The sequence below is a fragment of the Amycolatopsis anabasis genome (assembly GCF_009765355.1).
In the GTDB taxonomy this organism is placed as follows: Bacteria; Actinomycetota; Actinomycetes; order Mycobacteriales; family Pseudonocardiaceae; genus Amycolatopsis; species Amycolatopsis anabasis.
The window spans coordinates 56834-113491 of the sequence record NZ_VTHK01000007.1 but is presented as its reverse complement, the minus strand read 5'-3'; the positions used below and the strand labels follow the sequence as shown (position 1 = coordinate 113491).

At 70.9% G+C, this 56658-nt stretch carries 54 protein-coding genes (2 of these 54 only partly in view); 32 read left to right on the top strand and 22 right to left on the bottom strand.

Annotated elements, in window-relative coordinates:
* The 3 genes from FXO23_RS11485 to FXO23_RS11475 form a co-directional block, all read right to left on the bottom strand.
* Positions 1 to 389: the beginning of a DUF1702 family protein gene (locus tag FXO23_RS11485; RefSeq protein WP_343034471.1), read on the bottom strand. The gene continues 559 nt to the left of window position 1, outside the view; the window shows 389 of its 948 coding nt (coding positions 1–389); the start codon lies at positions 387 to 389; the stop codon falls past the left edge of the window.
* A 138-nt stretch (positions 390 to 527) separates the two neighbouring features.
* Positions 528 to 1505 carry a DUF1702 family protein gene (locus FXO23_RS11480; RefSeq protein WP_158883799.1) on the bottom strand — a complete coding sequence of 326 codons (978 nt, stop codon included), beginning with the start codon at positions 1503 to 1505 and terminating at the stop codon, positions 528 to 530.
* Positions 1506 to 1614: 109 nt separating this feature from the next.
* Positions 1615 to 2985 carry an aminotransferase family protein gene (locus FXO23_RS11475; RefSeq protein ID WP_158883797.1) on the bottom strand — a complete coding sequence of 457 codons (1371 nt, stop codon included), beginning with the start codon at positions 2983 to 2985 and terminating at the stop codon, positions 1615 to 1617.
* Between the two features lie 238 nt (positions 2986 to 3223).
* On the opposite strand from FXO23_RS11475, the gene FXO23_RS11470 reads away from it, so the two are divergent.
* A complete protein-coding gene (locus FXO23_RS11470) occupies positions 3224 to 4381 on the top strand; it encodes an epoxide hydrolase family protein (RefSeq protein WP_158883795.1) in 1158 nt (385 codons plus the stop codon).
* 41 nt (positions 4382 to 4422) lie between these two features.
* Here the strand turns inward: FXO23_RS11470 and FXO23_RS11465 are convergent, their stop codons facing one another.
* From FXO23_RS11465 to FXO23_RS11445, 5 genes are all read right to left on the bottom strand, one after another.
* Positions 4423 to 5991 carry a GMC family oxidoreductase gene (locus FXO23_RS11465; RefSeq protein ID WP_158883793.1) on the bottom strand — a complete coding sequence of 523 codons (1569 nt, stop codon included), beginning with the start codon at positions 5989 to 5991 and terminating at the stop codon, positions 4423 to 4425.
* A 29-nt stretch (positions 5992 to 6020) separates the two neighbouring features.
* Complete coding sequence (locus FXO23_RS11460; protein WP_158883791.1) at positions 6021 to 8936, bottom strand: arabinosyltransferase domain-containing protein; 2916 nt, start codon at positions 8934 to 8936, stop codon at positions 6021 to 6023.
* 10 nt (positions 8937 to 8946) lie between these two features.
* The gene (locus tag FXO23_RS11455) at positions 8947 to 9318 is read right to left on the bottom strand and encodes a VOC family protein (RefSeq protein ID WP_158883789.1); all 372 of its coding nucleotides are present in this window, start codon (positions 9316 to 9318) and stop codon (positions 8947 to 8949) included.
* Positions 9319 to 9346: 28 nt separating this feature from the next.
* Positions 9347 to 10369 carry an alcohol dehydrogenase catalytic domain-containing protein gene (locus tag FXO23_RS11450; protein ID WP_158883788.1) on the bottom strand — a complete coding sequence of 341 codons (1023 nt, stop codon included), beginning with the start codon at positions 10367 to 10369 and terminating at the stop codon, positions 9347 to 9349.
* 94 nt (positions 10370 to 10463) lie between these two features.
* Positions 10464 to 11645, bottom strand: coding sequence for an acyl-CoA dehydrogenase family protein (locus tag FXO23_RS11445; protein ID WP_246257136.1), 1182 nt, complete (start codon positions 11643 to 11645; stop codon positions 10464 to 10466).
* A gap of 254 nt (positions 11646 to 11899) precedes the next feature.
* On the opposite strand from FXO23_RS11445, the gene FXO23_RS11440 reads away from it, so the two are divergent.
* Together FXO23_RS11440 and FXO23_RS11435 are read left to right on the top strand one after the other, a co-directional pair.
* Positions 11900 to 12364, top strand: a complete 465-nt coding sequence (locus FXO23_RS11440) for an SgcJ/EcaC family oxidoreductase (protein WP_158883786.1) — start codon at positions 11900 to 11902, stop codon at positions 12362 to 12364.
* 29 nt (positions 12365 to 12393) lie between these two features.
* Positions 12394 to 13791, top strand: a complete 1398-nt coding sequence (locus FXO23_RS11435) for an FAD-dependent oxidoreductase (protein ID WP_158883784.1) — start codon at positions 12394 to 12396, stop codon at positions 13789 to 13791.
* Here the strand turns inward: FXO23_RS11435 and FXO23_RS11430 are convergent.
* The 3 genes from FXO23_RS11430 to FXO23_RS11420 form a co-directional block, all read right to left on the bottom strand.
* Positions 13788 to 14462 (bottom strand): winged helix-turn-helix transcriptional regulator, encoded by a 675-nt coding sequence (locus FXO23_RS11430; RefSeq protein WP_158883782.1) that lies wholly within the window; start codon positions 14460 to 14462, stop codon positions 13788 to 13790. The two genes, FXO23_RS11435 and FXO23_RS11430, sit on opposite strands and share 4 nt — an antisense overlap.
* 84 nt (positions 14463 to 14546) lie before the next feature.
* Complete coding sequence (locus FXO23_RS11425; RefSeq protein WP_218951969.1) at positions 14547 to 15266, bottom strand: helix-turn-helix transcriptional regulator; 720 nt, start codon at positions 15264 to 15266, stop codon at positions 14547 to 14549.
* A 637-nt stretch (positions 15267 to 15903) separates the two neighbouring features.
* The gene (locus tag FXO23_RS11420; protein ID WP_158883778.1) at positions 15904 to 16839 is read right to left on the bottom strand and encodes a hypothetical protein; all 936 of its coding nucleotides are present in this window, start codon (positions 16837 to 16839) and stop codon (positions 15904 to 15906) included.
* Positions 16840 to 17083: 244 nt separating this feature from the next.
* Here FXO23_RS11420 and FXO23_RS11415 point away from each other — a divergent pair, with 244 nt between their 5' ends.
* The 6 genes from FXO23_RS11415 (at position 17084) to FXO23_RS11390 (ending at position 22670) form a co-directional block, all read left to right on the top strand.
* Positions 17084 to 17731: a response regulator transcription factor gene (locus FXO23_RS11415; RefSeq protein ID WP_158883776.1), complete on the top strand. Its 648-nt coding sequence runs from the start codon at positions 17084 to 17086 to the stop codon at positions 17729 to 17731.
* A 176-nt stretch (positions 17732 to 17907) separates the two neighbouring features.
* Entirely contained in the window at positions 17908 to 18339 is a 432-nt protein-coding gene (locus tag FXO23_RS11410; RefSeq protein WP_158883774.1) for an enediyne antibiotic chromoprotein, read from the top strand.
* A 203-nt stretch (positions 18340 to 18542) separates the two neighbouring features.
* Positions 18543 to 19370, top strand: coding sequence for a sugar phosphate nucleotidyltransferase (locus FXO23_RS11405; RefSeq protein WP_218951961.1), 828 nt, complete (start codon positions 18543 to 18545; stop codon positions 19368 to 19370).
* Positions 19367 to 20449, top strand: a complete 1083-nt coding sequence (locus FXO23_RS11400) for a glycosyltransferase family 4 protein (RefSeq protein WP_158883772.1) — start codon at positions 19367 to 19369, stop codon at positions 20447 to 20449. Before FXO23_RS11405 ends, FXO23_RS11400 begins: the two co-directional genes overlap by 4 nt.
* Positions 20446 to 21606, top strand: coding sequence for a DegT/DnrJ/EryC1/StrS family aminotransferase (locus FXO23_RS11395; protein ID WP_158883770.1), 1161 nt, complete (start codon positions 20446 to 20448; stop codon positions 21604 to 21606). Before FXO23_RS11400 ends, FXO23_RS11395 begins: the two co-directional genes overlap by 4 nt.
* A gap of 47 nt (positions 21607 to 21653) precedes the next feature.
* Positions 21654 to 22670: a methyltransferase gene (locus FXO23_RS11390; protein ID WP_158883768.1), complete on the top strand. Its 1017-nt coding sequence runs from the start codon at positions 21654 to 21656 to the stop codon at positions 22668 to 22670.
* 60 nt (positions 22671 to 22730) lie between these two features.
* On the opposite strand, the gene FXO23_RS11385 is transcribed toward FXO23_RS11390, so the two are convergent.
* A complete protein-coding gene (locus FXO23_RS11385) occupies positions 22731 to 24110 on the bottom strand; it encodes an aldehyde dehydrogenase family protein (protein WP_158883766.1) in 1380 nt (459 codons plus the stop codon).
* Between the two features lie 205 nt (positions 24111 to 24315).
* Between FXO23_RS11385 and FXO23_RS11380 the strand changes: the two genes are divergently transcribed.
* The 16 genes from FXO23_RS11380 (at position 24316) to FXO23_RS11305 (ending at position 41016) form a co-directional block, all read left to right on the top strand.
* A complete protein-coding gene (locus tag FXO23_RS11380; protein ID WP_158883764.1) occupies positions 24316 to 25236 on the top strand; it encodes an alpha/beta hydrolase in 921 nt (306 codons plus the stop codon).
* Positions 25237 to 25285: 49 nt separating this feature from the next.
* Positions 25286 to 25555 carry an acyl carrier protein gene (locus FXO23_RS11375; RefSeq protein WP_158883762.1) on the top strand — a complete coding sequence of 90 codons (270 nt, stop codon included), beginning with the start codon at positions 25286 to 25288 and terminating at the stop codon, positions 25553 to 25555.
* Entirely contained in the window at positions 25545 to 27059 is a 1515-nt protein-coding gene (locus tag FXO23_RS11370) for a class I adenylate-forming enzyme family protein (RefSeq protein WP_158883760.1), read from the top strand. The genes FXO23_RS11375 and FXO23_RS11370 overlap by 11 nt, the downstream gene beginning before the upstream one ends.
* The gene (locus FXO23_RS11365; protein WP_158883758.1) at positions 27056 to 28381 is read left to right on the top strand and encodes a nucleotide sugar dehydrogenase; all 1326 of its coding nucleotides are present in this window, start codon (positions 27056 to 27058) and stop codon (positions 28379 to 28381) included. Before FXO23_RS11370 ends, FXO23_RS11365 begins: the two co-directional genes overlap by 4 nt.
* Complete coding sequence (locus tag FXO23_RS11360; protein ID WP_218951960.1) at positions 28371 to 29387, top strand: NAD-dependent epimerase/dehydratase family protein; 1017 nt, start codon at positions 28371 to 28373, stop codon at positions 29385 to 29387. The genes FXO23_RS11365 and FXO23_RS11360 overlap by 11 nt, the downstream gene beginning before the upstream one ends.
* Entirely contained in the window at positions 29384 to 31204 is a 1821-nt protein-coding gene (locus FXO23_RS11355) for a cellulase family glycosylhydrolase (protein ID WP_158883757.1), read from the top strand. Before FXO23_RS11360 ends, FXO23_RS11355 begins: the two co-directional genes overlap by 4 nt.
* Positions 31201 to 32250 (top strand): alcohol dehydrogenase catalytic domain-containing protein, encoded by a 1050-nt coding sequence (locus FXO23_RS11350; protein WP_158883755.1) that lies wholly within the window; start codon positions 31201 to 31203, stop codon positions 32248 to 32250. The genes FXO23_RS11355 and FXO23_RS11350 overlap by 4 nt, the downstream gene beginning before the upstream one ends.
* A 122-nt stretch (positions 32251 to 32372) precedes the next feature.
* Entirely contained in the window at positions 32373 to 33305 is a 933-nt protein-coding gene (locus FXO23_RS11345; RefSeq protein ID WP_158883753.1) for a 3-oxoacyl-[acyl-carrier-protein] synthase III C-terminal domain-containing protein, read from the top strand.
* Positions 33306 to 33377: 72 nt separating this feature from the next.
* Complete coding sequence (locus FXO23_RS11340; RefSeq protein ID WP_158883751.1) at positions 33378 to 33641, top strand: acyl carrier protein; 264 nt, start codon at positions 33378 to 33380, stop codon at positions 33639 to 33641.
* Positions 33642 to 33644: 3 nt separating this feature from the next.
* Positions 33645 to 34517 carry a beta-ketoacyl-[acyl-carrier-protein] synthase family protein gene (locus FXO23_RS11335; protein WP_158883749.1) on the top strand — a complete coding sequence of 291 codons (873 nt, stop codon included), beginning with the start codon at positions 33645 to 33647 and terminating at the stop codon, positions 34515 to 34517.
* Complete coding sequence (locus FXO23_RS11330) at positions 34514 to 35137, top strand: acyl-CoA dehydrogenase family protein (protein ID WP_218951959.1); 624 nt, start codon at positions 34514 to 34516, stop codon at positions 35135 to 35137. The genes FXO23_RS11335 and FXO23_RS11330 overlap by 4 nt, the downstream gene beginning before the upstream one ends.
* Positions 35134 to 36288: an acyl-CoA dehydrogenase family protein gene (locus tag FXO23_RS11325; protein WP_158883747.1), complete on the top strand. Its 1155-nt coding sequence runs from the start codon at positions 35134 to 35136 to the stop codon at positions 36286 to 36288. The genes FXO23_RS11330 and FXO23_RS11325 overlap by 4 nt, the downstream gene beginning before the upstream one ends.
* Positions 36281 to 37789: an MATE family efflux transporter gene (locus FXO23_RS11320; protein ID WP_218951958.1), complete on the top strand. Its 1509-nt coding sequence runs from the start codon at positions 36281 to 36283 to the stop codon at positions 37787 to 37789. Before FXO23_RS11325 ends, FXO23_RS11320 begins: the two co-directional genes overlap by 8 nt.
* A gap of 31 nt (positions 37790 to 37820) precedes the next feature.
* Positions 37821 to 39254, top strand: coding sequence for a condensation domain-containing protein (locus FXO23_RS11315; RefSeq protein WP_158883745.1), 1434 nt, complete (start codon positions 37821 to 37823; stop codon positions 39252 to 39254).
* Positions 39255 to 39426: 172 nt separating this feature from the next.
* The gene (locus FXO23_RS11310; protein ID WP_158883743.1) at positions 39427 to 40095 is read left to right on the top strand and encodes a response regulator transcription factor; all 669 of its coding nucleotides are present in this window, start codon (positions 39427 to 39429) and stop codon (positions 40093 to 40095) included.
* A 60-nt stretch (positions 40096 to 40155) separates the two neighbouring features.
* On the top strand, positions 40156 to 41016 hold the full coding sequence (locus FXO23_RS11305) for a class I SAM-dependent methyltransferase (protein WP_158883741.1): 861 nt from the start codon (positions 40156 to 40158) through the stop codon (positions 41014 to 41016).
* Positions 41017 to 41214: 198 nt separating this feature from the next.
* Here the strand turns inward: FXO23_RS11305 and FXO23_RS11300 are convergent, their stop codons facing one another.
* The 9 genes from FXO23_RS11300 to FXO23_RS11260 form a co-directional block, all read right to left on the bottom strand.
* Positions 41215 to 42288, bottom strand: coding sequence for a C45 family autoproteolytic acyltransferase/hydrolase (locus FXO23_RS11300; RefSeq protein ID WP_158883739.1), 1074 nt, complete (start codon positions 42286 to 42288; stop codon positions 41215 to 41217).
* The gene (locus FXO23_RS11295; RefSeq protein WP_158883737.1) at positions 42285 to 42899 is read right to left on the bottom strand and encodes a GNAT family N-acetyltransferase; all 615 of its coding nucleotides are present in this window, start codon (positions 42897 to 42899) and stop codon (positions 42285 to 42287) included. The genes FXO23_RS11300 and FXO23_RS11295 overlap by 4 nt, the downstream gene beginning before the upstream one ends.
* Before the next feature lie 50 nt (positions 42900 to 42949).
* Positions 42950 to 44467: an AMP-binding protein gene (locus tag FXO23_RS11290; protein ID WP_158883735.1), complete on the bottom strand. Its 1518-nt coding sequence runs from the start codon at positions 44465 to 44467 to the stop codon at positions 42950 to 42952.
* Positions 44464 to 46458 carry a class I tRNA ligase family protein gene (locus FXO23_RS11285; protein ID WP_179956744.1) on the bottom strand — a complete coding sequence of 665 codons (1995 nt, stop codon included), beginning with the start codon at positions 46456 to 46458 and terminating at the stop codon, positions 44464 to 44466. Before FXO23_RS11285 ends, FXO23_RS11290 begins: the two co-directional genes overlap by 4 nt.
* A complete protein-coding gene (locus FXO23_RS11280; RefSeq protein ID WP_158883733.1) occupies positions 46455 to 47519 on the bottom strand; it encodes an NAD(P)/FAD-dependent oxidoreductase in 1065 nt (354 codons plus the stop codon). Before FXO23_RS11280 ends, FXO23_RS11285 begins: the two co-directional genes overlap by 4 nt.
* Positions 47519 to 48829 (bottom strand): lysine N(6)-hydroxylase/L-ornithine N(5)-oxygenase family protein, encoded by a 1311-nt coding sequence (locus tag FXO23_RS11275; protein ID WP_246257132.1) that lies wholly within the window; start codon positions 48827 to 48829, stop codon positions 47519 to 47521. The genes FXO23_RS11280 and FXO23_RS11275 overlap by 1 nt, the downstream gene beginning before the upstream one ends.
* Before the next feature lie 174 nt (positions 48830 to 49003).
* On the bottom strand, positions 49004 to 50050 hold the full coding sequence (locus FXO23_RS11270; RefSeq protein ID WP_246257131.1) for a phosphotransferase: 1047 nt from the start codon (positions 50048 to 50050) through the stop codon (positions 49004 to 49006).
* Positions 50051 to 50111: 61 nt separating this feature from the next.
* Positions 50112 to 50921: a MerR family transcriptional regulator gene (locus tag FXO23_RS11265; RefSeq protein WP_158883729.1), complete on the bottom strand. Its 810-nt coding sequence runs from the start codon at positions 50919 to 50921 to the stop codon at positions 50112 to 50114.
* Between the two features lie 41 nt (positions 50922 to 50962).
* Positions 50963 to 51436, bottom strand: coding sequence for a GyrI-like domain-containing protein (locus tag FXO23_RS11260; RefSeq protein ID WP_158883727.1), 474 nt, complete (start codon positions 51434 to 51436; stop codon positions 50963 to 50965).
* 274 nt (positions 51437 to 51710) lie between these two features.
* Between FXO23_RS11260 and FXO23_RS11255 the strand changes: the two genes are divergently transcribed.
* Complete coding sequence (locus FXO23_RS11255) at positions 51711 to 52199, top strand: flavin reductase family protein (RefSeq protein ID WP_158884183.1); 489 nt, start codon at positions 51711 to 51713, stop codon at positions 52197 to 52199.
* On the opposite strand, the gene FXO23_RS11250 is transcribed toward FXO23_RS11255, so the two are convergent.
* On the bottom strand, positions 52186 to 52659 hold the full coding sequence (locus tag FXO23_RS11250) for a DUF1801 domain-containing protein (RefSeq protein WP_158883725.1): 474 nt from the start codon (positions 52657 to 52659) through the stop codon (positions 52186 to 52188). The genes FXO23_RS11255 and FXO23_RS11250 overlap by 14 nt on opposite strands.
* 106 nt (positions 52660 to 52765) lie before the next feature.
* On the opposite strand from FXO23_RS11250, the gene FXO23_RS11245 reads away from it, so the two are divergent.
* The 6 genes from FXO23_RS11245 to FXO23_RS11220 all read left to right on the top strand — a co-directional run.
* Entirely contained in the window at positions 52766 to 53161 is a 396-nt protein-coding gene (locus FXO23_RS11245; RefSeq protein ID WP_158883723.1) for a RidA family protein, read from the top strand.
* 99 nt (positions 53162 to 53260) lie between these two features.
* Positions 53261 to 54403 (top strand): M24 family metallopeptidase, encoded by a 1143-nt coding sequence (locus FXO23_RS11240; protein ID WP_158883721.1) that lies wholly within the window; start codon positions 53261 to 53263, stop codon positions 54401 to 54403.
* A complete protein-coding gene (locus FXO23_RS11235; protein ID WP_158883719.1) occupies positions 54400 to 54855 on the top strand; it encodes an Lrp/AsnC family transcriptional regulator in 456 nt (151 codons plus the stop codon). The genes FXO23_RS11240 and FXO23_RS11235 overlap by 4 nt, the downstream gene beginning before the upstream one ends.
* Before the next feature lie 17 nt (positions 54856 to 54872).
* Positions 54873 to 55109 carry a hypothetical protein gene (locus FXO23_RS11230; protein ID WP_158883717.1) on the top strand — a complete coding sequence of 79 codons (237 nt, stop codon included), beginning with the start codon at positions 54873 to 54875 and terminating at the stop codon, positions 55107 to 55109.
* Entirely contained in the window at positions 55096 to 55395 is a 300-nt protein-coding gene (locus FXO23_RS11225; RefSeq protein WP_158883715.1) for a hypothetical protein, read from the top strand. The genes FXO23_RS11230 and FXO23_RS11225 overlap by 14 nt, the downstream gene beginning before the upstream one ends.
* 83 nt (positions 55396 to 55478) lie before the next feature.
* A protein-coding gene (locus FXO23_RS11220) for a glycosyltransferase (protein ID WP_158883713.1) crosses the window boundary here: on the top strand, positions 55479 to 56658 show its 5' portion. It continues 11 nt past the right edge of the window; the window shows 1180 of its 1191 coding nt (coding positions 1–1180); it begins with the start codon at positions 55479 to 55481; its stop codon lies off the right edge, out of view.

The following is a 56658-nucleotide window of genomic DNA, read 5'->3' as shown; positions in this document are numbered from 1 at the left end:
GGGTCCAGGGACTCGATGCGGGGCCAGCGGAACCGCGGCAGCCGGGCCATGGCCCAGCCGACGCCGATGTAGGCCATGTAGATGTGGTCCTCGCCCCGGCCCCGGAGGAACTCGGTCACCCGGCGGCCGCTGGTGAACGGCAGCGCGTCGACCACCGTGAACCCCATCGCGGCGCCCTCGTAGGCGAATCCGCGGAACCGGGTGGGCAGGTCTTCGAGGCGCTCTTCCGCGGTGCTGGTGGACTTGGCTTCCGCCGCGTAACCGTAACCGGTGAGAAACGATACGCCCACCGTTTCGAGTAGCTCTTTACTGGATTCGTTCTTGATGTGAAAACCACGTTTCGCCATCGTGGTCTGCGTGAAACTCGGTGTCAGGGCACGGCGAACCAACGCCCTCCAAGTGCTGGACAATTATCCCCCGCTCCTCGGTTCATTCCCTGTCGGAGTGCTGGACTGATCGTCGCAGCCCGGCCTGTGGGTTTTCTACTTCGGAAATGCTCGGCGGACCGGTGAATTGCCGTGTGCGGCTCAGGAATCCGTTTCGTCGAGTTGACCGCGAATCCGTTCGCGCCAGACCTCGTAGTTCGGCACCGCTGCCCGGTGGTCCGGGTCGACGGCCGTGCGGTCGGCCAGCTCGACGGCGTCGTCCACGGAGAGGCCGGTCAGCGCGGCCGCGATTTCCGCCGTGTGCGGCGGCACGAACTCGGCCAGCGCGCGGGCGCGGGCGGCGAAGACCGCGCCCAGGCCCAGCCAGGAGCGGCAGCGGCCGGCCGCGTCCCGCAGCTTGCCGAGATCCTCGGCCGCGCAACCGCCCGCGAAGGTGGCCGCCAGGCCCACCCCGCTCCACAGATCGGCCTGCCGCGCCGGGTCGAACCGGGCCACCGCCGCGGTGACGTCGTCGGGCCGCGCGCCGTGGATGAACCACAGGGCGCGCCCGATGCCCTGGTCGACCGCACGCGGGAAGTACTCCGGCGCCCCTTCCCAGGGATAGGGTTTCGGCACCTCCTGCCGATCCACCCAGCGCCGCGTGTCGAAGTACGCCCGGTCGAACCCGTACCCGTCGACGGCGAGCCAGCTCATCGTCGGGTAGTACGGGGAACCGGTGAGATCCGGGACCACTTTCGTCCACAGTGGACGAGGTAGGCGGGCCATGGCGAAGCCGATCCCGATGTAGGCCAGCAGGATGTGCCGCCGCCCCGGACCGCGGAGCAGGTCGCGCGTGTGGTGACCGCCGCCCATGGCGTCGAGCACGGTGAACGCCATGGTCACCCCCTCGTAGGCGAAACCCAGCAACTCGGGTTCGACCATCGCCAGCCGGCGCTCGACCTCCCACTGGTCGCGCGCGTCGATACCCCATTCGAACCCGCAGATCACGGCGTGCGGGATCGCTTCCAGGCGGCGGGTGACCTCGGGGTCGGTGGTGCGGAACCCCCGCGCGGCGAAACTCACCTTGGCCAGCGAGGGCGTGAGCACGAGCCGCCGGAGGGAACCGAGGGTGGTGGGCATGGGCTTCCTCCTGCTCGCGTAACCACCGCACGATGGGACGGGCTCAAGACCGGGCCCGGGTTGTGCGCGCCCTGCCGGACGGCGCGCACAACCCGGGTGTTCGGGTGGCTCAGCGGGGCAGCAGGCTCCCGTCCGGACGCAGCCTGGTCAGCACCTCGGTCACCGCGGCCGCCGCGCGCCGGGCCTGCTGCTGTTCGAACACCAGCGGCGGGGCGAGCACGATCGTGTTCCCGTAGTCGCGCACGACGACCCGGTGGGCTCGCCGCACCTCGGTGGCCGCCGCGCCGGCGAGGAGGGGCTCGCGGGTCTCCCGGTCGGTGACCAGTTCGACGCCGACGGTCGCGCCTTCGACCCGGATGTCGCCGACGACGGGCAGTTCGGCGGCGCCGGCGAGTTCCGCCCGGAACCAGTCGCCGATCGTGGCCGCCCGATCGATCAGGCCTTCCCCTTCCAGCACCGCCAGGTTGGCCAGGCCGACCGCGCAGGCGACCGGATGGCCGAAGTAGGTGTACCCGTGGAAGAAGCCGTCGCCGCTGGTGACCGCATCGGCGATCGCGTCGTTCAGCAGTACCGCGCCGAGCGGCAGGTAACCGCTGGTGACGCCCTTGGCGGTGACGATCAGATCGGGCGCCATCCCGCGCCGGGGCGAATCGAACCAGAAACCGGTCCGGCCGTAGGCGGTGACCACCTCGTCGGCGATGAGCAGGATGCCGTGCTCGCTGAGCAGCTGCCGCACCCGGGGCCAGTAGTCCGCCGGAGGCGTGATCACCCCGCCGCCGGCCATCACCGGTTCGCCGATCATCGCGGCGATCCGGCCCGGGCCGATCCGGTCGATGGTCCGCGCCAGCTCGTCGATGAGGAAGTCGGTTGGCGGGCGGCCGTCGTACCACTCGGCGTGGTAGGGGTGCGGGGGCGTCAGCTTCGCCACGTGCGGGAGGTTCGGCCCGACCGCGTGCTGCATCCCGTCGAACCCGGTGGCGGTGCCGCTGCCGTACGTCGCGCCGTGGTAGCCGAACCGCCGGGCGAGGATCCAGGTGCGGTCGGGCTCGCCCCCGCGGTGGTGGTAGAGGCGGGCCGCCTTGATCGCGGTGTCCACCCCTTCCGAACCACCGCAGGTGAAGAACACCCGGTTGATGCCCTCGGGGGCGAGATCGGCCAGCCGGGTGGCCAGCTCGATGGACTTGTCGTTGGAGAACACGTCGAAACTGGTGAAGTACTCCAGCCGGGTCATCTGCTCGGCGGCCGCTTCGGCCAGCTCCCGGCGGCCGTGCCCGACCTGGCACAGCCAGTTGGCGCCGCCGGTGGCATCGAGCAGTTCGGTGCCGTGGGCGTCCCAGACCACACATCCCGCACCGCGGACGATCACCGACCGCTCGTCGCGCGCGTCGCGCTGATGGGGGTGGATGAGATGGCGGCGGTCCCGGGCTTCCAGCTCGGGCGCCGCGACCGAGTCCGGCGGTGCCGTGGGAGAGATTGTCACGAACCCACTCCAATCTTCAGCGCGGATGCCGACGATTCCTTCGCCGCCTCAGCACGAACGTAGCAACCCCGCACCGCCCCGCCCATCTCCCAGATTGCCGCAATTGATCGCGCCCGGACAATTGCTTCAATTCACCCTTAATTCTGGCTAGTGTGAATGTTCGCCGACGTCGACGATCGGCGCAATTCTTCGACTTCTGTCCGTTGTGGACCGTCGTATGCGATCAAACAGGTGAGTAATGCATCCCTTCCTTATCGATATTCCACAGGAAAGACTCGACGACCTCCGGGAACGGATCGCGGCCACGCGGTGGCCCGGGGAACTGCCGGGCGTCGGCTGGTCCCGGGGCGTGCCGGAGGCCTACCTCCGGGAACTCGCGGAGTACTGGCGCACCACCTACGACTGGCGGAGCGCGGAGCGGGAGCTCAACCGGTTCCCGCAGTTCACCACCGTGATCGACGGGGCGAAGATCCATTTCCTGCACGTGCGGTCCCCGGAGCCGGACGCGTTGCCGCTGGTGCTCACCCACGGTTGGCCCGGCTCGATCGCGGAATTCCTCGACGTGATCGGCCCGCTGACCGATCCCCGGGCCTTCGGCGGCGATCCGGCCCGCGCGTTCCACCTCGTTCTCCCCTCGATCCCCGGTTTCGGCTTCTCCGGGCCGACCGTGGAAACCGGGTGGAACGCGCGCCGGGTGGCCGGTGCGTGGGCCGAGCTGATGCGCCGCCTCGGATACCACCGCTACGGCGCCCAGGGCGGCGACGCCGGTGCGGTCATCGCGCTGGAACTGGGCCGGATCGACCCCGAGCACGTCCTGGGCATCCACGTGAACATGCTGCTCACCTTCCCGTCCGGGGATCCCGCGGAACTGGCGGAGCTGGACGAGACCGACCGGGAGCGGCTGGCGAAGCTCGAACGGTTCGAGAACGAACTGTCCGGCTACATGAAACTGCAGTCGACCCGGCCGCAGACCCTGGCCTACGCGCTGACCGATTCGCCGGTCGGGCAACTCGCCTGGATCGTGGAGAAGTTCCGGGAGTGGACCGACTGCTCGGCGGTGCCGGAAGAAGCGGTCGACCGCGACCGGTTGCTCACCAACGTGACGATCTACTGGCTGACCGGAACCGGGGGATCCTCGGCGCACCACTACTACGAGGGCGCGGCCGATCTGCGCCGCGTGGGCGGTGCGGACAGCGTGCCCCGGCCGATCACGACGCCGGTCGGCGTGGCCGTGTTCGGCCGGGACATCCTGCCGCCGATCCGCCGCATCGCGGATCGGGACCTGCCGAAGATCGTGCACTGGACCGAATTCGACCGGGGCGGCCATTTCGCCGCGCTGGAACGGCCCGAGGAGTTCGTCGGCGACGTGCGCGCGTTCTTCCGGACCGTGGGCTGACTCCCGGCGTGGGGAGGGAAGCCCGGGCGTCCCTCCCCGAACTACGCCAACGACGCCGCTGGCAGCGGCTCCGCTCCCCGGATCAGATCGGCGGCCTTCTCGGCGATGGCGATCGTCGGCGCGTTGGTGTTGCCGCGGACCAGGCTGGGCATCACCGAGGCGTCGACGACCCGGAGCCCGGCCATCCCGCGCACCCGGAGTTCGGCGTCCACCACCGTTCCCATCGCACAGGTTCCGGCCGGGTGGAACAGCGTCTGCGTGTAACGGCGGACGTGCGTGCGCAGATCCGAGTCCGATTCGGACTCCGGTGGCAGGTGGAGTTTCTCGGTGTACCGTGCCAATCCCTCCTGCCGGGCGATCTCCAGCCCGATCCGCAGCCCGCGCACCGCGACGTCGAGATCGGCCGGTTCGGCGTAGTAGTTGTGCGAAATGCGGGGTTTCGCCGTGGGATCGGGGGAGACGATGTGCACGGTGCCCCGGCTGAGCGGTTTGAGGACACAGGCGCCGTAGGAAATCGCGTGACTGGTCGGGCTGCCCAGGCCGCCCTCGGCGAACATCATCGGTGCGACGTGGAACTGCGCGTCCGGCTCGGTGAGCCCGTCCCGGGTGCGGACGAAACCGCCCACCTCCGGCCCGTTGGAGGTCAGCGGACCGCTGCGCTCCAGGACGAACTGGCGGATGTACCGCTCCTCGGCGGTGACCATCAGGCTGACCGGTTCGGAGTGCAGGAAGTTGAGGTTGGTCTGCGGGTGGTCCTGCAGGTTCGCGCCGACCTGCGGCTGGTCCAGCACCACCGGGATGCCGAACGCCCGCAGCAGATCGGCCGGGCCGATCCCGGAGAGCATGAGCAACTGCGGGGAGTTGTAGGCGCCCGCCGCGAGGATGACCTCCCGTTCGGCGCGGATCGTCAGCGCCTGCCCGAACCGCTGCCCGGTGATCCCGGCCGCCCGCCCGTTCTCGACGAGGACGCGGTGCACCTGGAGATCGGTTTCCACGGTGAGGTTGGGCCGGGGCAGCGCCGGGCGGAGGAAGCCGGCCGCGGTGCTGCACCGCTTCCCCGCGCGCTGGGTGACCTGGTAGCGCCCGAAACCGTCCTGCGCGGGGCCGTTGAAGTCGTCGTTCGCGGGGTATCCCGCCTGGAGCGCCGCCTCGACGAACGCGGTGGTCATCGGGTTCCGCGACCGGCCCTCGGCGACGCCGAGCGGCCCACCGGCGCCGTGGTAGAAGTCGGCGCCGCGTTCGTTGTCCTCGGATCGCCGGAAGTAGGGCAGGAGCTCGGCATAGCTCCACCCCGGCTGGTTCCAGTCGTCGTAGTCGGCCCGGTTCCCGCGGATGTACACCATCGCGTTCATCGAACTCGTGCCGCCCAGAACGCGCCCGCGGGGAAGGTAGATGCGGCGGTTCTCGCAGAACGGTTCGTCGTGCGTGTCGTAGTCCCAGTCGAGTCCGGTGCGGAACAGCTTCGCGAAGGCGTAGGGAATGTGCACCTCCTCCGCGGTGTCCGGCGGTCCGGCCTCGACCAGGCAGACCGTGACCCCGGGATCCTCGCTCAGCCGTGCGGCGAGCACACAGCCCGCCGAACCCGCGCCGACGATGACGTAGTCGTACATTCGTTTCTCCTCAAGGGTTTCGCGGGGCGTCAACCGCCGGTGCAGAGGAACCCGGTGACGTCGTCACCACTGGTGCCGCCCGGGGGAAGGGAGACGGTCCGGCTCGGCGGCCCCGGGGACCAGGTGCCGGGGTGTTCTTCGATCGACCGGACCAGCGCGGCCGCCGCGGGCAGCGCCTGCGGCGCGTAGGGCTCCAGCACCCGCAGTTCGCCCCAGTCGCGGCCGGGCTGGCCGGACAGGTAGGTGGGCAGGACGCGAGCGGTGGCGAGCACGTTCAGCCAGCCGGACGGGCCGCCCTTCTCCGGGCACGACCAGCCGGAGAACCGGAAGTCGGCGGAACCGTCGATGCGGTACCGGGGCACGTCCGCGATGCCGTCCCGGATCCCGGCCACGGTGACGCACGGATACGGGAACGCGGCGGGCCAGTCGATGAGGACGGGCGCGTCGCCGACGACCTCGGTCAGCGTCCGGACCCGCGGCACGCGCGGCGGGCCGATCGCCTCCCGGAGATCGTGCGTGGCGGCCAGGAAACGGACCGCGGTGGCCTCGCCGTCCACCGGGATCCGGGCCTCGGGCGCACCGGAGCGGGGGACCGGGTGGCGGGTCGCCGGACGCCCCGGCTGTCCGAACTCGACGGTCAGCTCGCCCGCCGAGGCGGGCAGCGGGAGCACCACGGGCAGCCCGGCCCGAGCCCGCGGGGGCGGCAGTTCGTACCACGGCGTGCGCGACGAACCGCTTCCGTCGTCGACCCAGGCGGACGGCGGTTGACCGGGCGACACCGGAAGCACCCCGGCCGCGGCATCGGTTTCCACCAGGACGTGGTCCGCGAGCCCGCAACCGCCGCCGGTCAGCGCGGAGACGTTGTCGAGGCCCAAGCTGAAACCGTCGCGCTGCCGCGCCATCCCGATCGCGGTGGAGGCGAACTCGCCGAGGACCGCCAGCGTGCACACCAGCGGCAGCGCGACGAAGCGGGCCCGCGGCCTGCGGTGCGCGCCGCGGCGGGCGGTGCGCAGATGCTCGGCCAGCGCGACGATCCCGGCGACGGCCGCCAGGCCGAGCACGACCGTGCGGAGTTGAATCCCGCCGAGCTCCGGTACGCGGTCCGCCCACGGCACGCCCCAGCCGGACAGGTACCAGTACGCGTTCGGCCCGGACAGCGCGAAGGCGCAGGCCACCAGCAGCGCCATCGCGAACAGCGCGCGGTTGCGCCGCGAGCGCAGCACCGCGGGGCCGGTGAGCACCGCGGTCACCGCGCCGAGCGCACCGCCGAGCGCGGCGAAGGCGCCGAAGTGGTGGGAGAGTTTCGTCGGCGCGAGCATCAGGACCACAAAGGACAGCGCGGTCATCGCCAGCAGGCGGCGGACCGGCCCAGGCGCGAGCCCGCGGATCCGGCGGCGCAGGGTGACCACCGTGCAGGTGGCCAGGCACAGTGCGATGACCAGGACCGGGAAGCGGTAGGCGATCGAGCCCGAAACGGTTTCGCTGAACAGATCGAGGTAGCGGAGGTAGTCGTCGTACCAGCCGTGCGCGGGACCGAGTTCGAACCGCAGCCGGGTCACGTCCACAACGGACTGCCACGTGCGGTCCCAGTAGATCACCACCAGGATCGTGGCGAAGGCGGCCAGCAGGGGCGCGAGCACGGAAAGCCCGCCGTGTTCCGTTGCGCGGGCGCGGACCAGGCGCACCAGGGGCCGCGGAGCGACGGCGAACGGGAGCAGGCCCAGCAGGCCGTTCGGGATCGCCGCCACGGCCAGCCCGGCGGAAACGGCGGCCAGCGCCAGCGGCGTCAGCCGCCGGGTGGCCACCGCGCGTTCGACCCCGGCCAGGGCGAGCGCGGAGAACAGCACCACCACCGGTTCGGCGCGCAGGCCGGCGTCGAACGGCAGCCAGCACGCGAGGAAGGCCGCGGCCGCCGCCCACCGCGCGACCTTCGCCCGCCGGATCCGGGAACCGAGGCGGGGTAACAGCATCCGGCTGAGCACGAACCAGGTGGCCACCCCGAGCAGCAGCGAGGGCAGGCGCAGCCACGGCACCGACGTCGACACCCGAGCCCACAACGCGTAACCGTCGTAGAACCAGCCGAACAGCGACTCCGGCGAGCCGAACCAGCGGAAGTAGTTCGGCACGTAACCGGCGGCCGCCCGGTCGCGGGCCATGGTGAGCACGTACCCGTCGTCCGGCGTCAGCGGACCGATCAGCCACCACGCGGCCAGGGCGCCCCCGACCACGACGTCGGCCGGGCCGGGGCGGCGCGGACGGAAACGACGGGGACGTGCGCGGGGCGGCCGCGTACCGCGGTCCAGACCACGCAGCGCGAACCCGGCCCCGCCGCATGCCAGGATGGCCAGCCCGGCCACGGTGAGCTTGAGCGAGGACGGATCGGAGTCGAACCGGTCGTCCACCCGCGCCCGGACCGCGAGCCCGTGGACGTCGTCGGTCGCCGCGTCGAGATCGGAGAAGATCCCGGTCAGCTGGGGACGTTCGTCGCCGGAACGGACCAGCAGCGGCGTTTCGCCGAGCGACACCGCCGTGTGCTCGGCCGTCGAGATGGCCCTGATCGAACAGGCGCCGGCGGGCAGGGCGGCGACGACCGGTTCCTGCCCGCGGTTCCGGACGACGAGCCGCCCGGCGTCCACCCGCAGGCTGAATCCGGTGGCGGCGCCGGGCGGGGAACCCGGTGGGGTGGTGGACACCAGGACTCCCGGGCCCGGCAGCCGGGCGTCCAGCGCGTGCGCCGTCGCGCAGGGCACGGTGACGTCCAGCCGCACCGGCGAGTAGCTCACCAGCGGCGCGGACAGCGACCGGGTGCCCTGCGCGGTGGGCCATTCCACGGTGGTCACCGTGAACCGCGCCGGCAGGAACGGCAGGGAAACCGCGAGCAGGAAACCCGCCAGCCCGGTCACCACCGCCCAGCGCCGCGCCTTCGCCGGGATCTCGGATTCCATCCGGCCGGGACTATTTCTCTTCCAGAACCGAAAGCACGTTCCCCGCGGGATCCTTGAACCAAGCGATCTTCGGTCCCCGGCCGCGGTAGATTCCCTTCGCGTCGGTCTTGGGCTTCGCGTAGTGCTCGAACACGACACCGCGGCCGGCGAGATCGTCGACCGCCGCTTCGATATCGGTCACCGGAAAGTACAGCGCGGTATAGGTCGCCGGAACGTGGTCCCGTTTGGGGTAGATGAGAAGTTTCCGCCCCTCGTCCAGCGTTATCTGGAGCTGGCCGTACTTTCTGACCACATCGAGCCCGAGCTTCTCGCCGTAGAACTTCTGCGCTTTCTGCAGGTCGTCGACCGAGAACCCGCTGAACGCCTCGCTCGCCTGGAGCATATCCGGCTCCTTCGCCTTGTTTCGAGAATCAATAGGTGACCACCGCGCGGAATCGCACGGTTCCGTTCGCGACCCTTTCGACCGCCTCGCCGACCGCGGCTACCGGGAAGCATTCGACGCGGGGCGTCACCACCCCGGACGCCGCCAGGTCGAGCGCCTCGCGCAGCAGGTCCAGCCCGTTGTGCGTGGCGCCGAGCACCCGCTGGCGCTGGGCGAAGAACGGCTGTGCCAGGTTCGGCGCGATGGTGAACGCGCCGGCCGGATCGATCCCGGCGAGGACCAGCCGGCCGTTGACGCGCAGCCCCTGGAGGGCATCCGAGGCCGCCGGATAGGAGTTCCCGGTCACCAGCACCACGTCGGCGCCCCCGGCCGCCCGCAGTTCCTCGCCGTTACCCACCACCAGATCGGCGCCGAGTTCGCGGGCGAGGTCGTGCTTGTCGGCCGAATGGGTCATCGCGACCGTCTCCAGGCCGCACGCCTTCGCGAACTGCACGGCCAGATGGCCCAGCCCACCGATGCCGAGCACCGCGACGCGTTCACCGGGCCGCGGTTCGGCCGCACGCAGGGCACTCCAACTGGTGTATCCCGCGCAGAGCATCGGCGCCGCCAGCTCGTCCGGCAGGTCCTCGGGGATGAGCACCGTGGCCGCCGCGGCCGCGACCAGGTACTCGGCGTGCCCGCCCGGCGCGGTGAACCCGGTCATCACCGGCGCCGCGCAGTTCAGCGCGGCCTGACCGGAGACGGGCAGGCCGCGGCGGCAGTAGTCGCACCGGCCGCAGGTGGACTGCACCCAGGTCGTGCCGACCCGGTCACCCGGTGCGCGGGTGGTGACCCCGGCGCCGACCTCGACGATCTCACCGACCGGCTCGTGCCCGGTGACCGCCGGCGTGATCGCCGGGAACGGGATCACGCCCCGGGTCGCCAGGACGTCGTTGTGGCAGATGCCGCACGCGTGCACCCGGATCAGCACCTCGCCGGGACCCGGACGCGGGGTGGGCACCTCGCGCACTTCCCACGTTTCGTTCAAGCCCGGAATGACCGCAGCCTTCATGGAACTCCCCTTCGTAAGCCCGGTGAAACCATTTGTTCGGGCCGTGATCGCGGCCCGAACAAATGCGGAGAAACGGCGTGTTACCGCATCCGGATCAGAAGTAGAGCGTGTTCGGTTCCAATCCGCAGAGCACGCGGCCGAACAGTTCGAGGTTCGTGTTCGGGTGCATCAGGGCGTGCAGGTTGATCGTCTGCACGTCACGTTCGATCCGCTGGATCGGCACCGTCCGGTAGATCGACGACCCGCCGCTGGCGGTGTTCAGGATGTCCACCGCCTGCTTGCCGAGCCGGCACACCTGGCCCATGTCGGCCCGGGCGCGGGCACGCTCTTCGGCGGTCCACGGCTCGTCGCCGGCGCCCTTGGTGTCGACCAGGGTGGCCAGCCGGTGGGCGTGGAACTCCGCGGCGTCCAGGCTCAGCGTCGCCTCGGCCACCTGGAGATGGGTCAGCGGCGCCTCGCGCTGGCTCGAGTAGTCGGTGTAGGTGATGCGCCGCTCCGGCAGCCGCTGGAGGAAGAGCTCCCGGGCCGCCCTGGCCAGGCCGATCACGGTGCCGACCGAGGACGTGGACGCGGTCGGGAGCAGTGGCGCCCGGAAGATCGGGGCGGTCGCGTTGAGCCTCGAACCGTACTGCTCGCGCAGCACCGCGGCCAGGGGAAGCACGCGCGGATAGGGGATCAGCACGTCCTCGGCGACCGTGGTGACGCTGCCGGTGCCGCTCAGACCGGCGGTGTGCCAGTCGTCGACGATGCGCAGATCGGACATCGGAACCAGGCCCATGATCGGCTGCTGGGCGCCGTCCGGGGTGGGCGACATCGCGATGACCACCTGCCAGTGGCTGTGCAGCGCGCCGCTGATGAAACCCCATTTGCCGTTCAGCAGCAGCCCGCCGTCCGCGGGTACGGCCGTCGCGCTCGGGCTCAGGGTCCCGCACACCCGGACGTCGGGCGTCGAGAACACCTCGTCCTGCACCTCGTCCGGGAACAACCCGGCCATCCAGGTGGTGATCCACCACACCGAGGCCGTCCACGACGCCGATCCGTCGCCGCGGCCGAGTTCGGCGGCGACCGCGAGCATGGTCCGGGCATCGCTCTCGTATCCCCCGTAACGCGCGGGCACCCGCATCCGGAAGATGCCGGCCTCGGCCAGCGCTTCGATCGTTTCGTCGGGAAGGCGCCGGTTCTCCTCGGCCCAGGCGGCCTTCTCCCGCAGCAGGGGCACCAGTTTCGCGGCCCGGTCGACCAGTTCGGTCGTGGCCGGTTTGTGGACTGTGTCCACCTGTCCTCCTCAGGGCTAGTGGCGGGTGGTCGAACGAGGCGCCGGCTGTCCCCGCCGGTTCATCGTGCGTTCGGCGGACTTGGCGGCACACCTCCTGGATTGCCGTGCCCGGCGGGGTCGCGGGAGCGCAACACGCAAGGTGCCGGGCCCGGGAAACGGGTGTGACGATTCGGTGGCGAGGCCGACCGTGGAGTGCCGGTCGCCTCGTGTTCTGGCTTCAGTTACGCGCCACGCCCGCGGAGAAGGGAAGAAGCATGTCCGAAAGCGACTCGCCGTCCATTGTGGCCGACGTCGAAGCCGAACCGGTCGGCGTGCACGACGGCCGGTCGGAGGCCGCGCTGGCCGCGGCCCGGGCGACGCCGGAGCGCATCGTCGCCGCGTGGGCCAACCACGACGCCGCCACGTTCGCCGATGCGTTCACCCCCGACGGGTACATGATCCTGCCCGGTGTCTACGCGAGCGGGCGCGACGAGATCCGGTTCTTCATGGCGAGCGCGTTCGCCGTGCCCTACTACGGCACCCGGGTCGCCGGGACGCCGCTGGAGGCCCGGCTCCTCGCCCCGGGTGTCGCGGTGGTGGTCACCAAGGGCGGGGTCCTCGCGCCCGGTGACTCCGAGGTCTCCGCCGAGCGGGCGATCCGGGCGACCTGGGTGGTCGTCGAACGCGACGGCCGGTGGCAGATCGCCGCATACCAGAACAGTCCCGCCGGAAACGCCTGATCACGACGGAAGCGGAGGAGGTGGCCACGATGGGCGGACAGGTGGGGCGGCACGCGGTGGTCCTCGGCGGCAGCATGGCGGGCCTGCTCGCCGCGCGGGTTCTCGCCGAGGCCTACGACGAGGTGACCGTGGTGGACCGGGACGAGCTGACCGGTGCGGAGCACGCGCGGCGCGGGGTGCCGCAGGGCGCCCACGCGCACGCGTTGCTCGCGCAGGGGCAGCAGACGCTGGAACGGTTGTTCCCCGGGCTGACCGAGGAACTGTCCTCGGCCGGCATCCCGATGGTCGACATGGGGGAGATGCACTGGTTCCTCGACGGAGCCCCGTGGCGACCGGCGCGGACCGGGCTGATCGTCGCCTCGGTCACCCGGCCGTTCCTGGAGGCCCGGGTCCGGACCCGCGTCGCCGCCCTCGGTGGCGTGCGGTTCCTCGAACGCTGCGACATTCTCGGGCTGGAGACGTCCGCGAACCGGCGCGTGGTCACCGGAGCGCGGGTGCGCCGGCACGCCGCGGACAGCGGCGAGGAGACCCTGCGGGCCGATCTGGTCGTGGACTGCACCGGCCGGGGCTCCCGGACACCGGTGTGGCTGGACGCCCTGGATTTCGCGAAACCGGAGGAGGAGCGGGTCAAGATCGGGCTCTCCTACACCACCTGCGAATACGACCTCCCGGCCCGCCCGCTCAAGAACGATCTCTCGCTGATCCCGCTCGCGACCCCGAACAGCCCGCGGGGCGCCTTCTTCGGCCGGGTCGGCGGCGACCGGCACATCCTTTCCCTGACCGGGATGCTCGGCGATCGGCCGGAAGCCGGTCTCCGCGGTTTTCTCGACTACGCCCGATCGCTGCCGATACCGGGGATCTACGACGCGATCAAGGACACCGAGCCGGTCGCCGAGCCGGTCGCCATCCGCTTCCCGGCGAGCGTCCGGCGCCGTTACGAGCGGCTGACCCGGTTCCCGGAACGCCTGCTCGTGCTGGGCGACGGCGTCTGCAGTTTCAACCCGGTCTACGGCCAGGGGATGACGGTGGCCGCGCTGGAGGCGATGACCTTGCGGCGGCATCTCCTCGCCGGTGGCCCGCCGTCGCCTCTCCGGTTCTTCCGGGACATCTCCGGTGTCATCGACGCGCCCTGGGACATCGCGGCCGGCGGTGACCTGAGCTGGCCCCGGGTGGAGGGCGAACGCTCCGCGAAGATCCGCATGGTCAACGCCTACATGGGCCGGTTGCAGGCCGCCGCGTTGCGGGACAGCCGGATCACCGGCGCCTTCATGCGGGTGGCCGGTCTGATCGACCCGCCCACCGCACTGCTGCGCCCCGGCATGGCGTTGCGGGTGCTGCGCCACTCGTGGCGCCGGCCGGGCGGAACCGGGGCGGGCCGCGGGAGCCTCCCGGCCGAGCCGGCGGCGACCTCGGCCCGCCGGCGCTAGGTACCGGTGAGCAGCGGCGCCTGTTCGGGGAGCGGGAACAGCGTGAGCAGGCGAGAAACCAGCGCACGCGGACCGGCGATCCGCACGGCGTCGCCACGGACCGCCTCGGAGAGCTTGCGACTTCCCCAGAGCAGGGCGTTCAGGGTCTGAACGTCGGTGTCGATCACCGCGTCCGGCCGGTCGGCGCCGCCGCGGCTGACCCGGAACCGGCCCTGCCGCACCACGATCTCGAAGGATTGTTCGCCCAGCACCAACGTGAAGGTGGCGGCGAACGCCCGCGCGGCGACCGGGTCGAACAGCGTCCGCAACGCGAGGATCAGCGAATCGGTGCCCACCTCGGCGTCGTGGGCCAGCCACGGTGAGCGGCAGGCCCAGCGTCCGAGCTGGACGATCACCGGCTCGAGCTGGACGCCCCATTCGGTGAGCTCGTAGACCTTGGCGCCGTACGGCGGACCGAGCTTGCTCCGCCGCACGACGCCGGCCTGTTCGAGTTCGCGCAATCGCTGGGACAGGACATTCGGGCTGATTCCGGGCAGCCCTTCCCGTAGGTCGGTGAAGCGCTTCGGACCGAGCAGGAGTTCGCGGACGACCAGCAGCGCCCACCGTTCGCCGACCAGGTCGAGAGCATGGGCTGTCGCGCACCCGTCGTCGTACGAACGTTTCCCAGCCACGGGCGGCATTCTATCAGCGAAGACCAGGTCAGGAGGGTTGTTGTCGCCGGATTCGCTCAGCGCCCCGCCGTGCCGGCCCCTTCCTCAGCCGACGTCCTGCCGAGAAACCGCCGGCGCCCGGTCGAGCAGGGCGAGCAGGGCCGGTGGATCCACGATGCGCATGGGGTGCAGCCACAGATCCACGGCCCGGGTGCCGGTTTCCGGCCGGATCGTGATCGGCCCGTGCGCCGCGACCGAGGCGCCCGCCGTGGGATCCTCGTCGTCGTACCCGTCCGAAGGCGCGTGGGCGAGGACGTGCCAGGTGCCGGTCGGGACGCGTTCGAGCACGTAGGCACCGGCGCGGGGGAGCGTGCAGCACGCGACCGGCACGCCTTCGGGCAACGGGTCCGGGAAGAGGCCGACGAAGATCGGGCCGGCGACGTCCGCGCGCAGCGATCGCACGTGCCCCCGCACGGTCGTGGTCGCCGAACGGGCCGCGGCCAGGGCGCGCTGCTTGCCGACCTGGACCCGGCAGGGGAAACCACCGTACTGGCGGTAGACGGTCGGCGGGACGCCGACACTGCTGGTGAACCGGGACCCGAAGGTGCCGACGCTGTTGTACCCGACCCGGTAGCTGATCTCGGTGACCGTGCACGAGGTGACGGCGAGCAGCCGTTTGGCCTCCTGGAGGCGGATCGCGGAGAGGAACCGGCCGGGGGAGATCCCGGTGACCCGGTGGAAGACCCGCGAGAAGTGGAACTTGCTGTACATCGCTGCCCGTGCCATGTCGTTGACGGTTATTCGCTCACCAAGATTGTTGCGCATGAAATCGATTGAGCGCGCGATGGCGTCCTCGTTTTCCTTATCCATGAGAAAACTCCGTCCGGCTTATGTCCCCAGATCGACTTGGTTTCGTTTTCGGGCAGGCTGGTATCCCGGTTCCGGGCGTGGGATAACATGACATCGCGCGCCGGTTCGGGTGCGGCGTTTCGCCCGAATGGATTGAGTATCGCGAATGTTCGACGCGACGGATCTCTATGTTTTGCCCAAGGTATCCGCGTTCTCGCGGCGGATGGCGATTGTCCGCGCACGGGAAGTGGATGTTGCCAGTTCCCCAGTTGGTTCGATCACCGCTCCCCCTAAGTCAGGATCTGAAGCCACCGTACCGGCATTTGGGAGGAACAAGTACAGCTTCAGGTGAAGACAGCAATGTGGAAGATTCATTGCTTTTACGGAAGGTAACAACTTGGCTATCGGCCATACTGCAAATGGGTGGAACTACGCCGTTTGGGCGTACCCGTCCGGGTGTGCTAAGCGCGGAGATGTTGGAGTTTCAACCGCGCATTCGGTATTTCCTTGGTCCTGAATTAGTGCTGGGAGATATTGATTTCGGACTACCGCCGGGAGTATGACCGTGCTTTGGTGATCGGCTTGTTGCCGAGTTGTGACGCCGCCGGGTTGTTCAGTCTGGTAGCCCGTAGGTCAGGCCCGCGGTCTGCAGCAGAGCCAGCCGGAGTTGCGCGTAGGTCGGGGCCAGTGCGCGGAAGGTCGCCGCGGCGGTCGCCGTGTCCCCGGTGACGAGCGGCAGCTGCAGCGAACCGATCAGGCGGGCCTGGTATTCCATGATCCTGGCCGCCGCGGTGCAGCCGATCCTGGCGAACAGCGAGGCCGCGTCCGACAGGCGCATGGTCCCGCCGCTGATCTGGTACTCGACGAGGTACTTGTGCTGCATCCGGGTGAGCCCGGACTCCACCATGGCGGCCAGCCGCTCCGCGCTGTTCGCGGAGTCGGGTCCGTCCAGCAACCGGATGGCGGTCGGCACGGACTGGCGCAGCGCGGTCGCCAGATCGATCTCGCGGAGCCTGCGGAAGTTGGTCCGAGTGGTGTACGGCTGAACGGGATAGCCGACGGTGTCCGCTTCCCAGGCGGTGAGGAAGGCTTCGGTCGGCACGGTGGCGAACGGGTAGCCGTGCGGATCGTGCATCAGGATCAGATCGCCGTCGAACCCGAACACGACGAGGTGGTGGTCCGCGCCGATGGGCTGGCCGAGACCGGGGTGGTGGGGGAGCAAGCCCATCTCCACCGGGCCGGCCAGCACGGGCTGCTCCGGGGTCGCCCGGCGCAGAATCGCCATCGCCTCCTCGCGGGACCCGCCATTCTGGTCGAAGGTCCAGCCGAGCAGGCTCAACGAGTTGGCGATACCGTCCGGGGGCAGCCATTCCTTGGCGCAGAAGAACGGCAGGTCCTGGTCCACCATTCCGGTGCTCTGGATGCTCAATCCGAATGGCGAGCCGCTGAGCACTTCCAATGCGGCGGCGCCCGGGCTCGCCGAACCGATCATCATCGTGATGGCGTCCGAGGCGCAATAAGGGCCGTTTCCGTGATAGTTGACAAGCATAATTCGGAGTGTGTCAGCGGCCGCGCGGCCAGGCTACGGAAACAATGCTGCGTTGACGGCAACCACGGAGTGGGTGGCGGTCGCCGTGGCCCGTTATGGGCCCGCGACGCCCGTTCCGGCTCCGGTTGCGCATCGTCCGAGAGGGTAGGGCTGATCGGGCAGGCAATAATGGGCGGAGATCGCCGCGAAGGCGAGTCCGGGGGAGCCGAAACGTTCGCGTGGAAACAGTATTGGGGGAGCGATCATGCCCGCAGGCGTCGCGGTAGTCGTCGACCGCATTCCGGCTTTCCGCGCCGGGCTAGCCGCGATCCTGGAGGACGGCGGTTTCGAAGTGGTCAAACCGGAGCGACCCGAGGCATGGCTGCGCCAGAAACCGGCCGACGCCGTCCTGGTGACCCTGCACTCCGCCGACGAGGCGGAACGGATCCGGGCACTCCTCGACGAGTTCCCCGATCTGGTGGTCGTGGCGGTGCTGCCGTCCGCCGAGCTGTCCGCCTTCCTGCGCGCGCTGCGCGCCGGCGCGCACGCCGCCGTCGGCTGGGGATCGAGCCCGGACGAGATCGTGGACGCGGTGCGCTCGGCGATGGCCGGACACACCAGGCTGCCCACCGCGGTCGCGCAGGCGCTGGCCAAGACATCCGCGGAACGGCCGCGCGGCACCCCGCTGCTTTCCCGCGAGGTCCACTGGCTGCGGGTGCTCGCCAGTGGCGGTTCGGTCGTTCAGCTCGCCCGTGCCGAGGGCTATTCCCAGCGGGAGATCTTCCGGCGGCTTTCCGACATCTACCGGCGCATGGGGGCGCGGAACCGGCACGAGGCCATCGCGCTCGCCGGTCAGTGGGGCCTGCTGGTCGACGAGGCCGCGCTGGGCTCGGCACGCGGCGTCGGCGGGTAATCGCAGATCTTGACCGTCCACCCTCCGAGAAGCTAACCTTGGCTACGTAAAGTCCTGATCTAGGACTAGAAAGTCAGTATTAGCAATCGGTATTACCTGCTTGCGCTTTCGTGAATTCCCCTAACCCCACGATCTGGAGGTCAGGAAAAGCGATGTCGACTGAACACGGTGTTGGAATGGTTCGCCGGCTGGCCGCGGTTTTCGCCGCCGGCGCCGGGGTGGTCCTGCTCGCCGCCGCGCCCGCTTCCGCGGCGACACCGGAAATCACGGTCTCCCCGTCGACCGGGCTGCACGACGGGCAGTCGGTAACGGTCACCGGCCAGGGGTTCGCGGCCGGTGACCAGGTCGGAGCCATGCAGTGCGGGCCGGGTGACTGGCCGGCGGTGAGCTGCGACTTCGCGGACAGATCGGTGGTGACCACCGACTCCGCCGGTGGTTTCTCGACCACGGTCACGGTTCGCGCGGCGTTCGACGGGGTCAGCCCGGTGGACGGTTCGCCGGCCGGAAAGGTCGACTGCACGGCCACGCCGGGATGCTCGCTCCGCTCGGGCAGCATCGCGGACTCGTCGGTGTTCGCGAGTCCGGTGGCACTCGGCTTCGGCGGCTGAGAACCCAGCTTTCTCCTGCCCTGAATGGTCCGGTCCGGAACTCGTTTCCGGTCCGGCCATTCAGGGTTTTCTCATGCGCTGAGCCGATCCGGAGCTGGACATTCGGCTAGGGCACCCGACCGGCCGTTTGTGGACTTCGTGCCTTTCTCCGCCGTCGATAGGCTGAAACGGAATGAGGCAGACAACATTGTCCAGTTATCGGGGTGACGATCGTGCATGCCATCCTCTTGGTGGGAGGAAAGGGAACTCGCCTGCTGCCCCACACCGCGGATCAGCCGAAGGCGCTCATCCGGCTCGGCCGGTACGCGATCCTGGAGATCATCCTGCGCCGGCTTCGGGCCTTCGGATTCGACCGTGTGACGCTGTGCGTCTCCCATCTGGGAGAGATGATCCGCGCGGAGTTCGGCTCGGGTGCCGCCCTGGGACTGTCCATCGAGTACAGCGTCGACGAACGTCCACTCGGCACGGCGGCGCCGTTGCTGCTCACCGAGAACTGGGACACGCCGGCCGTGGTGATGAACGGGGACATCCTGACCACCATCGACTTCGGCGATCTCCTGCGCCGGCACCAGGCAAGGCAGAGCCTGCTGACCGTCGCGTTCGTCCGGCGCAGGCTGTCCGCCGGGGTCGGTCTGGTGCGGGTGATCGACGGGCGGATCCGGGAAGTCCTGGAGAAACCCACCTTCGATCTCAACGTGTCCTCGGGCATCTACGCGGTCAGCCCGGCCGCGCGGAAGTACATTCCGCGCGGCGGCCCGGCCGATATGCCCGATCTGATCAACGCCCTGATCCGGCACGATGAACCGGTCCACGGCTACGGATTCTCCGGGGCCTGGCACGACATCGGGACCCCGCTGCGGTACGACGAGGCGCGCAAGGCCTTCGAGGCGGATCCGGACCGCTACCTGGGACCGGACCCGGCGACCGGGCGCGACCAGCCCGCCGACGGGGCGCCGGGCGCCGGGCTCGACGATCTGGCCGCGGGCCTGGACGTCGGCGTCCTGCTCGACCGGAGCGAGGCCCGCGCGTGACCGGGCGGACGCGCAACATCCTGGTCGTGTTCGGCGGGTACCGGGAAGTGCTCGCCGGCGCCGAACGGATGGCCTGGCGGACCCTGGAACAGCTTTCGGCGCGGGGACACCGGGTCGTCATCCTGACCGACAGCCTCGGCTGGATCCGGGAAACTCCCGCGGGATGCCCGCGATTCTCGTCGGAAGCGGAACTGCGCCGTGGCCTGCCCGGCTGGCGGCCCGACGTCGTGCACGCCTTCGATCTCGCCAAACCGGATCTCGTCGACCTGGCCTGGCGGCTGGCGCGGCACCACGGCGCCGCGTTCGCCCTGACCCCGGCCTCGGCGTCCCGCGTCTGGCCCGAACCGCGCCGCGCGGCCGCGCTCTGCGAGGCCGCCGACGTCCTGTTCACGCTCAACGAGGCGGAGGCCGAGGGCGTTCGCGGGATCGGGATTCCGGCCGACCGCATCCGGCGGATCCCCCACGCCGCGGACCTCGCCGGTCACCCCGACCCCGGCGGATTCCGCCGCCGTTACGGGTTGACCGGCGAGCTGGTGCTCTTCGCCGGACGGCGGGTGGCCTTCAAGGGATACCGGACCTTGTTGCGGGCCACCCGGCTGGTGTGGCGCCGCTTGCCCGGTGTCTCGTTCGTCTTCCTCGGACCGGACGGTGACGCCGACGCCGCGGAAACCTTCCGCGCCCACGCCGATCCGCGGGTGCTCGACCTCGGCATGGTGGACGAGCAAACCAAGCACGACGCGCTCGCCGCGTGCGCGCTGCTCTGCCTGCCGACCAGCGCCGACGTCTTCCCGCTCGTCTTCGCCGAAGCCTGGGCCTGCGCGAAACCGGTGGTGACCGGCGAGTATCCCGGGGCGCGGGAGGTCGTCCGCGACCAGATCGACGGGCTGGTGGTGCCGGCCCGTCCCGAACCGGTCGCGGCGGCGTTGATCGCCCTGCTGACCGACCACGAGACCAGAACGGCCATGGGCCGCGCCGGAAAGGCCCGCGCGGCAGACGAGTTCGGCTGGGACAAGGTCGCCGCCGAGGTCGAAACCGGTTACCAGAGCGCCGAACGAGCCCGGACAGGGGGACGCGCATGACGCCGCAATGGCAGGTGGCCTTCGCGGACAACACGATCGGTGAACCGGAGATCGAGGCGGTGACCGAGGTGCTGCGTTCGCGCTGGCTCTCGGCCGGGCCGCGCACCCGGGACTTCGAACGGGAGTTCGCCGCGGCACTGGACGTACCGGACGCGGTCGCGGTCAACAGCGGCACCGCGGCACTGCATCTGGCGATGATGAACCTCGACCTCCGGCCCGGCGACGAGGTCATCGTCCCCGCGCTCACCTTCGTGGCTTCGGCCGCGGTGACCGCGATGCTCGGGGCCACCCCGGTCTTCGCGGACGTGCGCTCCGAACTCGAGCCGACCATCGATCCGGCCGATGCCGACCGGCTGGTGACCGGGCGGACGAAGGCGATCGTCGCGATGCACTACGGCGGCCACGCCGCCGACGTCGAAGCCCTGCGGACCGTCGCGGCGGACCACGGGATCGCGCTGATCGAGGACGCGGCGCACGCGCCGCGGGTCCGCGCGAACGGCGGCATGCTCGGCACGTTCGGCGCGCTGGGGTGTTTCAGCTTCTTCGCGACCAAGAACGTCACCACCGCCGAAGGCGGGATGGTGGTGGCCCGGGATCCGGAGGTGCTGGAGCGGATCCGGCTCATGCGGTCGCACTGGATGACCACCTCCACCTGGCAGCGCGCGCAGTCGGGCCAGTCCGGCCAGGCCGGGTACGACGTCGCCGGGCTCGGGCTGAACTACCGCCCGAACGAGATCACCGCCGCCCTCGGCCGGGTGCAGTTGCGCAAGCTGAGCGCGGACCGCACGCGTCGCCGCGAGCTCGTCGCGCGTTACCACCAGGCGCTGGCCGGGATTCCCGGGCTCGGCATCCCGTTCGCCGGACGGACCGGCGATTCGGCACACCACCTGATGGCGGTGCTGCTCCCCGCGAGCGCCGACCGGGACGCGGTCCGCGACGCACTCGCCCGCGCAGGGGTGCAGACCTCGATGCACTACCCGCCAACCCATCGATTCTCCTTCTACCGCGACAACTTCGCCTCGGCGCATCGCGAGCTGCCGGTGACCGACCGGATCTCCGGGCGCCTGCTGTCCCTTCCCCTGCACGGCCGGATGTCCGATGACGACGTCCTGCTCGTCGCCCGGGCGCTGCGCGACCGCGTCCGCGCCGCGGCCTGATCCGGTCACCATCCGCTTCCTGGGAAAGCCGACACTACGGAGGAACCATGACCTTGCTGAGCCAGCTCCGGGACCGCCTCGTCCCGCCCCCGATGCGCCCGGTCCCGGCGTTCATGACGGATTTCCTTTCGGCGTGGGGTTTCCGCGCGGTCTGCATCGCCTTCCGCAACGGCATCTTCGATTCGCTGAACGTTTCCCCGAAGACGCCGGCGGTGCTGGCCGAGGAGACCGGTATCCACCCGGGCGGGATGGCCCTGCTGCTGGACGCCCTGAACTGCCTCGGCTACGTGCGCGAGCAGCACGGGCGGTACGAGAACACGGCGATGACCAGCCGGTTGCGCGAGACCGTCAAACTCGGCGTTCCGTACTTCGAGAAGATCGTCTTCCGGGACTGGGAACACCTCGAATCGCAGCTCCGGGACGGCCGCGGTGTCCGGCCGGTGTGGTTCGGCGGCGACTGGAAGATCTTCCAGAACGGCATGGTCTCGCTGGCCCAGATGAACATCGACGAGGTGCTCCGGCGGGTCAAGATCAACCGCTCGGCCCGGCGGCTGCTCGACCTCGGCGGCGGCCACGGGCTGTACAGCATCGCGTTCTGCCGCCGGTACCGGCGCCTGGGCGCCGTGGTGTTCGACGTGCCGCAGGTCGAAAAGATCGTGACCACCACCGTCGCCGAACACGGCATGCAGGATCGGGTGAAGTTCCGTGCCGGTGACTTCTTCACCGACGAGCTCGATCCGGCCGACGTGGTGCTGCTGTTCAACATCATCCACTCCAAGAGCGAGGCGGAGAACCTGGAGCTGATGCGGCGCGTGTACGAGACCGTCGAACCGGGCGGCACGGTGGTGCTGCTCGACCAGTTCCCGTCGCCGAAACTCGGCAAGGTCGGCTACACCTACGGTTCGCTGATGGCGCTGTCCATGTTCAGCGCGGCCGGGCAGCGCACCTACCAGGGCGACGAGGTGCGCAACTGGTTCACCAAGGTGGGCCTGACCGACACCCGGTTCGTGCCGATTCGCAGCGCGCCGGGCAACGCGCTGGTCATCGCCCGCAAGCGCGGTTGACCCCGGCGAGAACGCGCCGGTCGTACCCCTCCACGACCGGCGCGTTCTCCTCCGGTTTCCTCAACCGCGGACGTTGCGCACCTTGATCCGGGTGTACTCCAGCAGCCCCCAGTAGCCGTATTCGACGCCGGTTCCGGAACACCGGGCGCCACCGAAGGGCACGGTGGGCCGGAGGTCGCCGTGGGTGTTGATCCAGACCGTCCCGCAGTCGAGGGCGTCGGCGACCCCACGGGCGTTCCGCTCGTCGCCCCAGACCGAGGCGCCGAGGCCGAACTCGGTGGCGTTCGCCCGCGCGACGGCTTCGTCCACAGTGGAGTAACCGAGCACGGGGATGACCGGGCCGAACTGTTCGGTCGTTTCCAGGCGAGTGCCCTCGGGCAGATCGGTGACCACGGTCGGCGGGTAGAAGTACCCGGGCCCGGCGGGCAGCCGCCCGCCGGTGACCACCCGCGCGCCGGCTCGCCGTGCCTCGGTGACCAGTTCGTGCACCCGGTCCCGTTGCGCGCGGCCGGCCAGCGGCCCGAGATCGGTCGCCGGTTCGGCGCCGGGGCCGACCACGGTGTTCCTCGCGCGTGCCGCCAAGGCGTCCACCAGATCGGCCCGTTGCGCGTGGGAGACGTAGATCCGTTTGATGGCCGCGCAGAACTGACCGCTGTTCTCCAGCGCGCGGTCGAACAGCGCATCGGCGATCCCGTCGACATCGGCGCCGGGAAGGACGATGGCCGGATCGTTGCCGCCGAGTTCGAGGACGACCCGTTTGAACTCGGCGGCCGCGTGCCGGGCGATCTCCCGTCCCACCGGGATGGAACCGGTGAACGAGATGAGCCGGACCGCGGGATGGGCGCACAGCGCCGCGCCCGGCCCGGCGCCGCCGGTGACCGCGGCGAGCACCCCCGGCGGCAGGACCTCGCGCAGCAGCTCGACCATCCGCAGGCTCGACAACGGGGTGAGCGGGGACGGTTTGAGGATCGCGGTGTTCCCCGCCAGCAACGCGGGGGCCAGCTTGGTGACCGCGAGAATGATGGGGAAGTTGAACGGGGCGAGGGCGGCCACCACCCCGTGCGGCACCCGCTCCAGCGTGATTTCGGCGCCCGGTTCGTCGACCAGCCGTTCCGGTTCGAGGCCGAGTTCAGCGGTGTGGCCGAACCAGTCCGCGGCCAGGCCGATCTCGCCGAGGGCGCCGCGAAGCGGCTTTCCCTGTTCCCGGGTGAGCAGTCCGGCGAGCTCGTCCCGGTGTGCGGCCAGCGTCCGGCCGCAGGCGAGGAGTGCTTTCCGCCGGTCCTGAAGGGACAGTCGTGCCCAGCCCGGGGCGGCCGCGGCGGCCGCCCCGGCCGTCCGGTCGAGTTCGGCTGGTGAGCACACCGGCACCTCGGCGAAGACCGCCCCGGTCGCCGGATCCTCCACGCCGATCCGCTCTTGGCTGGTGTCGCGCTCGTTCATCGGCCGCTCCTGGCGGTGCCGGACTCGGGCGGACACGGCACCGCCGCCAGCCTGCCGCGTGCTCGTTCGCGGGGGAACTGGTCGTTCCGGCATGCCCACGCGGCCAGGCTCATGGCGCGCTCACCGGGGCCTTGTTCAGCGTGAAGAGTGTTGCGATCGTTGAGTTACTACGACTTCGCCGTCCTTTGTAGACGGAGGCTGCACAATGGTTCTCAAAGCGTATACGGCCGCGGTGATGCGCGTCATGTCGGCGGCCTACCCCGATGTCGGTGGCGAGGTCACCGATGCCGGGGAGGCCCGGCGCATCCACGCGCGGGCCCGGTTCCCGCCCGGTCAGCCGGTGGCCGCGGTCCGGGACGACGTCGTGCCCGGCGAGCCGGATCTCGCGGTCCGGATCTACCGGCCCGTCGCCGGAGAAGCCGCGTTACCGGTGATCGTCTACTTCCACGGCGGCGGATTCGTGCTCTGCGACCTGGACACCCACGACGGGGTGTGCCGCCTGCTCGCCAACGAGGCCGGCGCACTGGTCGTCGCGGTCGACTACCGGCGTGCACCGGAACACCGGTACCCGGCGGCGGTGCAGGACGCCTACCGGGCGGTGTGCTGGGTGAGTGCGCGCGCGACCGAACTCGGTGGCGACCCGCACCGGCTCGCGGTCGCCGGGGACAGCGCCGGGGGCACGCTCGCCACGGTCACCACCCTGCTGGCCCGGGATCGCGGCGGCCCGCCGATCGGCTTCCAGCTGCTGATCTACCCGGTGACCGACTGCCTGGCGCCGCGCGACAACCACGCCGAGGGCTACTACCTCACGCGCACCCATATGCGCTGGTTCGCCGAGCAGTACCTGGCCGACACCGCGCAGGGCGAACAGCCCTACGCCTCGCCGCTGCGGTCGCCCAGCCTGGCCGGGCTGCCCCCGGCGGCGATTCTCACGGCCGAACACGATCCGCTGCGCGAGGAGGGCGAAGCCTACGGTGCGCGCCTGGCCGAGGCCGGGGTTCCGGTGGCCGTGCACCGGGTGAACGGATTGTTCCACGGAGTCTTCGGGCTGTCCGGGATCCTGCCCGCCGCCCGGCAGTTGGAGGACCTCGCCGGTGCGGCGCTGCGGGAAGCGTTCGCGAAGTGATCCGGAGTTTCCGGATTCGTCCGGACCGGACAGACGAAATGGGGATGAGATGCGAGATCAGTCAGCTGACCTCCGCGCCACCATCGGCAAGGTGATGGGGGAGGTGCTCGTGCGCGCGCCGTTGACCGCGCACGACGACTTCTTCGAATGCGGTGGTGACTCGCTGCGCGCCGTGGAGGTGCTGCAACGGCTGGTCGAGGAACACGGTCCGGCCGGCACCGAGGCGGCCGACGACCTGCAGGCGGAGCTGCTGTTGGCGATCTTCGACGACGCCTCGCCGGCCGGGCTGGCTTCGGTGATCGCGGCCCATGCGAACTAGCCGCGGGACCCGGCCGGAGGACGACACCGGGGCCTTCGCGCGGAAGACCCTGCTCGCCACGCTGGTGCGCAACCGGGAGCGCGCCGCCGACCGGCCGGCCGTCCGGTTCGCCACCCCGGCCGGGTGGCGGACGACGACCTGGGCGGAACTGGCCGACGCCACCGGGGCCGTCGCGGCGCGGGCGAACACCCTGCCCGCCGCCGAGCCGGTCGTGGTGGTGGTCGACGGGAGCGCCGCGAGCGTGGCCGCGGTACTCGGCCTCGCGGTGTCCGGAGTGGACATCGCGTTGGTGGAGGAGGGCAATTCCTACCTGGCCGACCGGGACTCGCCCTTTCACCGGCTGGGCGCGTCCCTCGTGGTGCGGCCCGCCGGGTGGATCCCACCGCCGGACGGTTCGTTCACCACGATGACCTACGACGAACTGGCGGTCGCCGCCGGGCCGGTCACCGCCGCCGCGAGCGAAGCGCGGCCGGACGGGGAGGTGCTGCAGGCGACCTCGGGGTCGACCGGGGAGCCGCGCCTCGCTCGCCAGCCGTTGCGCAACGTCCTGCGCGGCGGCGCCACCTACCGCGAGGTGTTCGCGCTCGGGCCAACGGATTCAGTGCTGGTCACCGTGCCGCTCGCGCATTCGTTCGGCCTGATCGGCGGGCTGATCGCCGCGCTGGTGTCCGGGGCGTGCGTGTGGACGATGCCCCGGTTCAACGTCCGGCGGATCTTGGAGGGGCTCACCGCGAAGGCCACGGTGCTGCTCGCCACGCCGCTGGGATACCGGTTGCTGGCCCCCGCCCTGCCGGTGCCCGGCGGAGCGCTCCGGATCGCGCTGTCCTCCGGCGGCCCGCTCGCGGCCGAACTCGCCGGGGAAGCCGAAAGCCTGCTCGGCTGCCCGGTCCGGCAGGTCTACGGCAGCACCGAAACCGGTTTGATCGCCTGCCATCCGGCCTGGGCCACCCGCTGGCCCGCGGACTCGGTCGGCACCGCCGCGCCCGGGGTGGAACTGCGGGCCCGCGACGGGCGGCTGCTCGTGCGCACGCCGACGTTGTTCCGCGGCTACGCCGGCGCGCGGGCGGAGGCGGGAACCGAGGAAGGCTTCTACGACACCGGGGACCTCGGCCGGATCGACGGGGACGGTCACCTCTTCCTGGCCGGGCGGAAGAACACCTTCATCAATGTCGGCGGCCGCAAGGTGAACCCGCAGCGGATCGCGCGGATTCTCGGCGAATGCCCGGGCGTGGTGGACGTCTTCGTCTACGGCGCGGCCGGCGACGCCCGGGAGCAACGCGTCCACGCGGCCGTGGTGGTCACCCCGGGCACCCGGGAGGACGACGTGATCGCGTTCTGCCGGGCCCGGCGGCTGATGCCCTACGAGGTGCCCCACCGCCTGCACGTACTCGACCGGTTGCCGCGCAACGCGATGGGAAAGGTGGACCGGCGCGCCCTGCTGGCGCGGACGGGAGACGGCGACGCCGGACTCGAGCAATCCGAGGAGAGCGAGGAATCGACGTGACTCATCCAGCGGGCCAGCGGACCGGCGGCCAGGTGGCCGTGGTCGGGCTGGGCTACGTAGGTCTCCCCCTGGCGTTGACCCTGGCGGACCGGGGCGTCCCGGTCGTCGGCGTGGACGTCGACCCGGCGGTGCGGGCCTCGGTCGCCGAAGGCCGCCCGAAGTTCTACGAACCGGGCCTGGACGAACTCCTGCACGGCGAAGCCGGTTCCCGGTTGACCATCGCCGACCGGCTGCCCCCGGCGCCGCTGGACGCGGTGGTCATCTGCGTCGGCACCGCCGTGGATCCGGAGACGAAACGGCCGGACCTGCGGCATCTGCGCGCGGCGATCGAGCACGTGGCCGAGCACGTCGGTGCCGGCACCCTGGTGGTCGTGCGCAGCACGGTCCCGGTGGGCACCTGCCGGCGGCTGGTCTACCCGCGGCTGGCCGAACGGGTCGCCGAACCCCTGCTCGCCTTCTGTCCGGAAAGGACGATCCAGGGGCAGGCGCTGGTCGAGCTTTCCGAGCTGCCCCAGGTGATCGGCGCGATCGACGACCGGTCCCTGGCCCGCGCCCGCGAGCTGTTCGCACCGGTCGCCGCCGACCAGGTGACGGTGTCCGATCTGGAGTCCGCGGAGCTGATCAAGCTGGTCTGCAACGCGCACACCGATCTCATCTACGGTTTCGGCAACGAGATCGCGCTGATGGCCGAGGCGCTCGGCGTCGACGCGAACGAGGTCATCGCCTCGGCCAACCTCCGGTACCCGCGGCCGGATCTGTCCCGCCCCGGGTTCGTCGGCGGAAGCTGCCTGACCAAGGACCCCTACCTGCTCCGCCACTCGGCGGAGGAGGCGGGGTATCGGCCGCCGATGGTTTCGGCGGCCCGGTCGGTCAACGAGCGGGTGCCGCACGTCGTGGTGGAACACGTGCTCAAGGCGTTGGCGGCCAAGGGATGCCCACCGGCCGAGGCGAAGGTGCTGGTATGCGGTATCGCCTACAAGGGACGCCCGGAAACCGATGACGTCCGGGGATCGGCCGCGACCGAGGTCGAGGCGGCCCTGCGGGACCGGGTGGCGGTGCTGGCCGGCCACGACTTCGTGGTGGCCGACGCGCGGATCGCCGAACTCGGGTTCCGGCCGGCATCGCTCACCGACGGGATGACCGGGGCGGACGCCCTGGTGCTGCTGGTCGATCACCCGCGCTACCGGGCCGAGATCGAGCGCGCCGGTGTGCTGTCCCGGATGAACCGCCCGGCGGTGGTCTTCGACCTGTGGGGCCTGCTCGAGGACGAGTTGGCCGACGTGCACGACATCGAGTACCGGAGGCTGGGCCGTGGCCGCTGAGCCGAAACAACCGTTGCGCGCCCTCATCACCGGTGGGGCCGGTTTCGTCGGGCTGCACCTCGCCCGGCATCTCCTGCTGGCCGGGGCCGAGGTCACCCTGCTGGACGACTTCTCGCGGGGCACCCCGGACGACGACTTCCGCGAACTGCGCGGACTGGTCGACGTCGTGGAGCACGATCTGACCGCCCCCATCCCGGACGGGCTGCTGACCGGCACGTTCGGCAGCGTCTACCACCTCGCCTCGGTGGTCGGCGTCCAGCGGGTGAACGAGAACCCGGCGCGGGTGCTGGACGTGAACCTGCGGGCGGCGCTGCACGTGCTGGACTGGTGCCGGCGCCATCCGCCGGAGGCGGTGTTCCTCAGCTCGACGAGCGAGGTCGCCGACGGCGCCGCGCACCTGGGACTCACCTCGTACCCGACCGCGGAGAACGGACCGTTCGCGCTGGCCGACCCCGCCCTGCCGCGTGCCTCCTACGCCCTGAGCAAGGTGGCCGCCGAGGGCCTGTTCCGGCACGATCGGACCGGTCTCCGGGTCCGGATCGGGCGCTACCACAACATCTACGGCCCGCGGATGGGGCACGAGCACGTCATCCCGCAGTTCATCGCCCGCGCCCTCGCCCGGCAGAACCCCTTCGAGATCTACGGCGCCACGCAGACCCGGGCGTTCTGCCACATCGAGGACGCGGTCGCGGCCACGGTGGCCCTGATGCGGCTGCCCGATCCGGAACCGCTCGTGGTGAACATCGGCAACGACCGGGAGGAGATCCGGATCGACCGGCTGGCCGAACGGGTCACCGAACTGGCCGGATACCGCCCCGAGTTCCGGATCTTCGCACCACCGGCCAGCTCGCCCGAGCGCCGCCTGCCCGGCCTGACCAGGCTGCGCGAACTCACCGGCTACGAACCCCGGATCGGCCTCGGCGACGGGCTGCGGGACACCTTCCACTGGTACGCCACCCATGCGGCCCCGGCGGCCACCCGGAGCGTTGGCGGAGGGGGCGCATGAGTTTCACCGTGCGGGACGGCCGGATACTGCGCGACGGTGTGCCGTTCGTCCCGATCGGGTGCAACTACCACCCCTCCCGCGCGGGTTGCCGGATCTGGCTCGACTGGAATCCGCACGAACTCGACCGGGACTTCCGGCAGATGGCCGAGGACGGCCTGAACACCGTGCGCCTCTTCGTGTTCTGGCGTGACTTCGAACCCGAGCCGGGCGGTTTCCGGATGGCGTCCTTCGCCCGGCTCCGGGACACCGTCGAACTGGCCGACCGCGCCGGGCTGGTCTGCGTGCTGTCGATCTTCACCATCTGGATGAACGGGCAGCGGCTGGATCTGCCGTGGCGAGCGGGCCGCAGCCTGTGGCGCGATCCGGCCCTGCTGGCGCGGCAGGAGGAGTTCCTGCGTGCGATCGGCCGGACGCTGGACGGCGCGGACAACGTGCTGGCGTTCGATCTCGGCGACGAGATAGCCAACGTCGAACCCGGCGCCGCGGCCGAACTGTCCGCGGCGGACGTGGCCGGATGGCACGACCGGATGGCCGCCGCGTTGCGCGCCGAACGGCCGGGCGCGCTGGTGTGCCAGGCGAACGACGCCTCCGGGGTGTTCGGCTCCACCCCGTTCGGTGTGGACAACGCACGTGGCCTGGACCTCATCGCGACGCACGGATTCCCCACCTGGGCGCCGGGTTCGATCGAGTCGACCCGGTCCTACAAGGCCACCAGCCTGGCCCCGTTCCTGGTGCGTTTCGCCGCCGCCTACGGGACCCCGTTCGTGGACGAGCTGGGCAGCTACGGGGTCGACGACGAGACCGCCGCGCGTTACCTGCGCGCGTCCGCCGCCTCCATCCTCGCCAACGGCGGGGCCGGGCTGGCGGTGTGGTGCTGGCAGGACATCGTCTCCGCCGCCGACCCCTACCGGCAGCGCCCCAACGAGCGGTACCAGGGGTTGCGCCGGATCGACGGCACGCCCAAACCGATCCTCACCGAACTGCGCCGGGTGGCCGCCGCGGCGGCGGACCTGTCCCGCGAACGCGGCCGGGCGCGGATCGCGCTGTACCTGCCCCAGGCGATCCGCGGCGGCAGCGAGTCCTATCTGGACGGTCAGTCCGGAACGGTGGCCACCTTCTTCGCCTATCTGCTGCTCAAACGGGCGCATCTGGACTTCGACGTCGTGTCCGGATCGCTCGACGGCTACCGGCTGGTGGTCTGCCCTTCGGTGACCCGGACGACCGAGACCGACCGGACCCGGCTGCGGGCCTGCCTGGACGGCGGCGGGTTCGTCTACTACTCGATGGGCGACCACTTGCACGGGTTTCCCGGCGCCGATCTGGCCGGGGTCGAGCTGGTGGACTACTCGCTGCGCGCGGCGGGCAAATCGGCGCTCGCCTGGACCGGCGACGAATGGCCGCTCGACTGGGCGACCGCCGCCGCCCGCCCGGTCCAGGTCGCGGCGAAGAACGCCGTCCCGCTCGGGCACTTCCCCGACGGCGACGCCGCGCTCTTCGCCAACCCGGTCGGGCGCGGCCGCATGATCTTCTGCGCCGCGCCCTTCGAACGGCAGCTCGACCAGCCCGACCGGCTGACCGCCGAACGCGGTGAACGGTTCTACCGCCGGATCGCGGAGTTCGCGGGGCTGGCCCCGGTGATCGGTTGCGCGGAGGCGGACGTGGAGATCGTGCCGGAACGGTCGCCGACGCCGAGCCGCGCGATCGTGGTCAACCACCGTGACGCACCGGTGCGCGCCGAACTGATCTGGGCCGGGAACGCGGTGCCGATCGAACTGGCGGCCAAGGACTGGCGCATCGTGGAAAGGGGAACGCCGTGAAGGGTGTCGTCTACTGCGGACCACGAGACGTCCGGTTGGCGCACGACCTCCCGGTACCCGAGGTGACGGGCCCGCGGGACGCCGTCGTCCGGGTGACCACGACCTCGATCTGCGGCACCGATCTGCACCCCTACCGGGGCGAACTACCCGACTTCGCGGCGGGAACCGTGCTCGGGCACGAGTTCGTCGGAACCGTCGCCGCGGCCGGGCCGGAGGTGCCGTTCGCCGCCGGTGACCGGGTGCTCGCCTCCGACGTTGTCGCGTGTGGACGGTGTGGCAACTGCGCGGCCGGACGGCACTACCAGTGTCCGCAGGTGACCCTGTTCGGGTACTCGACAGTGGTCGGCGCGAGCCTGCCCGGCGGGCAGGCCGAGTACGTGCGCGTCCCGTTCGCGGATGTCGTGCTGTCCCGGGTTCCCGCCGACCTCACCGACGAGGAAGCCCTGTTCGCCGGGGACATCCTCGCCACCGGGTACGCCGCCGTCGAAGCCGCCGGACTGGCACCGGGGGAGACCGTGGGTGTGGTCGGCGGCGGGCCGGTCGGCATCTGCGCGGCGATGTGCGCCGCGGCGGCCGGGGCGGCCCGGGTCGTGGTCTCCGATCCCGATCCCGCCCGGCGAGCCCGGGCGGAGACCCTCGGGTTCACCGGAGCCATGCCCGGGGAGTTCCGCGTGGCGCTGGCGCGCTGCGGCGCGGTGGACGGCGCCGCGGCGGTGATCGAGGCGGTGGGCAGCCAGGACGCGCTCATCGGCGCCGTCCACGGCGCCGGACCGTGCGGCCGGATCGTCGTGGTCGGCGCGCACCACGCGCAGGATCTCGCGTTTCCCGCCGGCACCGCGTTCGCCCGGGAGCTGAGCATCCGGTTTGTCGTCGGCAATCCGATCCGGTTCCGCGACCGCGTGCTCGCCCTGGTGCGCGCGGACCGGCTCGATCCGGCCGCGATCATCTCGCACCGGCTGCCGCTGTCCGACGCGGTGCACGCCTACGACCTCTTCGACCGCCGGGCGGCGTTCAAGGTCGTGCTGGACGCGACCGTCGAATCCTGAACCCGCGTGCCCGTACGGATATGCCCGTCCGCTCCGGTCCACGGTCCGGCCATTCGCGCCTTACCGCCCGTCCCGGAATCGGAGATCTTAGGAACACCAGGAAATCGAGCCAGGAGGACTAGATGACGTCGTTGGCGGCGGTGTCGAGTTACCTGCCGCCGGAGGTCACGCCGATCACCCCGTACCTCGAGGGAGTCGGCCTGAATCCGGGGCAGATCAAGCTTTACCATCGCTTCTACGGGTTCTCCAAGATCCGCCTGGCATCGGAAAGCTCCAGCACGGAACTCATGCTCGCCGCGGCGAACCGGTTGGAGGAACTCCGCGGGCGCGAACACCAGGTGCGATACGTGGTGCAGGCCCGCACGATCCAGCTCGCGGCGCCCTATCCGCGCAATCCGCTGCACGAGGTGCGCGACGCACTGGGACTGAAGAACGCGACCGCGTTCTCCCTCACCCAGCACGCGTGCGCCTCCGGTCTGCTCGCGGTCGACCTGTGCGGGAAGCTGCTCGCCGCGGACGGCGATCCGGACGCCCTCGCGCTGATCCTGGTGGGGGAGAAGGCGTTCACCCCGTCCGCCCAGGTGATCGCGGACTCGGCGATCATGGGCGAGAGCATGGCCGCGGTGCTGGTGCGGGCCGGCGGCGAACGCGACCGCATGGTCGGCTACGCGACGCGCACCTACGGCGAGTTCCACTCCGGACCGTTCCTGTCCCCGGAACTGATGGCCGCGTTCGACCAGCTCTACGCGCCGGCCCTGGCCGAGGTGATCGTGGCGGCGGTCGAACACGCCGGGCTCGCGCCGTCGGACGTGGCGCTCGTGCTCCCGCACAACGTCAACCAGATGTCCTGGTTCCGGGTGGCCAAGGCGATCGGGCTGCCGCGCGACCGGATCCTGCTCGACAACCTGCCCGAACTCGGGCACTGCTTCTGCGCGGACTCCTTCATCAACTACCGGACCGCGCTCGGCCTCGGCCGGCTGCGGCCGGGTGACCACTACGTGATGACCTCGGTCGGGCTGGGGGCGACGTTCTCCGCGATGGCCTTCCGGCACTAGCGGCCCGCTCCAGTCCCACCGGAACCCGGACGACCACACACCATCCCGCTGGATGAGCTGAGGAGAGGAACCATGACGGAAGGCATCGACCGGCAGACGATCGTCGAGGCGGCCATCGGCTTGCTCGCCGAGATGGTCCGGCGGGAGCCGAAGTCGCTGACCGAGGAGACCCGCCTGTTCGAGGAACTCGGCCTGGACTCGGTGAACACCCTGGAGCTGCTCATGCAGTTGGAAGAGCAGCTCGAGTTCCAGTTCGACGCCGACACGCTGGAACAGCGGTACCTGGAAACGGTGGGCACGCTGGCCAGCTACGTGGCCAAACAAGCGAGCGTGTGACCCGTGTACCTCGCGAAGCCGCCTCCGTTCGCGCCGGGGATTCCGCCGGGGGCCAAGGAGATCCCGCTGGGGCTGACGCTGAGCGTGAGCCGGGTGTTCGAGGCCGGGCGACCGTACGACCCCGGCCTCGTGCAGTACTTCGCCGATCTGGCGAAGCTCTACGGGCTGCGGCACCGGGACGACTACTTCACCCGGGTCCACCGGAACACGTTCACCGAACTGATCCAGGGAGCGCTGGACGGGCTGGGAGCGCTGGACGATCCGGTCGATCTGGTCGTTCTCGCGCACAGCACGCCCGATGCCGAGCCGGGGTGGCCCGCCTGCTACCTGGCCGACGCGCTGCCGGGTGATCCGCTCGCCCTGGCCGTATCCGATCAGGGCGTCACGGCGGCGTTCACCGCGCTGCGGATCGTCGCCGACTACTCCACTGTGGACGACTTCCGGCGCGCGATCGTGGTGCTGCTGGACCAGACCACCCTGATGAACGACGAGCATCCGCCGGCGGGCATCGCGCTCCCGGAACAGGACAGCGTGGTCGCGCTCGTCCTGGACCGGAAACCCGGCGCCGGCCGGCTCACCGTGCGCCAGCTGACCGACGTCGGCGCACCGGAGGCGGGCGCGACCGTGGCGGAGCTGCTGCGCGAACGGGCGCTACCGGTCGCGGTGCTCGGGCCCGATCTGGCCGCGGCCACCGAAGCACCGCCGGACGCCGAGATCGTCGCGGTGGCGCCGGGACGACCGTGTTCGGGGACCTGGGCGCACTTCCTGGAACACCGGCAAACCGGCCGGTCGATGGTGATCGCCGATTACGACCCCGCGCTGCGCTACCTCGGGATCTGCACGGTGGACTTCCCGGGCGGGGACGGGCCGCCGTGATCGCGCCCGCGCCGTGGGCCGACTGCCGCCGGGTGACCCGGTCCGCGGGAATCGCGGCCGGGCTGGAAGTGCTCTGCGATTCCCTCGCACCCGGCGGACTGCCGTGCGGGCCCCGGGGACATGCCGTGGTTCCGGCGCGCAGGGCGGAGGCCGCGGGCGGCGGGCCGGTGTTCGCGCGGGACCTGCTCGAGGCGGAAGGTGTGGTCGCGTTGCGGCCGTCCGGCGCGGGATTCCCCGCGGATTCGCGGTGGGTGACCGCGCTCGCCTGGCTCCGGCTCGGGGCTTCGGAGGCGCTCACCGACGACTGCCTGGCCTACCTCGGCTCCCGGACCGCCGGCGGTGAGCCACTGCTCGACCGGCAACTCGTCGCCGGGCAACTGGCGGACGCGCTGATCGAACAGCTCGAAGCCGGGGCCGTGCTCGAGGGCGCGGCCCCGGAAACGCTCGGCCCGGGCGGACTGCGCCTCGTGCACGGGCAGCTCACCACGACCGATCGCCTGCTGCTGCGCCTGCTCGGTGCCGCGGGCTTCCGCACCGACGGGCCCGGACGCCGCGCCTTGCTGTCCGAACTGCTCGCCGACGCCTACCTGGACCGGAACGCGGAGGAGGACCGGATGTGATCGAACTCGACGACCGGCTGTCGGCACTGCGTGCCCGGGCCCGGGCCTGGAGCGAGGACCTCCGCGCGATCGCGCTGGACCTGGACCGCGATCCGGCCACCATCGAACGGGTGCTGGACCTGCCCGCGATCGAGCACATCGGACTGTTCCAGTACCCGCCCCGCTTCCAGCCCGGTCCGCTGGTGCTCGGCGGGCACCGCTTCCACGGCGACAGCGCGGTGGAGCACGTGGTGTTCTTCGAGGAACTGGCCCGGGGCGACGTCGGCGCGATGATGGCCGCGCCCGGCGCCCCGATGGCCGGGCCGCTGGTCGCGTTGCTCGGCGACGAAGCGCAGCAGGAGTCGTTCTTCGGCCGGTTGCGCGCGCGTCCCACGTGGACGTTCCTCGCGCTGACCGAACCCGCGACCGGATCCGATCCGGCCGCGATGGAGACCCGGTTGCGGCCGGACGGCGACCGGTTCCTGCTGACCGGGGCGAAGCGGTACGTGGGAAACGCGACACGGGCCGGCCCGGGAGTCGTGTTCGCGCGCACCGGGCCGGGACCGCTCGGGCTGTGCGCGGTACTCGTCGAGGGTGGTGACCCGGGGTTCACCGCGACACCGCTGCCCACCCTCGGACTGCGCGGGGCGGTGCTCAGCGCGATCAGCCTGGACTCGGTCGAACTCGGTCCCGAACGCCTGCTGGGGCGGCACCTCTCGCCCGCCCGCCGCGGAACCTGGAGCTGGGTGCGGATCTTCAACCGGCTCCGCCCCGCGGTCGCGGCCATGGGCCTGGGCATCGCCCGCGCGGCGCACGAATACATCGGCGACCACCGGCGTGCCCTGAGCGCGGCGGAACGGACCAGGTTCGACGAGCTGGCCCGGCGCATCGACGCGGTGCGGCAACTCACCCTGCACGCGGCCGTGGCGGTCGACGCGAACCCGGCCGACGGTCATCTCGCGTCCGCGGCCAAGGTCCGTTCGGCCGCGCTGGCCGAGGAGGTCACCCGCGCCGCGCTCGACTTCTTCGGCGCCGGAGCCCGGTTCGACCACCCCCTGCTCGACAAGCTCGCCCGGGACGCCCGGGGAGTGGAGTTCATGGAAGGCGCCGGAAACGTGCAGAAGCTCGGCGTCTACCACCACCTGGCACGAGGGAGGACACATCATGGTTGAGCACGACGACAAACCCGTCGCCGCCCCGGGCCCGCCACCGGGATCGGGCGCCCCACCGGAACCGGCGGGCGGGCCACCGCCCGGCGCCGAAGGCGGACCGCCACCGGGAGCCGAGGGCGGACCGCCGCCCGGACCGCCGCCGTGGGCGGTGCCGGGGCCGGGGCGGAGTTCGATCCGGCGCGCGCTCGTCCAGCTCGCGGTGCCGATGGCCCTGGCCGAGGTCGTCGGCCTGCTGGTGGTCGTGGGCGTGGTCGCGCTGCTCGGCCGGATGGGCGCGGACGCGCTGTACGTCCGGGCGCTGTACCTGCCGGTGGCGAGCCTGTTCCTGGCCCTGTTCATCGCCTTCGACATCAGCAACCAGGTGACGGCGGCGATCAACCGCGGCCGCGGGCGACCGGGGAACGTGGCGCCGACGGCCCTGAGCTTCGCGCGCCTGTGGGTGGTGTTCGCCTCGGTGCTGATCATCACGCTGGTGCTCACCGCACCGCTGCTGGCCGACGCGCTGCTCGTCCCGCCGGAATCGCGGGGCCACTTCGTGACCTTCGTGCGCTGGATGGCTTTGGCCGAACTGAGTTACGTCGGCGTGGTGCTGTGCGCGTCGAGCCTGCGCGGTTTCGGGCACGCCCGCCACGGCGCCGTGGTGATGCTGACCGGGGCCGGGTTGCAGTTCGGCGGGGTCGCGCTGCTCGGCTTCGGGGCCGGGATGGGCGCCCTGAGCGTGCCGGTGTCCATCGCGATCTCCTCGGTGGTCGGACTGGGCATCGGGTTGGTCCTGCTTCGCCGGACCGGGCTGTGGCAACCCGGTCAGCGGTTGCCGTGGCAGCCGGAGTCGATCCGCCACCTCCGCCAGGTCGGGGTTCCGGTGGCGGCCACCCAGATCATCCTGTTCGGATCCAACTTCGTGCTGCTGCGGGTGCTCGGCGTGTTCGACTCGACCGTGGTCTCCGCCTTCTCCAGCGCGTCGAGCCTGCAGATCCTGCTCCTGATGCCCGGGATCGTGCTCGGCTCGGCGACCGCGATCGTGCTCAACCAGCAACGCGGCGCCGGGAAACCCGGCTGGCTGCCGACCACCCTGCGCACCGGGCTGGAGGTCGCGATCGGGGTCTACGTGGTCCTCGGCGTGCTGGCCTGGCTGGCCAGCGAACCCCTGGGCAAGCTGATGACCGACGTGCCGGCGGTGTCGCACCAGGCCGCGCTCTACCTGAGCACGGTCGGCCTGACCTACATCCTGCAGGGGCCGGTGCTGGCGTGCCTGAACATCCTGGAGCAGCTCGGCGCGGGGCTGGTCGCGGTCACGCTGAACTTCCTGTACTACGCCGTGGTGGTGGTCGCCAGCGCCCTGGTGGTGTCCGCGATGCACGATCCGGTGGCCTTCTACCGCACGGTCGCGCTGTCCAATCTGGCCGGGATCTCCGTGGTGGTGACCGCGGTGATCGTCGTCCGCCGGGTGAGCCGGGCCCCGGCCCCCGCCCCGGCGTTCGGCATGGGCGGTCCCGCCTAGCGGCTTCGATTCCGCGAAAGAAGGACGGACCATGGCAAGACTCGTCCGCCGCCGGACCGGGTTCGCCGGTGACCGCTCCGCGGTCGCGTTCGCGACCTTCGCCCAGCAGGAGATGTGGGAGCTGATGCGAGCGCGGGGCCCGGACGCCGGGTTCCACAACCTGACCAGGGGGCTGACGCTCCCCGCGGGACACACCGTCGAGGACGTGCTGGACCGGCTCGCCGAACTGCTCAACCGGCACGAGTCCCTGCGCACGCTGTTCCGGCTGGGCTCGGATGGTGTGCTGAGACAACGGATCCTCGGCAGTGGTGAGTTCACTGTGGACATTCTGCTGACCACCACGGCCGAGGATCCGGACCCGCGTGCGCTGGGCCTCCGGTACGAGAAACGGTTGCACGAGCGCGCGTTCGACCTCGCCGAGGAGCTGCCCTTCCGCCCACTCATCGAGGTGACCGACGGGATTCCCCGCGCGGTCACGATCTGCGTGCCGCACGTCGTCGCCGATCTGACCGGGCTGCGGACCGCCGTCGAGGAGCTCGCCTGGTCCCTGGGCGCGTCCGCCGCCGAGCGGGCCGCCCGGCCCGCCCCGCCGCAGCAGGTGGAGCAGGCGGAGCAAGAGCGTTCCCCGGCCGCCCGGCGAGCGCTCGCCCGTGCCCTGCGCTATCTGCACGAGGAGTTCGCCACCCGGCCCCGGCGCATGTTCGAACCGGCCCCGGGCCCGCCGTCGTACTTCAGCGGCGTCCTGGAGTCGCGGGCGGCCGCGCTGGCCCTGAACGTCCTCGCGATCCGCCACCGGGTGAGCACGTCGGTCGTGCTCCTCGCGGCGACCGCGGCGGTGCTGGGCGCGCGCACCGGGCGGTCCGCCTGCGCCCTCCAACTCGTCGCCGGGAACCGGTTCACGGCCACGTCGCGGGCGGCGGTCGCCAACCTGATCCAGGAAGTGCCCGTCACGATCAGGCTCGACGGGCGGGGTTTCGACGACCTCGTGCGCGCCACCTGGGCGGCCACGATGCGCGCCTACCGGCACAGCCGGTTCCCGCCGGACCGCTGCGCGGAACTGCGCGCCGAGGCCGAGATGGCCCGCGGGACACCCGTTCACCTGTGCTGCTTCTTCAACGACGCCCGAACCACCGTCCGGGCCGTCCAGACCCCGGACGGACCGGGCTCGTTGCGGGCCGCGCTGGCCGAGACCACGTTCCACCCGGCCGACTACCGCGAACGGCACACCTTCAGCTTGTTCGTCCTGGACGGGCCGGGCACGATCAGGCTGGTGCTCGCCGCGGACACCCGGGCGCTGCCGCCCCCGGAGGTCGAACGGTATCTCCGGACGGTGGAAGGCCTGCTGGTCGAACTCGCCGTCGAGGACCGGGCCGTGGCGGCGGTGCTCGAGCGGCTCGACGCCGCCGAACTGCCGAGTTCCGGGCGGCTGGGCGACGCGCCCCGGTTCGTCCTGGGGCCGAGCTGAGCGTCGCGATGGCAGGGCCGTGCCACCTCCGAGGTCGCGGCCCTGCCGCGAATATGTCGCGATCGACGGCGGAAACCGCGGGGTCGGACCGGAGAAACCGCTGCTATCAATGAGATACAGCGAAGTCATGGTCTGCACGGCGGATTCGCCGCAGTCTGGGAGGGTCGAAGCGATGACGTATTCCATTCCGGTCGCCGAAGAGGTCGGCGCCCTCAACGTCGCCATTCTCGCCGGTAACGAGGTGCTCAGCCGCGGGCTCGAATCCGTGCTCGCGTCCATGCCCGGGGTCGGCGCGGTTCGCCGGTGCGGGAACCAGAACAGGGTCACCCAATTGCTGGAGGCGGCCGAGTTCGACTTCCTGATCGTCGCCGCGGTGGACGCCGAATGGCTGGAGGGCGCCCGGGACCGCCTGAACGGCACCAAGGTCCTCCTGCTCATCGACGAGTCGGCGACCGTCGATCCGTTCCGGTACTCCGCGATCCAGGTCGACGGATTCCTTTCCCAGCAAGATCTTTCGGCGGAGTCGCTGCGGGACGGGTTCCGCCGCTGCGCCCAGGGGGAGCTGCCCATGCCCTCGGCGCTCGCGCGCGAACTGCTGGCCAGGGCCGAGGCTCCCTCGCCGCGCCAGCGGATCCGCGCGGTGACGCTGACCAGCCGGGAGACCGAGGCACTCACGCTGCTGGTGAAGGGACTGAGCAACAAGCAGATCGCCCGCCGGCTGGCGATCTCCAGCCATGGCGCCAAACGGCTGGTGGGCAGCATCATGCTGAAACTCGATTCGCCGAATCGGACCACCGCCGCCGTCAACGCCATCAAGGCGGGAATCATCGACGGAATCTGACCGACTCGCACGCAGTACCGCGATGACCACCATTCCTTTCGCAGATCGGGATCACAGGATATGACCGCTGACGTGTCGAAAGACCACAACGTGTTCGAAGAGGTCGCCAAAACGGCGCGCTGGACGGCCGCGGCGCGGGCGCGGGAGAGCCGCCGCGGCGACCGGCTCTTCGACGATCCCCTCGCCGAACTGCTGGCGGGCCCCGAGGGAGCCGAACTGCTGACGCACTTCCATCCGCCGCACGCGGCGAAGGAGGGCAATCCGTTCCTGCCGATCCGCACCCGGTGGTTCGACGAGTTCCTGGCCGGTGCGGTCGGTCCCGGCCACCAGGTGGTCGGCCTCGGCGCCGGGCTGGACACCAGGTCGTTCCGCCTCGACTGGCCCGAGAACACCGTCCTGTTCGAACTGGATCAGCCAGACCTGTTGTCGTACAAGGAATCCCAGTTGGACTCCAGCGGTGCGGCGCGCCGGTGCGAATGCCACCGGGTGCCGGTGAACCTGGCCGGGGACTGGACCGCGGCCCTCACCGGCGCCGGTTTCGACCCGGCCAGGCCGACGGTCTGGTTCGCCGAGGGGCTGCTGTTCTACCTGCCCGAGGAACTCGCCGCGGCGGTCGTCCGGCAGGCGGCCGGTCTCTCCGCGCCGGGCAGCCGGTTCGCGGCGGATCTGATCGGCACCGGCATCTTCCGGTTCCCCTACCTGCGTTCCTTCCTCGGGAAGCTCGAGGACGCCGGCAGCCCGTGGCGGTTCGGCACCGACGATCCGCGCGGGTTCGTGGAGAACTGCGGCTGGCGGGTGGACGAGGTCGTCGAACCGGGGGAGCCGAGGGCGAACTACGGGCGCTGGCCCCGGCGGGCGGCGCCCGCCGGGTTCCGGGACCTGCCGCGCAGCTTCCTGGTGGCGGCTTCGGCCCGAACGTGACGCCGCCAGCTCCCGGAACGGGGAACTCGGGCTACCGAAACGGGGAACACACCCGACCGGAACGGGGAACTCGCGGCAGGCCGAGGCCCGCTGGCGCGAGTCCCCCGTTCCGGACGTGCGAGTCCCCCATTTCGGGACACCGAGTCCCCCATCCCGGTAGGTGACCAGTGGGGAGTTTGCCCTAACCGGTCTGTCCACTCACGACCCCCGGCAACCGGCCCTTCTCGTTCGGGCCAGCGAGAAGACCGTGCTGTCCGTGGAGTCGCCGGGTCGCACGTGCAGTTCGCCGAGCGCGGGGAACATCACCGCGGTGGCGACTGTGCGTTCCCGGCGGATGTCGCCGTTGTCCGGTACGTGGATCGGGAACGTGGACAGCGCGGCGAAGTGGTCCGCGGCGCTCGCCGTGGGCGACAGCCCGGCCAGGGCCTCGGTGCACGTGGCGAGGCGGCGGACCGACGATCGGCGCGCGAACCGGTTGAGCTGGTCCCCGGGCGCCAGATCGGGGTGCAGGTAGTGGTTGGCGTGCACCAGTTCGGTTCCTTCGAGCACGCGGATCTCGTCCTGGAGAACCTCCACCGAGGCCGCCTTCGCCGGGTCGCACAGCACGAGGTTGCGCGAGCTGGCCAGCGGTAGCGTGCGCAGTTCGGCTACCGCCTCGTCGACGCTGCCGGCGCGGTGGAGCAACCGCCGGATGGCGAGATAGGGCGGCAGCCCGGGCCGCCACCGGCCGCCCAGCACCAGATTCAGGCCGATCGCGAGGCCGTCGCTGTTGACCCCGAGATACCCGAGCAGCCCGGCGAAACTGAGCACCAGCACCCGGCGGGACGTACCGGCGCGCGCGATCTCGAGCACGGCGATCTGATCGTCCAGATCGCCGCTGAGATCGACCGTCTGCGCCAGAACCGGCGTGCCGCGGTCCGCGGTGCGGGCGTAGGTGGTGCAGTCCCCCCGCGCGGGCACCGTTCGGTAGCCGAGTACCTCCCGGCGGATCTGCAGCAGCGTGGCCTCCTCGCGGCTGATGCCCGCACCCGAGGCCAGCCCGTCGAGCTCGGCCGCCAGCTCCGGAGCCGCGTCCGCGATGGCCCGGCGGTAGGCCTCGATCGTGGGGCGCAACTCGGCCGCCTCGACCGGAGCCCAGAGGATCCGGTTGAGGCGGCACAGATCGTCGTCGAGGAACGCCCGCAGCTCGGCCGCGCGTGCCGCGCCATGCCGGTGGCCGATCGCGAACGGGTCACCGGTGGCGCGGATGAAGGGAATGCCGCCCGCGGTCATCCGGCGGTGTCGGCCGGCGGCACCTTGGGCCGCGAAGCCAGTTCCTGCTTGACCCGCGGCCATTCGGCGCGCAGCACGCTGTAGAAGACCGCGTCGCGCCGGCGGCCGCCGGGCATGGGGTTGAAACTGCGCAGCGTGCCTTCCTCCACCGCCCCGATGTTGCGCAGGCCGCGGCGGGCCTGCTCGTTGAGCCGATCGGTCTTGAACTCCACGCGTTCGGCGCCCAGCCGCTCGAACGCGTGCTCCAGGAGCAGGTACTTCGCCCAGCGGTTCACCCCGCGCCCGCGGAAGTCGCGCCCGAGCCAGGACCAGCCGATCTCGATCCGCCCGTCGCGCTCGGCCAGGTTGCCGAAGCTCATGCTGCCCGCGGCGCGCCCGCTCTCCTTGTCGGTGATGTGGTAGACGACCCGGGTACCGGCCCGGTGGTCCGCGAGCGTCGCGTCGAAGAACGCCTCGAAGTCCGCGTCGGTGGTCACCTGGGACACGAAGTAACGCCAGATGTCCGGATCCATCGCGATGGCGTGCAGGGAAGCCCGGTCTTCGGGGGTGAGTGGCCGGAGCAGCACCCGGTCGTTCTCCAGGGTCGCCGCCGCGCGTTCGGTCCAGCTCATGTGGACGTCCTTTCCGGTGTTCCGCCAGTGCCCGGTCGATGGTGCTCGGTTCAGCTTGCCCGGACAACGCCGTCGCGGTCCTCGATCTCCCGCCGGTAGGCGGCGCGGATCGCCTGCCGCTTCGGTTTGAACTGGCCGGTGAGCAGGCCGTTGTCCACGCTGAACGGTTCCCGCGCGACGATCACCTTCGCGATCTGCTCGTCCCGGCCGAAGGCCGCGTTGGTCGCGGCGAGCTGCCGGTCGATCGCCGCGCGGTCCGGCGGATCGTCGGCCGGTGACACGACCGCGACGAGGTAGGTGCGGGCGGGGCAGTAGAGCACGCATTCCTCGATCGCGGGGCTGGTCTTCAGGTGCTCCTCGATCGGCCGGACGATGATCTTCTTGGCGTTGTCCAGCACGATCACGTCGTCGGCCCGGCCCCGGATGTAGAGGAATCCGTCCTCGTCGAAGTAGCCGAGATCGCCGGTCCGGACGATCCCGCCGGCGCCGAACACGCGCTCGGACTCACCGGGCGGGGCGTAGGCGTAGGCGCGGTTCACCGGCTGGTCGCTGCGCACGCTGATCAGGCCGTCCGCGTCCAGCAGCACCTCCTTGCCGGGGACCACCCGGCCGACGCTGCCCAGCCGATCGGCGCCCGGATGGTTCTTGGTCACGATGCAGGTCTCGTTGAGGCCGTACCCCTCGTAGATCGGCAGGCCGAGGTCGGTGAAGTAGCGCAGGGTGGAAACCGCGGCCGGGGCGGATCCCGTCCACAGATAGCGGATGCGCGGACCGAACACGCCCCGGGCCGCCGCGCCCGGCTCGATCCCGGTCCGCGCGGCCTGTTTCTCGATGCGCCGCCGGGTCACCTCGTAGAAGGCGGGCACGCCCATCACCACCGTGGGCCGGGCGCGGCGCAGCGCGGAGAACAGGGCGTCGTGCGTGCTGACCGTGACGTCGTGGCCGAACCGCAGCGCGGAGTAGATCCAGTAGCGCTGCTGCAGCAAGGAAAGCGGCAGGAACACGAACAGGTGGTCGCCGGGACCGTGGGCGAACATCTCCTGCACCACGCGCAACGAACCGTCGATGCTGCCCACGGTGGCCGCGAGCCCCTTGGGCGCGCCGGTGCTGCCGGAGGTGAACTTGAGCGTGGTGACGTCCTCGGCCCGGTACCGGATCGGTTCGAGGTCCACCGGTCCGCTCGACGCGCTCACCCAGTCCCGGACGGCCGCGATCGGATGCGTGTCCGGGGCGGCCGAGGGACGTTCGGTGAACAGCAGCTTCAGCCCGTACCGGGCGGTGAGGGTGCCCTCGGGGTCGAACTTCCCGGGTTCGAACCCGGCGGTCACCACGCCCAGCCGCACCGCGGCGAGATCGAGCAACACCCACTCGAGCCGGTTCGACGCGACGATCCCGATCCGATCGCCACGCCGCAGCCCGAGCTCGGACAGGTGCCCGGCGAGCCGTCCGGACAGTTCGTAGAGTTCGCTCAGCGACAGGGATTCGGTGCCGCCCAGCCGGGCGAACGAGATCCGGTACCCGGGTGCCGGGGGATGGGCGACCAGGTGGTTGAGCACGGATTCGGTCATGCCCGCCCCGCTCGCGGGGCCGGGGTGAAGAACACCGCGTCGGCCAGCGCGACCGCGGTTCCCGGGGGCAGGAGTTCGACCGTGCGGGGCCAGGCCGCCGGTGCGCCTTCGCCGAACGCGGCGGCGAGGCGCTCGGCGAACCGCGGCATCACCGGGCGGGCGCAGTGCGCGAGCAGCCGCGCGGCGGCGAGTTCGAGCGCGATTCCGGTGCGGGCCTCGTCCCGCCACCCGTCGAGCTCACCGGTGGCCCGCTCCAGCCGGGCGAACCGGCGGGCGTCGCCGACCAGCCCGGCCAGCTCCGCGGCGGCCTGGTTGAGCGAGAAACCGTCCGGGCCGAGGCTGCCGGTGAGCGCGGACAGCCGGGTTTCCAGGCGGTGCAGGAACGCCGTGTGCTCGGGGCTCCAGACACCCGCGTCAGGGGCCCGGCCGGCGAACAGCTTGCCGACGCGTTCGCCCAGATCGTTGAGCCAGTGCTGCCATTCGCCGATCAACACCGTGCGCAGCACGTTCTCGAAGACCTCGCGGTCGAACTGGGTGCGGCGGGCCTCCGGGCGGGTGCGCGCGAGGAAGAAACGCACGGCGTCGACGCTTTCCGGCCCCAGGATGTCCTTGCCCCACACGGCGTGGCGGCGGCTGGTGGAGAACTTGTCGCCCTCCAGCAGGTAGAACTCGTTGACGTGGTAGTCGATGTCCGGCGTCCATCCGGGGAAGGCGAGCCGGTACAGCACCGGGTAGAGGATCGAGTGGTAGAAGCTGTTGTCGTAGCCGAAGAAGTGGATGAACTTCCAGTCCTGCTCGGGCGCGTCGGCACGCCACGTCCGGCCGAGCCGGCGGCCGAGCGCCTCGATGCCGTGCAGGAACCCGTAGGCCATCTCCGGCCAGGCCCAGATCACCTGACCGGTGGCGCCCGGTGCCGCAGGTGAAACCCCCCATTGCGCCGGGTGGGTGAGCGCGACGTCGAGCTGGGCTCGCCGGAAGACCCGATCGGCGAGTTCGCGCAACCGCGACGGCACCCGCCCGAGCCGGTGGTGCGCCGCGATCTCCGCGCGGAACCGGTGCAGGGGCAGGGAGAATCGCTCCACCGCGCCGCGCCGGGGCGGTTCGCCGGACAGCGCGGACCGAGGCCGGGCGAGGTCCGCGCAGACGTTCGGTTCGCCGCATTCCTCGCAGATGTTGCCCCCGGTCGCCTCGCCGCAGCCGGGACAGCCGCCGGAGACGTCGACCTCGTACAGGTACTCACCGGTCACCGCGTCGAACAGGGCGGGATCCTCGCGCCGGGTCACCGCGGACGATCCGGTGACCCGGGAGAAGAAACCACGCAATCCGGCGGGGTAGCCGGCATCCTCGCTGGTCACGGTGTACTGGTCCGGGACGATGTCCATCAGCGCGAGCGTCTCGGCGATCTCGGCGCTGTACCGCGCGGCCGTGCTCGCCGGCTCGTCGCCGGTACGGCGGGACACCGCGGCGACATAGCTCTGGAAGTCGTCGCTGCCGGTGATGTGCCACGCGTTGGCGCCGTTCATCCGCTGGAACCGGACGAACGCGTCCGCGCCGAGGTACGGCCCGGCCAGATGCCCCAGGTGCAGATCGCCGTTCGGCGTCGGCGGGGTGGAGAAGACGAACAGCGGGCGCTCGTCGAACCGCCGCCGGGCGGCCGCGCCCGCCGCCCGCGCCGCCTGCCGCGGATCGCGCCAGTAGAAGTCGGCGAAGACCAGATCGGTGGTCCCGGTGTTCTCGATGACATGGGTTTCGAACGGCTCGAACATCGCCACGGTCCCGGCTTCGGCGGGGTGCCGCTTGCCGTCGACGACGATCTCCCCGGCGCCCGCGACGATGACGAACGCCTCGATCTCGTCGTGCTGGTGCGGCAGCGAGGCGGTGCCGGGGGAGACCCGGCCCCATCCGGCGCCCACCGGGGCGCCCTCGATCGAGCTCATCTCGATTCCGAACGCCTCGGCAAGGTCGGCGGGCTGGTACCTGTTGATGATCACGCTGGCCTCCTCGAACTGGCGGGGGAAAGCAGGTCGACGGCCGCCGCGGCGATGGCGGGGGCCAGCCGGTAGCCCGATCCGTTGGCGGCGCCGGCGAACACCACCCGCCCGGCGTCGTCGAGTGCGCGCACCTGCGGCTCGCCGTCGTCGCTGTAGGCGTCGCAGAACACGCGCCCGGCGCTGAGCCGGTCCGCCAGGACCGGTGCGTAGCGGCGCAGGGTCTCGCCCGCTTCGGCCAGGTGCCGCCGGGAGAGCCCGGCGACCGGATCGTTCGGGGAGACCCCCCATTCCTGGCAGGTGTAGCTGAACAGCCAGTGCCCGCGGGAGCGCAGGGGCAGCAGGAACGCGTCCTCGTCCTGGAAGACGATCGCCGGGTCCTGCCTTGACACGCCTCCTTCCAGGTGCAGCGCGACGACCCGTTTGACCCGGGCCCGGGCCGGGGCCAGCAACGTCCGCCACGCCGGATCGGCCAGCCACGGTCCCGGGGCGAGTGCGACCCGGCCCGCGATCAGCGTGTCCCCGCTGGACAGCCGCAACTCGACCTTCTCGTCCCCGGGCGCGATGGCGGTGACCCGCAGCCCTTCGCCGAAGGTCACCTGGGGACGCAGCGCGCGGGCGATCGCCAGGGTGAGCGCGGGCACGTCCGCGTAGTGACACCCCTGGCAATGCCACACCCCGGCGCGGGCGGGCACCCGGATCGACTGGCCCGGGACCGCGTCGGTGCGGGCGAGCGCCGCGGTCGGCAGGTAGACCTCCGGCAGCCGCGGCGCGGTCTCCGCGGCCACCACGTACGCGTCCACCGGATGGATCGGCAGACCCGGACGTTCGCGGAGCAACTGGGCGTAGAAGTCCTGGCTACCGGCGGCCATCCGGCGCACCCGGGCGCTCGCGCCCCGCGGGAAGTGCAGCCCCGCGGAGCGTCGCGTCGCGCCGGAGCCGATCGCGTCGCGGTCCAGCACGATGACGGAGGTTCCCGGCCGGCGGCGGACCGCTTCGCGGGCGATCAGGCAGCCGACGATCCCGGCGCCGACGACGACCAGATCCGCGGGCACTTGTCCCATCACACCCTCCGCGGTTCGCGGCCGGGCACTTCCACCGCCCATTCGATGAACGAGGGCTGCTGGTTGTCGGTCCGGGCCCCGCACAACCGGTCGATGATCCGCTGGCTGCGCCACGCGAGCAGGCTCAGGTTCGGATCCGCCAGCCCGCGTTGCTGCCGGGCCGCGTTCTGGATGAAGATGTTGCGGTCCGGCGGCCCGTCCCAGCGCACCGCGAAGTTCTGGTCGATCCGGTACTCCTGGCTCTCCCGTTCCAGGCGGGCGTCGATCGGCGCGAGGAAGTCCATGCTCGCCGGCCGGTATCCGGTGGCCCACACGATGACGTCCGCGTCGACGTGTTCGACGGCTCCCGGATGATCGTTGTGGCGCACGGCGATGTCCCAGGCTCCGGGGGCGCCGGTCACCTGGACGACCTCGCGGTTGGGGCGCAGCATCACCAGATCGGGGCTGCCGTTGACGAACCGGTGCACGTAGGTGCGCTGGTAGATCTCCTGCAGCGTGGACAACGAGATCCCGTCGCTGGTGAGCACCTGCCGGGAGTTGAACTTCGCTCGCGTCGCGCGGTCCAGCCGGGCGAAGTAGTCGGAATGGCTGGGCATGTAGTAGTCGTTGGTGAACGGCGAATCGTCGAGGGGGAAGAAGTTCTCCCGCCGGGAGATCCAGCAAACCCGCCGCGGCAGGGCGTCCCTGCGGGAGAGCAGGTCGAGCACGGCTTCCGCCCCGGACTGGCCCCCGCCGACGACCGCGACGCGTTTGCCTTCGACGGCACGTGACCGGTCCAGGAAGTCGGTGACGTGGAACTGGGTGCTGCCGAGCTTGTCCTGGGCGTACCGCGGAATCCACGGCTGGTGGCCGATGCCGATGGCGATGTTCTCGGCCCGCACGGTCCGCCGGTTCGTCCGGACGTGGAACAGCCCGTCGAACTCCACCGCGCGGACTTCCTCGCCGAACACCAGATTCTTGTTGTTCCGGCTCGCCCATTCCATGTAGTTGCGGAACTCCTGACGCGGAATGGCGTCGAACTGGGCATTGATGAAGTGGTAGATCCGCCCCTGCGCGTGCAGATAGGAAAGAAAGGAGAACGCGTTGGTGGGATCGGACAGGCTGACCAGATCCTTCAGCAGCGAAACCTGCAGGGTCGCTCCGGGAATGAGCTGGCCGTCGTGCCAGCTGAAGGTGTCGTTGCGCTCCAGGAAGAGGTTCGACACCTCCGGATGGCTGTGCAGCAACGAGGCCAGGCTGAGGTTCGCCGGTCCGATTCCGATCCCGACACAACGGTAGCGAAAACCGTTCGGCTCGGTCGTCTGATTCACGGGGTGCGAGACAAGTGTATTCATGCGCTTGAAACGGCACACCTCCTCGGCCGATCGGCAGGCGAATCTGCTCGGTGAACAACTTCGAGTGTTCAGCACCGAGCCCGGGACCGGCAGATCCACGTTGTGGTATGCCCATCTCGCCAGGTCCGCGAAAAGGCGCGCGGCTTTCGGTCAGGCGCCGCCGAGGTAGGAATCGTCGAGGACCGAGTGCAGGCTGCGCATCGGCGCGCTGGCGAACTGATCGTCGTCGGTGCCCGGCGCCACCGGCCCGAGCAACCGCATCGCCCGCGCCCAGGTCAGCGCGCGGGCGGCCTTGCCCACCCGGCAGGCCAGCTCCATGGTGCGGATCAGTTCCGCGCGCGGGGCCAGATCGTCGAACATCTCCAGGTACGCGTCCCGGACGCGCAGGACCTCCGGCCCGTCCGCGGCGACGTCCAGGTGCAGCCGCACGAAACCCAGGCCGACGAGCATGCTGGCGAAGGGATGCGCCACCACGCTGTCGCCCCAGTCGTAGAACCGGATCCCGGCGCCGGGCGTGCGGAAGATGTTCCAGGCGTGCAGATCGTTGTGGTCGAGGCTGGGTGGTACCGGCGCTTCGGCCAGTTCGGCGCACCACGCGACGAACCGCTCCCTGGCCGCCGCGACCCGCTCGTGGCGCGCGCGATCGTCCGCACTGCCGCACCGTTCGACGTAGTCCCGCGCGGCGTCGACGGCCTCGTCGAAGCGCCGGGGCATGACGGGCGCGCGCATATCGGCGACCCCGAGTGCGAGCAGCGCGCCGACCTCGGTCATGAGCGCGCGTTGCAGCTGGGCGTACCGCCGGACCGCCGACTCCATCGCCGCCAGGTAGTCGGCGGGTTCCTGGCAGGACTCGCCGAGGGTGGGGCCGCCGTCGGGCAGGACGATCCAGGCCCGCGCCGGATCCACCGCTATCGGGGCGAGCACCTGTTCCGGCGCCGACCGGCGCAGGATCCGGTACAGCTCGATCTCGAACGCGGTCGCCGGTCCGATGGCCTTGAACCAGGCGACACCGGCGTTCGTCGGCACCCTGAGCACGGTCGACCACGGCCGCAGATGTGGTTGTTCCACCGCGCCCACCCGTTTCAGCCCGGCCGCGTCGAGCCGGTCGTCCAGCCAGGAGACGGCCTGTTCGCGCCAGTCCGCCGAGGACCAGACCGCGATTCCGTGGCGCAGGCGTCCGGGGGTCTCGAGGTTCACGGTACGGCTCCCTGCTTGGCCGAAAGTACGATGTCAGGACTTTCCGGTCCCGGATTCGAAGTCAGCGGATCGGAAAGGCGAGTTCGCAGATTTCCGCTTCCGGGTCCGCGGTCATGAAGTCGCCGAGATAGATCTCCCGCGGTGCGCCGTCGACGACCAGTTCCTGTTCGCCGATCCAGCTCATGACCCGGTCGTAGGCGGAAAGGATCTGCGGGAACTCCACCTGCGCGCGCCGGAGCACGGTGTACACCTCCCGGTGCGCGGGCTCCAGGCGCATCGCGACCCCCTTGGCGCCGGCCTGGCCCAGATCGATCGGCAGGCACGCCTCCACGGGGCCGTCGCTGTCCTCGGACACTTCCCCGTAGTACACGACGAACGGATGGCCGGTGACGCCGCCGTGGTCCGTCGCGGCCTTGCCGAGCCGGCCCATCGCGGAGCCGATCCAGCAGGAGAGCTGATCCACCTTGGTGTGCCGCTGCTCGGCGAGCACCAGCTGCTCGGGCACCTCGCGCTGCCGGATGTCGAACCCGGTGGGCACCTTGCCCTCCAGCTTGTTCCGGAGGTGTTCCACCAGTTCCCGCTGGACGCTGAACCGCCGCTCGGCGTCGGTCCAGTAGGAGGCGAGGAGCTCGGCGCCGAGACGGCTCGGCGCCGAGACGATCTCCGCGATCTTCGTGAGCGGCATGTCCAGCCGCCGCAGCATGACCACCAGGCGCGCGGTCACCAGCTGGCTCTCGCGGTACCAGCGGTAGCCGTTGCGCTCGTCCACGCGGGTGGGGGTCAGCAGGCCGAGCCGGTCGTACAGGCGCAGCGCCTTCAACGACAGCCGCGACCTGCGGGCGAACACACCGATGCTCAACTCCGGGTCCACCGGGCCTAGGGTAGCGGTGCCCGCCACGAGGCCCGGCCGCGTCACTGGATCGGGAATGCGATGTCGCAGACCTCGTCGTCGTCCGCGGCCGCCTGGAAGTCGGTGAAGTAAACCTCGCGCGGGGCGTCGGCGATGGTGAACCCGTTCTCGGCGACCCACTGGGCCACCGCGCCGAACGCGGCGCCGATCTCCGCGGGGTTCTGGAACTGGGACTTCTTCAGCCGCAGGTAGGCCTCGCGGTGGGCGGGCTCCCGCCGCGTCGCCACTTCCTGGATCCCGTCCTTGTCCAGGCCGATCGGCGCGCAGACCTCGACCGGGACCTCCGGCGTGTCCTCGGTGAACTGGCCGTGGTAGACCACGAAATAGGGGCCGGTCATCCCGTCGAGCCCCTGCGACGACTTGTGCAGCCGGTCCATGGAGTCCATGAGCCAGCCCTTGATCTCGCTTTCCGGAACGACCCGCTGCTCGGTGAGCACCAGTTGTTCGGGAACCTCGCGTTGCTGAACGTCGGCCATGGCGACCGCTCCTCCGTGAAATCGAATCCGCCGGCCGGGGCGGTGCGCCGCCCCGTTTCGGGTGCTGGTCACCCGACGCGTGCGACTCTCGATCCTGCCCCTGGGGCAGGGTCAAGCCGCGGCGCTCCCACGATCACCGGTTCGGGTGGCGCGGGCGCGGGACGGCACGATCGGAGATGGAACCGCCGCGCTCGCCGGGCACGCTGGAGGCGTCGCTCGGAAAGCACCGGCGGGAGAACGAAACGTGGACAACAACGGTCATTTCCGCGAGGTGATGGCGCAACTCGCGACCGGGGTCACCGTGCTGACCGTCGCCGGAACCCGGGCTCACGGAATGACCGCGAATGCCTTCACCTCGGTGTCACTCGATCCGCCACTGGTGATGTGCTGCGTGGGGCGAACCGCGCGGATGCACGCGGCGATCGGCAGCACCCGGTGTTTCGCGGTCTCCATCCTGAGCGGCGAACAGGAACACCTGGCGCGGTACTTCTCCGACAAGCGCAGGGCGAACGGGATGGCCCAGTTCGACTCGGTCTCCTGGACGCCGGGACCGTGCACCGGCGCGCCCCTGCTGAACGGCGCGCTGGCCTGGCTGGAATGCGAGGTCATCGAGGCCTACGACGGCGGCGACCATTCGATCTTCCTGGGCGGCGTGCTGAGCGCGACCCGGGGGCCGGGTCCCTCCGGGCTGACGTTCTTCCGGGGCGCCTTCCAGCGGGTCGGGCAGTCCGCGGTGGGCGATCGCCCGGTCAGTTCTTCTTGACCCGCCCGTAGCTGAGCTCCAGCTCGCCGGTTTCCAGACCCGTTTCGATCCGGCTGACCATTTCGGCCAGGGCGTCGGTATTCAGATCGGCGGCCTTCTTGAACCGGGCGCAGTTCTGGCCCACGCTGGTCTTCCCGAGCCGGTCGGCGTACTGGTTGACCAGGTAGTCTCCGGATTCGAGCGCGGAGACGTAGAGGCTGAGGTAGTTCTTCTGCAGCGCCAGCGCGATAACGGGCCAGTCGATCGGTTCCTGGCTGGCCTTGACCGTGTACTGGAATGTCCCGTAGCCGATCATCTTGATCGACATACCGGGTTTGCCGTCGCCGGTGCCGGTGAAGAAATGCCGTTTGAGTTTCGGCGCCGCCTTGCGGATGACCTTGTCGATCGAACGCAGATCTTGTTCACGCGCCGGGTCGTAAGAGAAATACTCTTCCAGGGACGACGCTTCCACTTTGAACATGGGGCAGATGGTAGCCGGGTTCGGCCTCCGGCTGTGACCGGAATCCTCTTGACCCGTTCAATCTAGACACATAACGTCCAGATTGAATCTGATCGAAGGAGTCCTTGTGTCCGTTGTCATCACCAATCCGCCGGGGCTGCACGACCCCACCTCGTTCGGCTACAGCCACGCGGTGAGCGCGCCCGGCGAGATCGTCCACATCGCCGGGCAGTACGGCTCCGACGCCACCGGCGGGGTCGTCTCGCCGGACTTCGCCGCGCAGGCGAAGCGGGCCTTCGAGAATCTCGGCGTCGCCCTCGAGACGGTCGGCCTGGGATTCGCCGACGTGGTGCGGCTGGGGACCTACCTCGTCGACCACGATCCCGGCAAGCTCGAAGTCCTGGTCGGGCTGATCCGCGAGCACTGGGGAGACCGGCCACCCGCGCAGACGCTCATCGGGGTGGCCGCGCTGGCCTTCCCCGACATGCTCTTCGAGGTCGACGCGGTGGCCGTGCGGTCCTGACCGGAGTCGTGCCGGTGCTCGGCGCGGTCGTCCCGGTGACCGCGCCGAGCCCCCAGGTGTTCCCGGTGTGGCGTCAGCTCGACGCGCTACGCTCGGACCATGTCTCGCCGCTCCCTGCACACGCCAGCCCCGGACGCCGCCAGCCTGCGCGCCCGCCTCGACCGCGCCCGCAAGGCGGCCGCCGACGCCGGAGCCGACGCGCTGCTCATCGCGCCGGGCTCGGATCTGCGCTACCTGATCGGTCAGGCGGGCGGCTCGTTCGAGCGGCTCACCACCCTGGTCGTTCCGGCCGACGGGACGCCCGCGCTCGTCGTGCCGAAGCTGGAGGCCCCCGGATACTCCGACGTGCCGACCGGCGAACTCGGCGTCGAGGTGCTCACCTGGGTCGACGGTGAGGACCCGTACCGGCTCGTCGCGAACCGCCTGGGCAAACCGGGCCGGGTCGCGGTCAGCGACTTCACCCCGGCGCTGCACGTGCTGGCCCTGCGCGACGCGCTGACCGGCGCCGAGCAGACCCTGGCCGGTCCGGTGGTGCGCGAGCTGCGCATGCGCAAGGACGCCGCCGAGATCGAGGCCCTGCGCAAGGCGGGCGCGGCGATCGACCGGGTGCACGCCCGGGTCGGCGAGTGGCTCAAGCCCGGCCGCACCGAGGCCGAGGTCGGCGCGGACATCACCGCGGCGATCGTCGAAGAGGGGCACACCCACGCGGACTTCGTCATCGTCGGTTCCGGGCCGAACGGCGCGAGCCCGCACCACGACGTCTCCGACCGGGTGATCGAGGCCGGGGACATCGTGGTGGTGGACATCGGCGGGCCGATACCCGAGGGCTACAACTCCGACTCCACCCGCACCTACGCGGTCGGCGAGCCCCGCGACCCGGACGTGCTGGAGACCTACGCGGTGCTGCAGCGCGCCCAGCGCGCGGCGGTCGAGGCGGTGCGCCCCGGCGCCACCGCCGCGCAGATCGACGCGGCGGCGCGCGACATCATCGCCGAAGCCGGATTCGGCGAGTACTTCATCCACCGCACCGGCCACGGCATCGGCCTGGACGTGCACGAGGAGCCGTACATCATCGGCGGGAACGAGCTGCCGCTCGAGCCGGGGATGGCCTTCAGCGTGGAGCCGGGCATCTACCAGCCGGGCCGGTGGGGCGCGCGGATCGAGGACATCGTGGTGGTGACCGCGGACGGCGGCGAGGCGCTGAACACCCGCCCGCACGAGCTCATTGTGCTGGCTTCGTGAACCCGACCCAGCTCGAACCGCTCGATCAGGCGATCGCCCGCGAACTGGCCGCCAACGGCCGGTGCAGTTTCACCGATCTCGCGGAGAAGGTCGGCCTCTCGGTATCGGCCGTGCACCAGCGGGTCCGGCGTCTGGAACAGCGCGGCGTGATCCGCGGGTACGCCGCGCGGCTGGACGGCGAGCAGATCGGCCTGCCGCTGACCGCGCTGATCTCGCTCACGCCCAACGACCCCGGCGCCCCGGACGACTACCCGCAGCGGCTGGAGCACATCACCGAGATCGAGTCGTGCTACTCGGTGGCCGGGGACGAGTCCTACATCCTGCTGGTCCGGGTCGCCTCGCCACTGGGGCTGGAGGATCTGCTGCGCCGCATCCGGGAGTCGGCGAAGGTGTCGACGCGGACGACCGTGGTGCTGTCCACTCCGTTCGAGGGCCGTTCGCCCACGTTGTAGGGAGTACGATAATCGGTATGGCAACGCGTAAGGTCACACTCTCGCTGGACGCCGCCGCGCTGGAGTTCGCCGAACGGGCCGCCAAGGCCCACGGCGTGTCGGTGTCCTCGTGGTTGTCCAAGGCGGCGCGGCGCGAAGCGGTCCGCACCGGGTACCACGTTCCCGCCCGCCCGGCCGTGAACGCCGAGGCCTCCGCGGAGTCCGACGAAGCCGAGCGCGCCTTGGCCGAGGAGGACCTGCGTGAGGCGGGGTGAAGTCTGGACCTACCAACCACCCACCCGCACCACCCGAGAACGAACCGTATTGCTGCTGTCCTCGGACGGCGTGAATGATTCCGAGCGCCCGTGGCTGCTGGGCACGGAGCTGCTCGAAGAGGATCCCCAGGACATCCTCGGCGTTCAGATCGACGGCCGGTACTGGGTCTCCACCCTGAACCTCACCAGGCTCTACCGCGCGTGGCTCAACGACCGGGTCGCCGAGATCAGCCACGGCGTGCAGGAGCAGGTCGACATCGCCCTGCGCGCCGCACTGGACCTCTAGCCTTGCCCTTGATCCGGGTGGGGAACAAGCACACCCGGATCGCCTGAATTCCTTTCTTTCACGGTATCGACGGGGGTCGCGCGATGCGCGTGTTGTTGACCGGTCTGCCCATCCACTCCCACCTGGTGCCCGCGGTGGTGCCGGTGGCTCGGGCGCTGCGGCGCGCCGGGCACGAGGCCGCCATCGCCACCGGGGCGGCGATGGCGGCGGAGATCGAGCGGCACGGGGTTCCGGTGCTGGTGCTGCCGGATGTGCTCGCGCCGGAGGAGACCCGCCCCGAGCAGTTGGCCGACTCCGTGCCGGAGTTCTCCCTGGAAAAGCTGCGGCAGTGGCGGCCGGAGCTGACCGGGCCGCTGTCCCTGCCGCTGTTCAACGGCGCGCTGACCGCGCGGTTCGCGGCGAACCTGCTCGAGGCCGCGAAGGACTGGCGGCCCGACGTGATCGTGCGCGAGACCAACGAGTACGGCGGCTACCTGGCCGCGGAGGTACTCGGCCTGCCGCTGGCCGTGGTGGACATCGCGCCGCTGATCGTCCGGCTGATCCCCGAGCTGACCGAGCGGCTGAACGTCCTGCGCGACGACTTCGGCTTGCCGGCGATCGACTCGTTCACCCACGCGTACGGGCGGCTCGTCGCGGGTCTGCTGCCCGAGCGGTGGTATCCCGGCGCGTTGCGCACCCCGGGGCACCGCTACTACCGCGCGCCGGACGAACCCGGTGACCAGCCGCTGGACCCGGCCATCGCGAATCTGCCGTCCGACGCGCCGTTCGTGCTGGCCGGTTTCGGGTCGAACGTGCACACCCTGCTGGCCGCCGAATCGGAGTTGATGACCATCGCGGTGGAGGCGCTGGGCTCGCTGCCCGTGCGTGCCGTGGTCGCGCTCGGCAGTGACCGGGCGGTGGCCTCGTGGACCGGCCCGCGCCCGGCCAACGTCCATCTCGCGCCGTTCGTGCAGCAGCGACTGCTGCTCGGCGCGTGCGACCTGTTCGTCACGCACGCCGGTTTCAGCGGAATCCGCGAGTCGCTGTCGGCCGGGGTGCCAATGGTCGCCCTGCCGCTGTTCGCCGAGCAGCCCGAGAACGCCGCCCGGATCGACGAGCTGGGCGCGGGTGTTCAGGTCGACGCCGCCGGTCTCACCCCGGATTCCCTGGCCGCCGCGGTCAACCGGGTGCTCGACGAGCCCGCGCACCGCCTGGCCGCCCGAGCCTTCCAGCGGGACATCCTCGGCCGTCCCGCCCTCACCACCTTCGCCACCGATCTGGAGT

What these genes read in the sequence shown, in the direction of transcription:
- FXO23_RS11480 (WP_158883799.1), bottom strand. Translation starts at nt 1,505, where the DNA reads ATGCCCACCACCCTCGGTTCCCTCCGGCGGCTCGTGCTCACGCCCTCG.
- FXO23_RS11470 (WP_158883795.1), top strand. Translation starts at nt 3,224, where the DNA reads ATGCATCCCTTCCTTATCGATATTCCACAGGAAAGACTCGACGACCTC.
- FXO23_RS11465 (WP_158883793.1), bottom strand. Translation starts at nt 5,991, where the DNA reads ATGTACGACTACGTCATCGTCGGCGCGGGTTCGGCGGGCTGTGTGCTC.
- FXO23_RS11460 (WP_158883791.1), bottom strand. Translation starts at nt 8,936, where the DNA reads ATGGAATCCGAGATCCCGGCGAAGGCGCGGCGCTGGGCGGTGGTGACC.
- FXO23_RS11455 (WP_158883789.1), bottom strand. Translation starts at nt 9,318, where the DNA reads ATGCTCCAGGCGAGCGAGGCGTTCAGCGGGTTCTCGGTCGACGACCTG.
- FXO23_RS11450 (WP_158883788.1), bottom strand. Translation starts at nt 10,369, where the DNA reads ATGAAGGCTGCGGTCATTCCGGGCTTGAACGAAACGTGGGAAGTGCGC.
- FXO23_RS11440 (WP_158883786.1), top strand. Translation starts at nt 11,900, where the DNA reads ATGTCCGAAAGCGACTCGCCGTCCATTGTGGCCGACGTCGAAGCCGAA.
- FXO23_RS11435 (WP_158883784.1), top strand. Translation starts at nt 12,394, where the DNA reads ATGGGCGGACAGGTGGGGCGGCACGCGGTGGTCCTCGGCGGCAGCATG.
- FXO23_RS11425 (WP_218951969.1), bottom strand. Translation starts at nt 15,266, where the DNA reads ATGCGCAACAATCTTGGTGAGCGAATAACCGTCAACGACATGGCACGG.
- FXO23_RS11420 (WP_158883778.1), bottom strand. Translation starts at nt 16,839, where the DNA reads ATGCTTGTCAACTATCACGGAAACGGCCCTTATTGCGCCTCGGACGCC.
- FXO23_RS11415 (WP_158883776.1), top strand. Translation starts at nt 17,084, where the DNA reads ATGCCCGCAGGCGTCGCGGTAGTCGTCGACCGCATTCCGGCTTTCCGC.
- FXO23_RS11410 (WP_158883774.1), top strand. Translation starts at nt 17,908, where the DNA reads ATGGTTCGCCGGCTGGCCGCGGTTTTCGCCGCCGGCGCCGGGGTGGTC.
- FXO23_RS11395 (WP_158883770.1), top strand. Translation starts at nt 20,446, where the DNA reads ATGACGCCGCAATGGCAGGTGGCCTTCGCGGACAACACGATCGGTGAA.
- FXO23_RS11390 (WP_158883768.1), top strand. Translation starts at nt 21,654, where the DNA reads ATGACCTTGCTGAGCCAGCTCCGGGACCGCCTCGTCCCGCCCCCGATG.
- FXO23_RS11385 (WP_158883766.1), bottom strand. Translation starts at nt 24,110, where the DNA reads ATGAACGAGCGCGACACCAGCCAAGAGCGGATCGGCGTGGAGGATCCG.
- FXO23_RS11380 (WP_158883764.1), top strand. Translation starts at nt 24,316, where the DNA reads ATGGTTCTCAAAGCGTATACGGCCGCGGTGATGCGCGTCATGTCGGCG.
- FXO23_RS11375 (WP_158883762.1), top strand. Translation starts at nt 25,286, where the DNA reads ATGCGAGATCAGTCAGCTGACCTCCGCGCCACCATCGGCAAGGTGATG.
- FXO23_RS11370 (WP_158883760.1), top strand. Translation starts at nt 25,545, where the DNA reads ATGCGAACTAGCCGCGGGACCCGGCCGGAGGACGACACCGGGGCCTTC.
- FXO23_RS11355 (WP_158883757.1), top strand. Translation starts at nt 29,384, where the DNA reads ATGAGTTTCACCGTGCGGGACGGCCGGATACTGCGCGACGGTGTGCCG.
- FXO23_RS11345 (WP_158883753.1), top strand. Translation starts at nt 32,373, where the DNA reads ATGACGTCGTTGGCGGCGGTGTCGAGTTACCTGCCGCCGGAGGTCACG.
- FXO23_RS11340 (WP_158883751.1), top strand. Translation starts at nt 33,378, where the DNA reads ATGACGGAAGGCATCGACCGGCAGACGATCGTCGAGGCGGCCATCGGC.
- FXO23_RS11320 (WP_218951958.1), top strand. Translation starts at nt 36,281, where the DNA reads ATGGTTGAGCACGACGACAAACCCGTCGCCGCCCCGGGCCCGCCACCG.
- FXO23_RS11315 (WP_158883745.1), top strand. Translation starts at nt 37,821, where the DNA reads ATGGCAAGACTCGTCCGCCGCCGGACCGGGTTCGCCGGTGACCGCTCC.
- FXO23_RS11310 (WP_158883743.1), top strand. Translation starts at nt 39,427, where the DNA reads ATGACGTATTCCATTCCGGTCGCCGAAGAGGTCGGCGCCCTCAACGTC.
- FXO23_RS11305 (WP_158883741.1), top strand. Translation starts at nt 40,156, where the DNA reads ATGACCGCTGACGTGTCGAAAGACCACAACGTGTTCGAAGAGGTCGCC.
- FXO23_RS11300 (WP_158883739.1), bottom strand. Translation starts at nt 42,288, where the DNA reads ATGACCGCGGGCGGCATTCCCTTCATCCGCGCCACCGGTGACCCGTTC.
- FXO23_RS11295 (WP_158883737.1), bottom strand. Translation starts at nt 42,899, where the DNA reads ATGAGCTGGACCGAACGCGCGGCGGCGACCCTGGAGAACGACCGGGTG.
- FXO23_RS11290 (WP_158883735.1), bottom strand. Translation starts at nt 44,467, where the DNA reads ATGACCGAATCCGTGCTCAACCACCTGGTCGCCCATCCCCCGGCACCC.
- FXO23_RS11280 (WP_158883733.1), bottom strand. Translation starts at nt 47,519, where the DNA reads ATGGGACAAGTGCCCGCGGATCTGGTCGTCGTCGGCGCCGGGATCGTC.
- FXO23_RS11260 (WP_158883727.1), bottom strand. Translation starts at nt 51,436, where the DNA reads ATGGCCGACGTTCAGCAACGCGAGGTTCCCGAACAACTGGTGCTCACC.
- FXO23_RS11255 (WP_158884183.1), top strand. Translation starts at nt 51,711, where the DNA reads ATGGCGCAACTCGCGACCGGGGTCACCGTGCTGACCGTCGCCGGAACC.
- FXO23_RS11250 (WP_158883725.1), bottom strand. Translation starts at nt 52,659, where the DNA reads ATGTTCAAAGTGGAAGCGTCGTCCCTGGAAGAGTATTTCTCTTACGAC.
- FXO23_RS11240 (WP_158883721.1), top strand. Translation starts at nt 53,261, where the DNA reads ATGTCTCGCCGCTCCCTGCACACGCCAGCCCCGGACGCCGCCAGCCTG.
- FXO23_RS11230 (WP_158883717.1), top strand. Translation starts at nt 54,873, where the DNA reads ATGGCAACGCGTAAGGTCACACTCTCGCTGGACGCCGCCGCGCTGGAG.